Here is a 56,762-nt window from a genome sequence, read left to right on the forward strand (position 1 = left end):
ACTTGCCCTCGACGGGGTCGCTCACCGCCAGACCATGCCGCGCGTCCAGGAAGGTCAGGCAGTCGTAGAACGCCTTCGGGTCGGTGTTGCGGAACGACTCGCTCCAGGTGGTCCCGCCGTCCTCGGTGCGGTAGACCCGGGACGCCTCGCCCTCGCCGATGGCCAGCACGACGGCACGTCGCCCGTCGAAGGCCTCCACGTCCCGGAACTCCAGTCCGGCCGCGCCGGGCGGCGACACGTTCTTCCAGCTGCGGCCGCCGTCGGCCGTCCGAAGCACCGTGCCCTTCGAGCCCGCGACCCACGCGGTCGACCGGCTCACGGCGGCGAGCCCGCGGAAGCGGGCGTCGGTTCCGGTGGCCTTGACCTCCCACTTCGGTGCGCCATGCCCGTGCCCGTGCGCCTGGGCCGACGCGGTCATCGCGACCGCCAGCGCCACCACGCCCAGTCCCACCGACAGCATCCGTCTCGTCTTCCCCATGGGCCTCATGGCGTCGGAAGCTAGCCCAGCGGGCCGGGCCCGTCCAGAGTGCGCCCGCGACACCGGGCACCGCCAAGTGCTGCGAGGCAATTTCTCCGTATGGCCGAATGAAGGCCGCGAATAGCGGTAGTGATACAGGTCACGTGAACCGCCGGTGCACGGAATGCTGACTTCCGCCGTCTTTCCGGGCGGCAGGAGAGAACCACCGAGGCTGAGGGAGCAGGGCTTTGTCCACCGTCATCGAGCAGCCCGTCCAGGTACGCCTGATCGCGTCCGCGCCCCGCATGGAGACCGTGCCCGCGACGCTGCGCTACGACCGCGACGACCCCTTCGCCGTCCGGATGGCGTTCCCCGCTCCGGCCACCCTCGAAGGCGCCGAAGTCGCCTGGGAGTTCGCCCGCGAGCTGCTCGAAGTGGGGATCGAGGCGCCCGCCGGGGTCGGTGACGTGCGGGTTCGGCCGTACGGCTACGACCGCACGGTGCTGGAGTTCCACGCCCGCGAGGGTGTCGCCATGGTGCACATCCGCACGTCCGAGGTGCGTCGCTTCCTCAAGAACACGCAGCTCATGGTGCCGGCCGGCCACGAACACCAGTACCTCGACATGGACGGGGACCTCGCGGCGCTGCTGCGCGACGCCTGCTGAGTCCGCCCTCCCGCGGAGGCGTTCCGGGGGCCGATGCCCCTGACCGCCTCCCTCACCGTCTCCGCTCCTGCCCGGTCGCGACGGTGCACAGCTCCGCCGTGTCGGCGGACCCGCGTTCCGGATTCAATTCGTTTGCCGGTCCGCGCGGGACCGGCGTACCTTCGTGACTGGCCCTGTTGTCGTCGAACGGAGAAGGACGTTGCTCGTCTGAGGCCCTGAGACACCGTTTCGCGCGCTCCCTTCCGTGTCGCGCGCCCGGTGTGACCTCTGCCTCCGAGCCATGTCCTCCACGACCAGGGCCTTTTTCCTGCCCTGAGCGGTGTCTCAGAACCCCCGTTGCCCTCGGAGCCCCGGCCCTTCGCGCCCCGGCTCCCCTCCTTCCCTGCAACCGGGAGACCCGTATGTCAACCTTCCCCCTTCAGATCGGCTCGGCCGCGCTCTCCTTCGCGTGGCCGGACGGAACCCCCGTATTCGAGGACTTCCAGCTCGCGGTCGGCCCCGGCCGGACCGGCCTCGTCGGCCTCAACGGCTCTGGAAAGTCAACCCTGTTGAAGCTCATCGCGGGTGAACTCACTCCGACCGACGGCCAGATCAGGACGGCCGGCGAGATCGGATACCTGCCGCAGAATCTGGTCCTCGACACCGCCCTGCGGGTGGACCAGGCCCTCGGCATCGACGCGGTCCGCGCGGCGCTGCACGCCATCGAGGGCGGCGACGCGGACGAGCGGCACTTCGAGACGGTCGGCGACGACTGGGACGTCGAGGAGCGGGCCCGCGCCACCCTCGACCAGCTCGGCCTCGGCGGCATCGGCCTGGACCGCACGATCGGCGAGGTCTCGGGCGGCGAGTCGGTGCTGCTGCGGCTTGCCGCACTGCTCCTGCGGCGCCCGGACGTCCTGCTGCTCGACGAGCCGACGAACAATCTGGACCTGCACGCGCGGCAACGGCTGTACGGCGCGGTCGACGCCTGGAGCGGGGTGCTCCTGGTGGTCAGCCACGACCGGGAGCTCCTCGACCGGGTGGACCGCATCGCCGACCTGCGCGAGGGCCAACTCGCCTGGTACGGAGGCAACTTCACGGCGTACGAGGCGGCGCTGCGGGCCGAGCAGGAGGCGGCCGAGCGGATGGTGCGGGTCGCCGAGGCGGACGTACAGCGCCAGAAGCGCGAACTGGCCGACGCCCACGTGAAGTTGGCGCGGCGCAAGAGGTACGCGCAGAAGAGCTTCGAGAACAAGGTGGTGCCGAAGATCGTCGCCAATGGCCGCAAGAGCGAGGCGCAGGTGTCGGCGGGCAAGCACCGCATCCTGCACACCGAGCGCCTCGACCAGGCGCGCGAGCGGCTCGACCAGGCGGTGGAGGCGGTGCGCGACGACGAGGAGATCCGGATCGAGCTGCCGTACACCAAGGTGCATCCGGGGCGCGCGGTGCTGACCCTGCGGGAGCTCCAACTCCCTTACGGGGCCCGGGTGAAGGGTGAGCTCGAAGTGCGCGGACCCGAGCGGATCGCACTGGTCGGACGCAACGGGTCCGGCAAGACGACGCTGCTCAGGACGCTCGCCGGGCAGCTGGAGCCGGTGACCGGTGAGGCGGTGGCGCATGTTCCGCTGCGGTTCCTGCCGCAGCGCCTCGACGTGCTCGACGACGCGCTGAGCGTGGTGGAGAACGTGGCCCGGTACGCACCGGGCGCGACGGACAACGCCATCCGGGCACGTCTGGCGCGCTTCCTGTTCAAGGGGGCGCGGGCCGGTCGGCCGGCCGGGACCCTCTCGGGCGGTGAGCGGTTCCGGGCCGCGCTGGCGGCGCTGCTGCTCGCGGATCCCGCGCCGCAGCTCCTGATGCTGGACGAGCCGACGAACAATCTGGACATGGCGAGCGTGCGCGCCCTCACGGCCGCGCTCGACGCCTACGAGGGCGCTCTGATCGTGGCCAGTCACGATGTGCCGTTCCTGGAGGCCATCGGGGTCACCCGCTGGCTGCTGCTCGACGGCGAGCTGACCGACACCACGGCCGAGGCGGTACGGGAGGGGGCGGTGGCCCACTGCCGAACCGAGTGACTTGCCTCTCCATCGACGGTGACGACCTGCACATATAACAGAACGTAACCGGACGAAGGGGAAGGCGGGCTTGGCCGGGGGCTTACTGCCGCCTTAACCTACGGTCTCGTAACCTACGAATGCGTAGGTAAGCCTGCCATCCCCGCTTTCCGTCCCCCTGGAGCAACCCCGTGACGATCACTTCTCCCCACCTCGGCAGTTCGGACGCGTGGACCGACGCCCGACTGCTGTTCGCACTGGAAGAAGTGGTCGAGAAGGAGCTCAACCGGCATCTCAAGGTCGCCAAGGACTGGATGCCGCACGAGTACGTGCCGTGGTCGGACGCCCGCAACTTCCCCGGACTCTTCGAGGACGGCGAGGCCTGGGTGCCCCAGCAGTCCAAGGTCACGGACATCGGCAAGATCGCCCTGGTGGTCAATCTGCTCACCGAGGACAACCTGCCCAGCTACCACCACGAGATCGCGTCCCTGTTCGGCCGGGACGGCGCCTGGGGCACCTGGGTGCACCGCTGGACCGCCGAGGAGGGCCGCCACGGCATCGTGATGCGCGACTACCTGCTCGCCTCGCGAGCGGTGGACCCGGACAAGCTGGAGCAGTTCCGGATGGCGCACATGAGCGAGGGCTTCGAGTCGGACAACCGGCACTCGATGCTGCACTCGGTGGCTTACGTGGCCTTCCAGGAGCTGGCGACCCGGGTCTCGCACCGCAACACCGGCCACCAGTCGGGCGACCCGGTCTGCGACCGGATGCTGGCGCGGATCGCGACCGACGAGAACCTGCACATGGTCTTCTACCGCAATCTGCTCGGCGCGGCCTTCGAGATCGCCCCGGACCTGACGATGCAGTCGGTGCGCGACGTCGTCGTGGACTTCCGGATGCCCGGTCACGGCATGCCGGGCTTCGAGCGGGCGGCCGCGCAGATGGCGATCGGCGAGATCTACAACATGCGGATCCACCACGACGACGTACTGCAGCCCGTGCTGCGCTACCTCAAGGTCCTGGAGATCGACGGGCTCGGCCCCGAGGGTCTCAAGGCGCAGGAGGAGCTCGGCATGTACATGGGCGGGCTCAACGCCGAGGCGGCCAAGTTCGACGAGAAGCTGGCCGCGCGCAAGGCGCGGATGGCCGCGCGCGGCTGAGCCCGTTCATCCCGCCGTCAGCGCGCGTCCTCCCGGATCATCTCCGCCGCCTTCTCGGCGATCGCGACCGTGGGCGCGTGCGTGTGGCCGCGGGTGATGCGCGGCATGACCGAGGCGTCCACGACGCGCAGTCCCTCGACTCCCCGGACCTTGAGCCGGGGGTCGGTGACCGAGCCGTCGTCACTGCCCATGCGGCAGGCGCCGACGGGGTGGTACAGCGTCTCGGCGACTTCCCGGACGGACTGCGCGAGCCGCTCGTCGTCGACCGTGCCCGGGTAGGGCTCCATCGGCCCCGAGACGTACGGGGCGAGGGCGGGGCGCGTGAAGAGTTCCTCCGCCCTGCGGATCCCGGCCATCAGCCGGGACAGGTCCGCTTCCGCGGTGAGGTAGCCGGGGTCGATGCGGGGCGCGGTGGACGCCTCGCTGCCCGCCAGGTCGATCCGGCCCTCGCTGGCGGGCTGGAGCAGGACCACACCGATGGTGAGGCCGTGTTCGGTCGGCGGGGTCAGTCCGTGGTCGACGAAGGGCGCCGGCGCGAAGACCAACTCGATGTCGGGGGCGGCCAGTTGCGGGTCGGTGCGCAGGAAGGCCACGGCCTCGCCGACGTTGGAGGTGAGCGGGCCGCGGCCGCGCAGCAGGAAGCGGCCCATGTTGGTGAGCGAGTCGGCGCCGGTGAGGCTGACGGGGATCGGGCAGCGCACGGTGACCGCGTACGCGAGGTGGTCCTGGAGGTGCCGGCCGACCTCCGGCGCCGCGCCCCGCACACCCACGCCCGCCGCGCGCAGCCGCTCGGGGTCGCCGATTCCGGACAGCATCAGCAGCTGGGGCGAGCCGATGGCGCCCGCGCTGAGGACCACCTCGCGGCGGGCGGTGAGCGGTTCCGGCAGGCCTTCGGCGGTGATGCCGGTGACGCGGGGCCCGTCGAACCGGAGCCCGGTCACCCGCAGTTCGGTCAGGACGTCCAGGTTGATCCGGCGGGCGGCGGGCTTGAGATAGCCGTCCGCGGCACTCCAGCGGCGGCCGCCTCGCTGGTTGACCGGGGTGATCGCACAGCCCGAGTGGTCCGGCGCGTTCAGCTCCGGCAGTTCGGGCAGTCCGGCCTCCCGGCAGGCGGCGAGGAAGGCGCCGGTCGTGGTGTTCGGGTCGCGCTGCGGGGAGATGAACAGCGGTCCGCCGGTCCCGTGGACGGTGCCGTCGGCCGAGGGCCCGGTCCAGTGCTCGGCGCGCCGGAAGTAGCGGACGAGCCGGTCGTAGGACCAGTCGGGCCCGGCCGCCTCGCCCCAGGCGTCGTAGTCGTCGCGGTGCCCCCGCACCCACATCATGGCGTTGATCGACGACGAGCCGCCCAGGGTGTGGCCGCGCGGCCAGTACAGTTCGCGGCCGCCGAGCCCCTCCTGCTTGGCGGTGGTGAAGTCCCAGTCGTAGGGCGACTTGAAGAGCTTGGGGAAGGCGGCCGGGATCCGGATCTCTGCCTTGCGGTCGGGCGGGCCCGATTCGACGAGGGCCACCCGGACGGTGGGATCCTCCGAGAGCCGCGCCGCGAGGACGCAGCCCGCGGATCCGGCGCCCACCACGATGTAGTCGTACGTCCCGCTGCCCGCTGTTCCCGGAGTGCTCAACCCGGCCCCCTCGTCCCGTAGTTGTGGGTCGTGCGGGGGCCAGCATGGACCGCCCCGGCGCCGTGGCGCCAGGGGACGTCGGGTGGTCCGGCGCGGTCAGCTGCCGGATCGCTGCCTGGTGCGCTGGAGGCGGAGCCGCTCCTTCTCGGAGAGGCCGCCCCACACGCCGAACCGCTCGTCGTTGGCCAGGGCGTACTCCAGGCAGGCCAGCCGTTCGTCGCAGGCTCCGCAGAGCTGCTTGGCCTCGCGCGTCGAGCTGCCCGGGGCGGGGAAGAAGAACTCGGCTCCCGCCTGGGCGCACAGCGCGCTCTCCTGCCAGGCGAGTTCGGGCCCGGGGGTGATGGTGTCGTTCAGCATGCGGACCACGTTGCCCGCCACTGATCAACGTCCGGTCAACGAACGTTGAACGCCGAAATTGATCGCCGAAATCGGCCTCCCTCCTATAACGTCGGCGCAGCTCCCTTGATGACGGCGAAGCGTGCGCCGTGCGGGTCGGCGAGCTTGGCGAACCGGCCCACGCCCTCCATGTCCATCGGCGCCATGCGGACCCGGCCGCCCAGCTCCCCCGCCTTGGCGGCGATCGCGTCGGTGTCGGCCACTTCGAAGTACGGCATCCAGTACGGCCCGGCCTCGGCCTCCAGCGGGTCGCTGTCGATCGGGACGACGCCGCCGAACATCGAGTCGGGGCCGGCGCCCGAGGGATTCACGGTGGTGTAGGTGCCGCCAGGGAAGGGCACTTCCGAGGTCTCCCAGCCGAATACCGTGTGGTAGAAACCGGTGGCCGCCTGGACGTCCGGGGTGTACAGCTCGATCCAGCTCAGGGTGTTCTGCTCGCCGGCGGCTTCCATGCCGTCCATCTGCCGGGGCTGCCACGCCGAGAAGCCGACGCCCGCCGGGTCGCGGAAGTAGGCGCTGCGGCCGAGCTCCATGACGTCCACGGGCTGGAAGGTGACGCTGCCGCCGCCCTGCTCGACGGCCTTCGCCGTGGCGTCGGCGTCCGGGGTCCGGAAGTACACGTTCCAGGCCGGGTCGCTCTGGTCGGCGGGGACGGTCATGCCGCCCGCGATGGTCTTGCCGGCGGCCTGGAACGTGCCGTATCCGCCGACTTCCGGCCCGCCCGGCCCGAAGGTCCAGCCGAAGAGGCCGGTGTAGAACGCGGCCGCGGCGTCGATGTCCGGCGTGCCGAGATCGATCCAGCAGGGAGAGCCCGTGACGTAACGGGTGGTGAGCATGGTGAGCTCCTTCGTGTGTCCCGTTGTCCTGTCTTCTTGAGTCTGGCACCGGGCACTGACAATCCGGGACGAGCGCCTCGGAGCGGCCCTGCTGCCGGGGGTGCGTTACTTCCCCTTGGCGGCTCGGCTCGGCTGAACCCGTTTGGGCTCGCCCGGCATCTTGGGGTAGTCCGGCGGGTACGGCATGTCGCCGAGCTCGTGGTCGTGCTCGTCACGGGCGGCGAGTTCGAGGAGCGGTTCGAGGCCGAAGGCGTGGTCGTCCATGTCCGCGTGGAGGTCGCCGAGTTCGGCGTACCGCGCGGGCATGGTCCGCAGGTCGAAGTCCTGGGGATGTACGTCGTCGAGCTCGTCCCAGCGCAGCGGCGCCGATACCGGGGCGTGCGGTCTGGGGCGCACCGAGTAGGCGGAGGCGATGGTGCGGTCGCGGGCGGTCTGGTTGTAGTCCACGAAGATGCGTTCGCCGCGCTCCTCCTTCCACCAGGCGGTGGTGACCCGGCCCGCCATGCGCCGCTCCAGCTCGCGGCCGATCGCGATGGCGCAGCGGCGCACCTCGGTGAACGTCCAGCGGGGTTCGATCGGCACGAAGACGTGGATGCCGCGCCCGCCGGACGTCTTGGGCCAGCCCGTGATCCCCAACTCACCCAGCAGCGCCCGCAGTTCATGGGCCACCGGCACCGCGTCGTCGAAGTCGGTACCGGGCTGCGGGTCCAGGTCGATGCGGAGTTCGTCGGGGTGGTCGGTGGCCTCGCGCCGCACCGGCCAGGGATGGAAGGTCAGACAGCCGAGCTGTGCGGCCCACAGGACGGCGGCGGGCTCGGTGGGGCAGATCTCGTCGGCGTGGCGGCCGCTGGGGAAGGCGATCCTGGCGGTGGGGATCCAGTCGGGGAGGTTCTTCGGGGCCCGCTTCTGGAAGAAGGACTCGCCCTCGATGCCGTCGGGGTAGCGCTCAAGGGTGGTGGGGCGGTCGCGCAGGGCGCGCGTGATGCCGTCGGCGACGGCCAGGTAGTAGTTCGCCACGTCCAGCTTGGTGTAGCCGGTCGCCGGAAAGTACACCTTGTCCGGATTGGAGAGCCGGACGGTCCGCCCGCCGGCCTCCAGCTCGATCGCCTCGCCCTTGCCCATGCAGGCCACGGTAGGCGGAGGGCATCAATGCCGCATATCGGTGAGAATCGACTGTATGGATCTCCCGGTGATGCCACCCGTGAAGCCGATGCTCGCCAAGTCCGTGGCGAGGATTCCGCCCGGGATGCAGTACGAGGCGAAATGGGACGGGTTCCGGGCGATCGTGCACCGGGACGGCACCGAGATCGTCATCGGCAGCCGCAACGGCAAGCCGCTGACCCGCTACTTTCCCGAACTGGCCGGGGCCCTCCTGGAGCGGCTGCCCGAGCGCTGCGTGGTGGACGGTGAGATCGTCATCGCCTATGAGGGACGGCTCGACTTCGACCGGCTCAGCGAGCGCATCCATCCCGCCGCGTCCCGGGTGAAGCTCCTCGCCGAACAGACTCCGGCGAGCTTCATCGCCTTCGACCTGCTCGCTCTCGGCGACGCGTCACTGCTCGACACCCCGCTGGCCGAGCGGCGGTCGGAGCTGGCGAAGGCCTTGAGAGCGGTTTCGGCGCCCGTCCACCTGGCTCCGGCCACCACCGACATCGACGTGGCCCACCGGTGGTTCGAGCAGTACGAGGGGGCCGGGCTCGACGGGGTGATCGCCAAGCCGCTCGATCTCCCCTACCGGCCCGACGCCCGCCTCATGTACAAGATCAAGCACGAACGCACGGCGGATGTGGTGGTGGCCGGATACCGCCACCACAAGAGCGGCCCGGTGGTCGGCTCGCTCCTGCTCGGCCTGTACGACTCGGCGGGCGGGCTCCAGCACGTCGGCGTGTGCGCGGCCTTCCCGATGCAGCGGCGCGCGGAGCTGATCGAGGAGCTCGCACCGCTGCTCATGGACGATCCGGTGGCCCAGGGGCATCCCTGGGCCGCCTGGGCGGAGGAGTCGGCGCACGAGAGTGCCCGGCTGCCGGGCGCGACCAGCCGCTGGACCGGCAAGAAGGACCTGTCGTGGGTGGCGGTGCGGCCGGAGCTGGTGGCTGAGGTGGCGTACGACCACATGGAGGGCGACCGGTTCCGGCACACCGCGCAGTTCCGGCGCTGGCGCCCGGACCGCGTCCCCGGCAGCTGCACCTACGCCCAGCTGGAGGAGCCGGTCCGGTACGACCTGGCGGAGGTGCTGGCGTCAGGGGGTGGGTGACGGGCAGCCGGGTCCGGCCGGCGGGCCGGTGGGGGCAGGGGTCGTCGGCGCCGAGGGCGAGTCGCTGGGGCAGCCCGGCGGACCGGGACTTCCGGACGGCGAAGGGCCGGGGCTCCCCGAGGGGCTCGCGGTCGGCGAAGGCGAAGGGCTCGGCCCACCGGACGGCGAATCCGAGGGCGACGGCGAGTGCGGAGGCAGCGACGCCGACGGGCTGCCGCCGGGCGGCACCGGCACCGGGGCGGAGGGGCGGCCGCCCGGCTGCGGGCCGATGACGATGCCGCCGCCCTGCCTGCCGCCCTTGTCCTGGTCGATCTGCCGGGCGCTGCCCGCTCCGGGCGTGGTCGGCAGCACCCCCTTCCCGTCCGGTACGGCATGGCTGCCCCGGCGGTAGAAGTCCAGCCACGACAGGACCGTCCGCAGATAGTCGGCGGAGTCGTTGTAGCTCAGCACCGCACGGTTCAGCTCCGCCGGAACGGCCATGTCTCGGGAGTCCGCGCACAGATACACCCCGGCGGCGAGCGCTGCGTCAAAGACGTTGTTGGGGTCCTTCACACCGTCACCATTGCCGTCCTGTCCCCACGTTGCCCAGGTGGACGGGATGAACTGCATCGGTCCGACGGCACGGTCGTAGCGTGCGTCACCGTCGAGTACGCCGTGGTCGGTGTCGGGGATGTTCGCGACGCCCACGCCGTTGAGCACCGGTCCCAGGATGGGAGTCAGGGTCGTGCCGTGCGCGTCGACGCGGCCGCCGCCCGCGTGCCCCGACTCCACCTTGCCGATGGCGGCGAGGAGTTGCCAGGGGAGGTGGCAGCGGGGTTCTGTCCCGTGCAGCTTCGCCTCCGCCTGCTGGTACGCGGCGAGCACGGTGGCGGGGATGCCCTCCTGCGTCCACACCGGGTCGATCACCCCCTCGGCTGGTGGAGCACTCGGGGTCTGTGCGGAGACCAGCGGCGGGAGTTCGGTGTGGTACGAGCCGTCGGACGGGGGCTGTCCGGGCGTGGGGACGGGCGCGCCCGCCGTGGGCTCGTCCTGGTGCGGCGGCGCTGCGCCATGCAGGAGCCCCGGTGCCTGGGAGGCGGTGAGCGCGGCCATCGCGGCGGCCGCGACCGCCGTACCGGCCAGCCCGCGCCGCAACCGCTTCCCGCCCGGCAGCGCGCGCCCCAAGTACCCCCAGCCCAGGCGCACCGGGGCCCTCATGAGCCCTGCCCGAAGGTGTCGATGCCGGAGATCTGCCAGGTGCCGCCGCCCTTGCGCACCACATCCACGGCGAACATGGCGGCGGCGTACGACGTTTCGGGCTTCTTGCCCGACGTGCGCGTGCTGCTCTGGTCGGCGTAGACGAGGACCCGGGCACGCGAGCCGTCGATCATCTCCACACCGCTCTCCGTCACGGTCGTCGTCAGCACGAGCTTCTGGTCCTTGGCCTGCGCGCGCACGGTGGCGAGCATGTCGTGGTGCTGCTGAACCGCCTTGCCGGTGAGGAGAGTTGAGGCCGCCTTGTCGGCCGGAGCCGTGTCCGCGTAGTTGTACGAGAACAGCGCGGCGACGGCCTTGCCGGTCTGCCCCTTGATCTCGCTGGTACGGGCGAGATCGGTGAGGGCGGCGTTCCGCACGGCCGGGTCGGACCGCAGGCCGTCGGCCCGGGTGGCGGCCAGCGCGGCGAAGGCGCCGAGCAGGACGATGAGCACACAGAGGACGACGGGGAGCCGGACGGTGGGCAGCCGGTCGAGGGCGGGCCGGATGGCGGACCACCGTCGGCCGAGGCGGGGAGCCGAGGGCGCTCGCGCGGACTTCCTCGGATCGGAACTACCCAGCGTATTGGGCGAGTTGATGTGTTTTCTCGTCCGCTCCGGCTGCGGCTCGGTGGCGACGCGGGCGGCGGCGGTGCTCGCCAGTCGGCGCTGACGGTTGACCAGGTGACGGGTCGTCGACATGGGCGGGGCTCCTGTCCTGGCTGAAGGAGGCGGAAGAGGAGGTTCAGTTGGCCGCGTTGCTGCCGACCGGCGCCTGGCCGAGGGCGCTCAGCTTCCAGCCGCCGGGGGTACGGGTGAGTTCGCCGAGCATCCGGCTGTCCTTGGCGGCGGGCTGCTGCTTCGGCGCCTGCACGGTGATCCGCAGTGCCACCATCACCCTGGCCCGGCCCGCCCGGTCGTCGAGCTCGGTGACCGCGCCGTCCAGCACCTTGGCGGTGGTGACGGTCTGCGCCTGCCGCACCTGCTTCTCGAACTCGGCGCGCCCGTCGGCAAGTTGCTGGTGCAGATCACCGGTGGTGGAGGCCTGCCACAGGTCGAGGCCGTGCGCCAGGTCCTTGTGGTCGAGGGTGGAGAGGTTCTGTACGGCCTGTTCGCCTGCCGCGAGAACCTTGTCGCGGGAGGCGGCGTAGGAGACGGCGTCGTCGTGCGCCGCGCCGTACCAGGACCAGCCCGCCCATACGGCGAAGGCGCCCGCGATCAACGCGAGCGACATCGCCACGATGAGCAGGGGCCTGGTCGTCATGCGTGCCATGTTCTGTGTCATCCCTCTCGCAGGATCCGGCGACGGCGGGCCGTTCGGTGGTGACGTTGTTCAGCGGGCTTGGATCTCCGTGATCCGCCAGTGCCCGTCGGTGAGTTGAGCGGTGACGGACAGCTGGGCGGCGGCGGTGGTGGCTGGCTTGCCGGCCCGCTGGGCACGCTGGTCGAGGAAGACCAGCAGCTCCGCCCGGTCGCGGGTGAGCCGGGTGACCCCCGCCCGTACGACATGGGTGGTCAGCGTGAGCTTCTGCTCGGCTACGCGCTGCCTCAACTCCCCGAACAGTGCGGCGTATTGCCCGGCCGCCTTCCCGCCGAGCAGCTCGCGCCCGGCGTCCTCGGTGGCGCGGGTGTCCTGCGGGGTGTACGAGAAGATCTTGCCGAGCGTGTTGCTGACGTCGCCGATGACACGGGTGGTGGCTTCGGTGTCGGTGAGCGCGTGGTTCGCCGTGGCCGGGGTGTCGCCCAACTGCCGGGCCTGGAAGAGGAGTCCGGCTCCGGCGAGGAGGAGGGCGAGGGTGACGACGAGGCCGAGGGCACGGCGCAGACGGCGGGGACGCGGCTCGGCTTCGGAGGGCGCGGGGGGGTCATCCCGGGGCTCGGGGTCGGGGGCCGGTTCGGTGTCCGGGGTCCCGGGGGCGGGGTCGTCGCCGGGCCGTTCGTCGCGCTGCCCCTCCACGGGGTGCGGCTTCGTTGTGCGCACGCTGTGTCTCCCTACCGGTCCGGGGTCAGGGCGCGGCGACCGGGACCGCGCCGAGTGCCTTGAGCTTCCAGCCGGCGGCGGTGCGTTCCAGGCCTGCTTCGAAGCGCTTGCGGTCGGTGGTGGCCGTGCCGGTGGACGGGGTGAGCTGGACCTGGACGGTCGCGATGAGCTTCGCCGTGCCGGAGCGGTCGTCGAGTTCGGTGACGGCGGCATCCGTGACCGTGCCGCGCGCCGATGCGGCCGGTTTGCCCGCACCGGCCCGGCGCAGTTCGTCCTGAAGGGGCCCGGTGGAGGCGTCCAGCCAGGTGCGCAGCGCCGCGTCGGGGTGGGCAGCGTCCAGGGTGGAGAGCGCGGCAATCTGCGCCCGGCCGGCCTTCAGCACCGCGTCGCGCGATGTGGCGTAGGCGACCGAGGAGTCATCCCGGGCCTGCGCGTAGGTGAAGCCCGCGTAGGCGCAGAAGGCGACGGCGACCGTCACGAGCGCGGCCGTGAGCACACGGAGCCGTCCGGACTCGCGGGTCACTGCCGCGCCTCCCGTCCGCCGGCGGTGGAGGGCAGGCCGAGGAGTGCGGCCAGGTCCGACGGGCCGTCGGCGGGCAGCGCGGGCAGAGCCAGGGCTCCGGGGAGCGGTGCCTGCGCGGTCGCGGGTGCGGGCGTCGGCGGCAGGGAGCCCGGTCTGGCGGGGGCCGGGAGCCGGCCGCCGCCGGGGGCGTGCGCCGAGCCGCGGACGTCGATGCCGCTGCTCGCGGGCGCGGCACATCTCGCCTTGGTGTTGAGGTTCGGCGTGTCCAGGGTTTCGAGACCGTTGCGGTACGTCGTGCCGCCGTACCCGTCGGTGCAGGGAAGGGGCGCGAAGAAGGTGACCGCCATGCCCAGGTTGGCGCCCTTGCCGTCGATGGCGGTGGCTCCGGATGCGGCCAACTGCGGTAGTTTCACCAGGAGTTCCTCGATTCCGCGCTGACGGGTGACGGCCACGTCCGCCGTCGTCAGGAGGTTGGCGAGCACCACGCCGATCTGCGGATCCAGATCCCGCAGCAGCCCGCTGATCTGCCCTGCGGCATCGGGTGCGGCGGCGATCAGCCGGCGCAGATCGGTGTCCGAACCCTTCAGCGTGGCCGCGAGCCGCTGCGCCCCCGACGCGAAGGTCTGGATGGCCTGGCCCTCCTCGGCCTGGGTGCGCAGCACGGTTTCGCCGTCCGCGAGCAGCGTGGACGTGGCGGGCAGCGCCTTGTCGGCCGCCTTCACGAAGTCGGTGCCGTTGTCGAGGAGCACCTGGAGGTCGTTGCCCCGCCCTTCGAAGGCCTTGCCGAACTCGGCGACGACGGTGCGCAGCGACTCCGACGGCACTGACGCGGCAAGGTCGTCGACGCTGGTGAGTACGGTGGTGACGGGTGCCGGGGTGCGGGTGTCGGACTGTGCGATCTCCCCGCCGTCGCCGAGGTAGGGCGCCCCCGCGGAGGTGGGCCGCAGGTCGATGTACTGCTCGCCGACCGCGGACAGATTGGCGACGACCGCCCGCAGGGTGGCCGGGATGCGCGGCGCCGAGTTGTCGATGCGCAGCTCGGCTACGACCCCGTCGTCGGTGAGCCCGATGGGCCCGACCCGGCCCACCGACACGCCGCGGTAGGTGACGTTGGAGTGGGTGAACAGCCCGCCGGTCTCGGCGAGATGGACCTTCACCGTGTAGTAGTCGCGGACGCCGACGTAGTGGCCGACGTCGGCGTACCGGAAGCCGGTGTAGCCGAGCACCAGAACCCCGATCACGAGGAACGCGAGGTTCTTGAGTCTGGTCGCGAGCGTCAGCATCAGCGCGCACCCCCCGTGCCGCCGACGGACGGCAGGCCGAGCGGCGCCTTGGGGGACGGCTGCGCGGTGATGGGCGGGATGATCTGGGTGCCGGGTACGGCCGCCACGTCGAGGTAGACGTTGAGGTAGTCGCCCTTGACTCCGCGCAGCACCTCGTCCGTGAACGGGTAGGTGAGCAGCACCTGGAGCGAGTCGGGGAGGTCCTTGCCGGAGTCCGCGAGGGCTTTGAGGGTCGGTGCGATCGCCTTCAGATCGGCCACCATGTCGTCCTTGCTCTTGTTGATCGTCGAGACGGCGACCGTGGAGAGGGTGTCGAGCGACTTCAGCATCGTGAGGAGCGAACCCCGTTGGTCCTCAAGGACCTTGAGGCCCGGGGACAGTCCGGTGAGTACCGTGCCGACCTGCTCCTTGCGGGTGGCGAGGGTCGCGGAGAGCCGGTTCACGCCGTCGAGTGCGTCGGTGATGTCGCCGCGGTGCCCGTCGAGATCGGTGACCAGGGTGGTGACGCGCTGGAGCATCGAGCGGACCTCCGGCTCGCGGCCGCCGATCGCCTTGTTGAGCTCGGTGGTGATCGTCTTGAGCTGGTTGACGCCGCCCCCGTTGAGCAGCATGGACAGCGCCCCCAGCACCTCCTCGACCTCGGGGTTGCGGTTGGTGCGCGCGAGGGGGATGGCGGCGCCGGGTCCGAGGCTGCCCTGCGCCGTCTCCTTGGTCTCCTTCGCCGGCGCGGAGAGCTGGACGAACTTCTCGCCGAGCAGGCTGGACTGTTCCAGCTGGGCGTACGCGTTGGCGGGGAGCTTCACGTCTCCCCTGATCCGCATGGTCACCTTCGCGGACCAGCCGTCCGACGCGAGCGACACCTCGGTGACCCGGCCGACGGCGACATCGTTGACCTTCACCGCGGCCTGCGGCACCAGACTCAGTACGTCGGCGAAGTCCGCGGTGATGTCGTACGGGTGACTGCCCAGGTCGGCGCCGCCGGGCAGCGGGAGCTGGTCGATCCCGGAGAACGACGGCACCGAGCAGCCGCCGAGGACGAGGGCCAGCGCGACGAGCGCCGCGACGCCCGCTCCCACCCCCGCACCGGCCCGTCCGCTGACGCTTCGGCCGGTCAACGCCGCCCGGACGGCCCGTATCCGGCGTGTGGCGACCGCTCTCATCCCCGGCCCCCGCTCTTCGCGGCGGATCCCGGGGACGCGGAGTCGGCGGCGGTCCCGTACACGGTGCCGACGGCGGGCAGCGGTAGCGCCGGGAGGGCTTTCAGGCCGGATTCCGGTACCGGCACGAGTGCCGCGCCGCCCGCTGTCGCGGGGTTGAGCGGGAAGACGATGTCGCCGCCCATGCTGATCTCGTTGATGTTGCCCCGGCCGTCGAGGGTGCGGTGCGCCGGGTCGTAGGCGTTGAGCGCGTTTCCGGCCGCCAGGGGCGCGGTGTCCAGGGCTTCCGCGAGCGAGGCCCGCTGGTCGACCAGGGTCTGGGTGAGCGGGGCGAGTTTGTCGACCTCCGCCTTGAGGCTGCCGCGGTTGTCCTGGACGAACGTCTTCACATGGCCCAGCGCCGTGCCGAGCTCCTTGAGGGCGCCCGCCAGGTTGTCCTTGTTGTCGGCGAAGAACGAGGTGACGTCGGCGAGTTGGTTCTGGGCGTCGCGCACCGCACCGTCCTTGTTCTTCAGCATGGTGGTGAACGTCTGCAGATAGGACAGCGTGGCGAAGAGGTGCTCGCTGCTGCCGTCCAGCGTCTTGGCCGCCTTGCCGAACTGCTCGATGGAGTCGCCGATCGCGGCGCCGTTGCCGTCGAGGTTCTTGGCTCCGGTGTCGAGCAGGCCCGAGAGCGCTCCGGTCGAGTTCGCGCCGCTCGGGCCGAGGGACTTGCTGAGCTCGGTGACGGACGCGTACAGCTGGTCGACCTCCACGGGGGTGGCGTTGCGGGAGGCGGGCAGCTCCGCGCGGTCGGCGATCTCGGGTCCCCCGGTGTAGGCGGGGGCGAGCTGGACGTACCGGTCGGCGACGACGCTGGGCGAGACGATGGCGGCCCTGGCGTCCTTGGGCACCCGTACGCCCCGGTCCAGCGTCACCACGATCTTGACCTGCTTGCCCTGCGGGGTCACCGAGTCGACCTCGCCCACCTTCACTCCGAGGATCCGCAGATCCGATCCGGGGTAGACCCCGACGGCGTGGTCGAAGTAGGCGGTGATGCGCTTCCCGCCGGGGCCGGCGAACACGCGCAGTCCGCCGAGCACGGCGGCGGCGATCACCGCGAGGGCCGCGACGATCGTCAGCGCGCGTCGCCGGGTCATGAGTAGCCTCCGTTCTTCGGCGGCATGCAGCCGGTTCCCGGAAGGGAGTTGGCGGGGAGGTAGTTCCTCGGGACGAGACCGCAGATGTACGTGTCGAACCAGCGGCCGTTGCCGAGGGCGTTGCCGACGAGCCGGTAGTAGGGGCCGGCGAGGGCCAGCGTCCGGTCGAGGCCCTGCTGGTTCTTGACGAGGACGTCGGTGACGCGCCCCAACGCGGCCAGGGTGGGCCCCAGTTGGGCTGCGTTGTCCTTGACGAGACCGGTGAGCTGGGTACCCAGGCCCCGGGTTCCGGTGAGCAGCGCCTGGATGGCGTCGCGGCGCTGCTTGAGTTCGCCGAGCAGCAGCCCGCCGTCGTCGATGAGGGTCTCGAAGCTGCTCTTCCTGTTGGCCAGGGTCTTCGTCAACTGCTCGCTCCCCTTGAGGAGTTGGGCGAGCTGCGTGTCGCGCTGCGAGACGGTCTTCGACAGGGCGGACAGTCCGGACACCGCGGTGCGCACATCGGGCGGTGAGTCCTTGAAGGTCTCGGAGATGGTCTCGAAGCTCTTGGCGAGCCGGGCGGTGTCGATGTCGCCGATCGTGTTGCTGAGCCCTTCGAAGGCCTGGGTGACGTCGTACGGGGATGTGGTCCGGGCCAGCGGGATGCGGCTGCCGGGGTTCTGCTTCGCGGTGCCGAGCGGGTCGATCGCCAGGTACTTCTCGCCGAGCAGGGTCTTGATGGCGATGGCCGCGGTCGAGGCGTCGCCGATCCAGGCGTGCTTCACCTTGAAGGTGACCTTCACCTTGGCACCGTCCAGTGAGACGTCGCCGACCTCGCCGACCTTGACCCCGGCGATGCGGACCTCGTCGCCGCTGCGCAGCCCGGCGGACTCGGAGAAGTCGGCGCTGTAGGTGGTACCGCCGCCGATGAACGGCAGCGAGTCCGCGTTGAACGCCGCGAAGCCGACCAGGGCCAGGAGCAGCAGGCCCACCAGGCTGACCGTGACAGGGTTGCGTTCCTTCATCGGCTTGATGGGCCCAAGACGCAGGCGGGGCCGGGGCCACCGCGGTGCGGGCGGTCTCATCCCTGGCACCTCGATTCGCTGACCGGGATTCCGGTGGGCGGCGCGCTGCCGTCCTCGGTCTTCACCCCGGACACCTTGGCTTCGCAGAGGTAGAGGTTGAGCCAGGATCCGTAACTGGCGATCCGGGTGACGGCGCGCATCTTGTCGGGCGTCTTCCGCAGGAAGTTCTCGATCTGGGGAGCGCTCTCGGCGAGGTTCGAGGACAGCCGGCCGAGCTGTTTGATGTCCTCCTTGAGCGGCGCCCTGCCGTCCTGGAACAGCCCGGCGGTGACCGTCGTCAGATCGCCCATCGCTGCGATGGCATCGCCCAGCGGCTTGCGGTCACCCGCGAAGCCGGAGACCAGCTGCTGGAGCGTCACCACCAGGTCGTTGAATCCGGCTTCGCGGTCGTTGACCGTGGTCAGGACGGTGTTCAGATTGCTGATGACCTCGCCTATGACCTTGTCCTTGGCGGCGACGGTCGTGGTGAGCGAACCGATGTGCCGGAGCAGGCTGTCGACGGTGCCGCCCTCGCCCTGGAGGACCTGGACGATGGAGCCGGCGAGCTGGTTGACGTCCTTGGGCGAGAGGCCTTCGAACAGGGGCTGGAAGCCGTTGAAGAGCTGGGTGAGGTCGAGGGCGGGCGTGGTGCGCTCGACGGGGATGGTCGCGCCGGGCGCCAGCGCCGCGCCCACCGCGCCGGTGCCCCGGCCCAGTTCGATGTACCGCTGGCCCACCATGTTCAGGTACTTGATGGCGGCGGTGGCCGTGCCGGGCAGGATCCGGCTGCGCTGCACCGAGAACGTGACCTGCGCGAGCCGTCGGTCGACCACCTCCACGCCGTCCACCTGGCCGACCTTCACCCCGGCGATGCGGACGCTGTCGCCCTCGATCAGCCCGGTCGTGTCGGTGAAGCGCGCCCGGTACGTCGTGGTGTCACCGACTCCCGTGTTGGCGATGGACAGCGCGAGGACGGTGGTCGCCAGCGCCGTCACCAGGACGAAGACCAGTGATTTGACGAGCGGGCCCGCGATGCTGCGGCGGTTCACTTGATGGTCACCTCCGTCCCCCTGAGCGCGGGGCCGACGAGGAGGCTGCTCCAGTCCGGCAGGGACTGCGGCACCTGCTTCATGCCGGGCGCGAGCAACTCGTTCACGAGCTGGTTCTCCTGCGGGGAGTTGGGCAGCCCGAGTCCGCGGTCGCCGGCGGCCGCGGTATTCGCGAGGGCGCTCTCGGCGGGGAGCGGGGCGCCGAGGTAGGGCACCGGGTAGCAGTGCGGGCCGCCGCCGGCCGTGTACGAGGGGGCGTCGCGCCCGGGGACGTACTTGCCGAGCGAGGGCACCGCCTTCACGGTGACGTGGAGCCCCGGCTCGTCCGTGCCCTTGCCGAGTGCCTTGTCCATCGCGGGGACGAACCCGGAGAGCGTGCGCAGCGTGCAGGGGAAGGAGGCGGAGTATTCGGCGAGGAGTTGCAGGGTGGGGCGGCTCACCTCGCTGAGCCGGATGATGTTGTCCTTGTTCTGCTGGAGGAACGCCGTGAGGTCCTGGGCGGTCGTGGTGGTGCGGCCGTAGACATCGGAGAGCCGGGTCTGCTGGTCGACCAGGGTGCCGGTGGTGGTCGTGGCGTCGGTGAGCGCTCTGAGGATGTCGGGGGCGGCGTCGCTGTAGGTCCGGGTGACCTGGACGAGCTGCTTCAGGTCGGCGTTGAGGGCGGGCAGGTCCGGGTTGAACTTCTTGAGGTGGGCGTCCAGCGTGACGAGGGTGTCGCCGAGCTGGGAGCCCCGGCCGCGCAGGGCCTGGGCGACCGCGGAGAGCGTGACCGACAGCTGGTCCGGCCTCACCGCGGTGAGCATCGGCAGGACGTGGTCGAGGACCTGCTCCAGTTCGATGGCGTCGCGGGAGCGGTCCTGCGGAATGACGGCACCGGCCGCCAGCGCGCTCGCGGACGGGTTCGGTGGCGGTACGAGCGCCACGAACCGCTCGCCGAAGAGGGTGGTCGGCAGCATCTGCGCGGTCACGTCGGCCGGGACGCGGCTGAGCCTGCCCGGCTGGAGGGCCAGGGTCAGCTTCGCCCCGTCGCCGTCGGCGCTGATGCCGCGGACCTCGCCGATGACGACGCCGCGCAGCTTCACCTCGGCGCCCGGATGCATCTCGTTGCCGACGCTGCCCGTCTCGACGGTCACCGTGTCCGAGCGGGTGAAGTCCTTGTCGTACACGGCGATCGAGAGCCAGATGAGCAGCGCGGGGACCAGCAGGAAGACGACTCCGGCGAGGCGGCGGCGTACGGTCCGCGCGTTCATCCGGCCACCTTCACGGTCGTGGTGGCGCCCCAGATCGCCAGCGAGAGGAAGAAGTCGGTGACGGCGATCAGCACGATCGCGTTGCGGACCGAGCGGCCCACCGCGACGCCGACGCCGGCCGGTCCGCCCGTGGCGCGGAAGCCGTAGTAGCAGTGGGCCAGGATCACCATCACGCTGAAGATGAGCACCTTGAGTACGGAGAGCAGCACGTCCGTCGGGGAGAGGAAGAGGTTGAAGTAGTGGTCGAAGGTGCCGCGTGACTGGCCCTTGAAGACGACCGTGGTCATCCGGGACGCGAAGTAGGAGCTCAGCAGGCCGATCGCGTACAGCGGGACGATCGCCACGACTCCGGCGATGATCCGAGTGGTGACCAGGTAGGGCAGGCTGCGTACGCCCATGCCTTCGAGGGCGTCGACCTCCTCGTTGATGCGCATGGCGCCGAGCTGGGCGGTGAAGCCCGCGCCCACGGTGGCGGACAGGGCGAGCCCGGCGACCAGCGGGGCGATCTCACGGGTGTTGAAGTAGGCGGAGACGAAGCCGGTGAAGGCGGCGGTGCCGATCTGGTTGAGCGCGGCGTAGCCCTGGAGGCCCACGACGGTGCCGGTGAACAGGGTCATGGCGATCATCACGCCGATGGTGCCGCCGATGACGCCGAGGCCGCCGCTGCCGAAGGCGACCTCGGCGAGCAGCCGCTGGACCTCCTTGAGATAGCGTCGCAGGGTGCGCGGGATCCACAGCAACGCCTTGACGTAGAAGGTGAGTTGGTCGCCGGAGCGGTCGAGCAGGCTGAAGAGGGCCATCGGCTCAGCCGCCCTTCGGGGGGACGATCTGGAGATAGATCCCGGTGAGGACCATGTTCACGAAGAAGAGCAGCAGGAAGGTGATGACGACGGACTGGTTGACGGCGTCGCCGACGCCCTTGGGGCCGCCGCGCGGGTTGAGTCCGCGGTAGGCGGCGACGATCCCGGCGATGAACCCGAAGATCAGCGCCTTGAACTCGCTGATGTAGAGGTCGGGGAGCTGGGCGAGGGCGGAGAAGCTGGAGAGGTAGGCGCCCGGGGTGCCGCCCTGCATGATGACGTTGAAGAAGTAGCCGCCGAGGGTGCCGACGACGGAGACCATGCCGTTGAGCAGTACGGCGACGAACATGGTGGCCAACACCCTGGGTACGACGAGGCGTTGGACCGGTGAGACGCCCATGACCTCCATGGCGTCGAGCTCTTCGCGGATCGTTCGGGAGCCCAGGTCGGCGCAGATCGCGGACCCGCCGGCCCCGGCGATGAGCAGGGCCACGATCAGCGGGCTGGCCTGCTGGATGACGGCGAGGACGCTGGCGCCGCCGGTGAAGGACTGGGCGCCGAGCTGCTGGGTGAGCGACCCGACCTGAAGGGCGATGACGGCACCGAACGGGATGGAGACGAGGGCCGCGGGCAGGATGGTGACGCTGGCGACGAACCAGAACTGCTCGATGAATTCCCGCAGTTGGAAGGGGCGCCGGAAGACGGCCCGGACGACGGCCGCGGCGAGCGAGAACAGCCGCCCGGTCTGGCGGAGGGCGCCGAGGCCGGGGAGCGGCTGGCGCGGCGGAGGCGGTGGGGTGGGCGGGGTTCGCTCGGCCTCCGTCGTCACGGCGTCGCCCCTTGGGCGGGCGCCATACCGCTCTCGATGGCCCGGCGGGCCACGGGCGGCAGTTGGTCGAGCATGGCAAGGACCCGCCGCTTGCGGCGCAGTACGGCACTGCGGGCGGGCAGCCCCGGCGAGGGCTCCAGTTGCGGAACCAGGGGACGGGGTGAACTCACCGGATTCGGGCCGCTGTTGGCCTGCTCCATCGCGAGGGTCGCGGCGTCCTTCTCCTCGGACATGCCGATGGGGCCTTCGCGGCGGCCGCTGAGGAACTGGGCGACGACCGGCTCCTCGCTGGTCAGCAGCACTTCCCGGGGCCCGAAGGTGACGAGGTTGCGGCGGAAGAGCATCCCCATGTTGTCGGGGACGGTCGCGGCGATGTCGAGGTTGTGGGTGACGATCAGCATCGTCGCGTCGATCTGCGCGTTCAGGTCGATGAGGAGCTGCGAGATGAAGGCGGTGCGGACCGGGTCGAGCCCGGAGTCCGGCTCGTCGCAGAGGATGATCTGGGGGTCGAGCACCAGGGCGCGGGCGAGTCCGGCGCGCTTGCGCATCCCGCCGGAGATCTCCCCGGGCAGTTTCTCCTCGGAGCCCAGGAGGCCGACCATGTCCACCCGCTCCATGACGATGCGGCGGATCTCCGACTCCTTCTTGCGGGTGTGCTCGCGCAGCGGGAAGGCGATGTTGTCGAAAAGGGACATCGAGCCGAAGAGCGCGCCGTCCTGGAACATGAGGCCGAAGAGTTTGCGGGTCTTGTAGATGTCGCGCTCGGGGCTGCTCACCATGTCGACGCCATTGATGAGGACCCGGCCGCGCTCCGGCTTGAGCAGCCCGATGATCGACTTGAGGAATACCGTCTTCCCGGTGCCGGAGGGCCCCAGCATGACACTGACCTCACCGGCGGGCAGGGTGAGGGTGATGTCCTGCCAGATGTTCTGCTTGCCGAAGGACTTGGTCAGACCCTCGACCACGACTTCAATTCCCATCCCACCCCCAGCAGGCACGAAGTGGCGCAGGTGCACCGAGAGGCGCACGGTAAGTTGACCAAGGCCGCCGAAACAAGAACCCGGACGGTCACATCGATGAAATCCCTTTCCTTTGTCATCAGTTGACAATTTCCGAAGCCGCCCTCGCGGACAACTGAGCAGCAAGTGAGCAGTACGGCGGTGGCGCGGGAGGGCGGGGCGCCGCGGCCGAGGGGAGCTCCGCCGCGGCGCCCCCGGGGCAGACCCCTGGCCCGGAAAGGAGGGTGGGCCGGGGGTTTCGCCCGTGCGGATCCCGGCCGTCGGGGGCGGCCGCCGGGAGCGTTGGACCAGCAGCGGATGCGAATCCGGACGAGCCGCCCGGGGCCGACCGCACATCGGACGCTACGACTGGGTAACCTTGCTCTGCAATACCAGTTCCAGAAGTTCCCGCGAGCCCGGGTCCGGCCACCGGAAACTTGTCACTGAAGCAGCACTTTCCCTCCGGAACTTGTCACCGGTTGACGGGTTTCACCTGTAACTGCCCGCCAGGTCAATGGTTTTGGGCCAGGAGCCGGGAGCTTGAGCAGGAATGGCGGGGTTCGCGCCGCGGCATTGCGCACCAATCGACAAGAAAATCCGGCCGATTACTCATCCACGGCACAAGGAACGGCCCAGCTCGGCACAATCTTGAACGCCAGGATTGTGCGCCCATGTTTCTCGCAAGTAACGTCCGCATCGTCACGGATCGTACGTGGCCGAATCCGTACCCGTAGCTGGTGAAATCGGAGGAATTTACTGTGCGAAATCTTCTTGGAAAGCTCGCGCTGGTAGGCGGCGCGGCGACGGCCGCATTCGCGCTGGCGACCGCGCCCGCCATGGCCGCGGCGCCCACGAACTGGGTCGTCGGCCCCAACTCGCCCGAGAGTTTCACCGCCACGTCCACCAATGTGGTGCTCTCCATCAACGGCATCGACATGACCTGCACCTACGCGGACGCCGGGGGCACGCTGGCGAGCGCCACCGGCAACCCGGCGGCGATCGGCAGCATCGACCCCGCGCACTTCGGCAGAACCGGTGAGTCGTGCACCAGCTTCCTCGGCGCGGTGGACACCGTCGCGAACACCCCGTGGGCGCTGAACGTGACCGACTACGACGCGGGCAGCGGCGTCTCGCAGAGCTACATCTCCAACATCAACGCCCGGGTGTCCGTGGCCACTTGCGCCTTCACCGTGACCGGTACCGCGCACGGCACCTACACCAACTCGACCGGCGATCTGGCGATCTCGGCCACCCCGACCGAGCTGACCGTCTCCGACCCGACGGCGGGCTGTTCGGGCGTGGTGAGCGCCGGTGACCACCCGTCGTTCAACGGCGACTACTTCGCGGTGGTCAGCGGCACCAGCACACCCCCCACCATCACCGGCTCGTAATGCCGCGTGACGTCTCGCGCACGCCCCGGGGCCGCCCGGTCCGGTCTCGGCCGGACGGGCGGGTCCGCCGGACGCGGCGCAGGCGCCGACGGCCGTCCCGAGGAGCCGAGCGAGTGGAGCTGAACACGACGTGAGAGCAACCCAGGGCTCGGCCGGGCAGCGCCCGAGGGTGAGCGCGCGCACGGCCCTGGCAGCGGCCACCGTGGTCCTGGCGGGGGTCGTGCCCGGTGCGGGGCCGGCCCTCGGCGACCAGCCGGTCACCACCGAACTCGCCTACAGCTGCGCGTTCCCGGCCGGAGCCCAGCCGGTGAAGGTACGGGTCGCCGCCAAGTTCCCGGACCGGGCCACCGCGGGCGTGCCCATCCGGCCCGCCGAAGTCGGCACGGCGCTCACCCTGCCCGATGCCGCCGTCGCCGGACTCACCGCGCTGCGCGCGAGCACGACGGGCGCCACCACCCGGCTGACGACGGAGGTGGCCCAGAACGGCGCCGCCGCCCGCGCCGTCTGGCAGGGCACCGCGCCCTCCGTGCCGCTCGCCTCCCCGGGCGGCGCCGTCCTCACCGCGACCGGCGAGGTCCCCACCGTCACCGCGAACAGTCCGGGCGACCTCACCGTGACGGCGGCGGGGCTCACGATCGAGTTCGCGCCGCGCACCGCGGAGGGCGCCGCCACCGTTCCCGCCACCGTCGCGGTGTCCTGCGCTCTCACCCCGGGTGGCTCCGGTCTGCTCGCCAACGTGCCCGTCACCGGGGCGAGTTCCTTGCCCACGCCGTCTCCCAGCGCCTCGGCCGACGACCCCGCCACCGGCAGTCCGGCCCGGCCCTCGGCCGCCCCTCCCGGCGTCGCGCCTCCCAGGACGCAAAGCGCTCCGCCCGCCGCCGCACCCGAGTGCCGGGGCGACACCGCCCAGCCGCTCGCGCTCTCGGCGTACGCCACCGGGTACTCGAACGTCACCAAGCTGGGCGGCGCCTCGCTGGTCCCCGTTTACTGCGCCAAGATCGTCCAAGGACTCAGCAAGCTCAAGCGCATCGAGGTGCGGCCCGGTGTCTTCGAGCTCCATCTGCTCCAGCAGTCGGTCGGGCAGCTCGAATACCAGGGCCGCCGGGAGACCCCACCGGCTCCCGCGACGTTCCTGACCTTCGGGTTCATGCCGACCACCGCCACGATGACGTTGGAGCAGAGCGGGCCCATGTCCATCGACTCCGACCTCAACAACACGGCGGGGCACGGCGAGACGTACATCCGGATCCCGCTGGTGCTGCACCTGAGCGACGTCAAAGTCAACGGGACGCAGCTCGACGTCGGCCCCAACTGCCGTACCACCAGGCCGGTTTACTCCGACGATCCGGACCCGGCGCAGAACACCAAGGACCACATGGTGCTGCTCGGGCAGCTCAAGAAGGGCGCGGACACGGTCTGGCGCGGTTACTCGCTCTCCCGGGGCGGGCCGCTGACCGGCTCGGTGACCATTCCGCCGTTCACCGGCTGCGGGGTGGGCGAGGACCTCAGCCCGCTGCTGACCGCTTCCGTGTCCGGGCCCGGCAACGCGGTCAAGCAGAACCAGGGAGCGCCGTGCGCCTCCGGCATCCCGGACGACCCCGCGAAGCTCTGCACCCGCGACAAGCAGCCGACGACCGTACCGCCGCCGCTGCGCTGATTTCCGGCCAACTCACTTGCCTGCCCCGGCCGTTGATCCGGCCACCCATACACCAGGACGTCGCGAGCCGAGACGTCGAGAGGGGACCGACCTCATGAGACCCGTATCCAACCGCCTGCGGGCGCAACTGCTGGCCGCCGGCACCGCACTGACCCTGCTCGGGGCGGTGGGCCCGGCCGTCGCGGACGCCGCCCCGGCGACTCAACTGGGCGGAAACTGGGCCCCGTTCACCCGCTGCCCGGTCGACGATCCGGCGATGCTGGCCGCCGACGGGCGCATCGACATCGTGCAGTGCATCGCCTCCCACTCGGCCGGCGGCTCCATCAAGCTCGGCAGCACCGAGGTCGTCACCGGCGCCAGCGATCTCCAGCTCGGCGTGGTGCAGCACGCCTCCGGAGCGCCCACCCTGATCGCCCCGGCGGGCGGCGCGCTCATCGCCGACCCGGCCGACATCCCGGGCGGGCTGCTCGGCCTGATGTGCCCCAGCGACCTCCCCGTCATCAGCGGCATCTGCCGGCAGATCACCGACGGCACCCTCAACCGGATCACCGCGACCGTCGAATCGGCGGGCACACCCAGCGACTTCAACCTCACGGCGGGCGCCTCCACCGGTCAGCCGATCGTCGCGATCCCGGTCCGCATCCACCTCCAGAACCCCATCCTCGGCGGCTCCTGCTACCTCGGCTCCGCCGGCAACCCCATCGTGCTGCGCCCGAAGAACCTGACGGCTCCGGCGCTCGGCATCCAGCGCTTCGACGGCAACGGCACGGCCCATACGACCGGAGTCATGAACCGGCTCAGCCTCACCGGCGCGAACCAGGGCGATGCCACCTTCGCGGTGCCCGGCGCGAACGGCTGCGGGCTCGCCGGGTTGCTCGACTGGGCGGTCAACCTCAAGACCGGGCTGCCCTCGGCGGCCGGCCACAACAGTGTCGTACTGAACAGCGCGTCGACCTACCTCGCCGGTCTGCACGCCCCCGGCACGGTCGTCCCCGACAACGGCAAGCTGCTCTCCCAGTACTGGCACTCGGCGGTCCAGTAACCACCGCGCCGCAGGCCCGGCCGCGCTCCGGCCGGGCCACCGCGCAAACGGCCGACAACCGATGCCGCAGGAACCCGATCACCCGCCAAGTGTTGTACCTCACAAGGAAGTTGTTCTAGGTTCAGCAGTCCGCGAAGGTACGCACCTGTCGGTCGGTGAGAGCGCTTTCCCCATCGGCCTCCCTCCACCGGGCGCCGTAGTCCAAGGGAAGTGACATGCCCGCAGCCGCGCAATCTTCGGACACCCAGGAGCCGCTGGGACCGCTCCCACAGGAGTTCGCCGCGATCCTGCGGCCCGAACTGCCGGGACTGCTCAAGGAGATCGGCGCGGAGGTCACCCGCGCCTACCCCGAGTACGCCCGGCTGCTCGAAGGGCCCTACGGCGAGGCGATCCGGGTCGGCGTGGAGCAGAACCTCACCGTCTTCGTCGACCAGGTGGCGTCCCCCAGCGCACCCTCCACCCTCCGCGACGAGATGTGCCGCCGGTTCGGGCGCTTCGAGGCGTACGAGGGCCGGAGCCTGGACACCCTCCAGGGCGCGTACCGCCTCGGCGCCCGGGTGGCGCTGCGCCGGGCCAAGAAGATCGGCCGCCGCTACAACCTCTCCCCCGCCCTGATGCTCAGCTTCGCCGACGCCCTCTTCACCTACGTCGAAGAGCTGGAAGCGCTCTCGCGCGAGGGCTATCTGGAGGTCACCTCCTTCTCCGGGGAGCGCTCCGACGCGCTGCGAAGACGGCTGCTGCATCTGATCGTCGCCGGGTCGCCGGTGCCGCGCGCGGCGATCGCGGAGCTCGCCGACCGCGCCTGCTGGACTCTTCCCGAGCGGGTCACCCCGGTCGCGCTCCGCTCCGCGACGGGGCTGACCCGCGCGGCGCTGGACAACGATGTCCTGGCCGATCCCGGCGAGCCGCTCCCCTACCTCCTGGTGCCGGGGCCGGTCGACGAACTCCGAAGACGGATGCTGGACGCGGCCCTGCACGGCTGCCCTGCCGCGGTCGGTCTGGAGGTTCCCATCGGCGATGCGTCCGATTCCCTGCGCTGGGCCCGCCAGGTCCTCGAACTCGCCGAATCCGGCGTCATCGAGAGCGACAGCGCCACCCTGAACAGCGAGGACCACCTCGTCACGCTGTGGCTGCGTTCGGACCCAGCGCTCCTCGACCACCTCGCCCGACGCGAGCTCGCGCCCCTGGACGCACTGACACCCGGCCGGCGCGACCGGCTCATGGAAACCCTGCGGACCTGGCTCGCCACCCGCGGCACCGCCGCCCACATGGGCGAACTCCTCGCTGTGCATCCGCAGACCGTCCGGTACCGGATGCGGACCCTGGAGTCCGTCTTCGGCGACCGGCTCGCCGACCCCGAACACCGGTTCGCCACCGAACTAGTGCTACGCGCCAGGGATCTCGGCCACCGCGATCGGCCCTGAATCTTGCCCCGATCGGCGCCATAATCATCCGAATCGCTTCGAAAACAACGGATAAATATCGTCAAGTCCCGAGGCCGGAGCGAACCCGCCGCTGGATATGCCCGTCTGGAGAGGCGGACGTCCGAAGGATGTCCGTACCACCCGCACTACGCCAGAGGCATACCGAATTGTCTTCGCATCTGCCGGCTGTCTACCGCGGCGCCTGCGCCCCGGGCCCCCGCACCCTGCTCGACGTACTGGACGCGACGGCGGCCGCCCACCCGGGCGCGCTCGCACTCGACGCGGGCGGCGAGAGACTCACCTATCAAGACCTGTGCGACCGGATCACCGAACGGGCCGTGCGGCTCACCCGCCACGGCATCGGCCCCGGCGACCGGGTCGGTGTCCGGATTCCGTCGGGCACGTGTGATCTGTATCTCGCCATTCTGGCGGTCCTGCTGTGCGGCGCGGCGTACGTACCGGTCGACGCCGACGACCCCGAGGAGCGCGCGGCGACCGTCTTCCGCGAGGCCGGGGTGTGCGCCGTCCTCGAAGCCGACGAGCGGATACTGCCGGGGCCGGTGGCGCCCATCGGGGCGCCCTGGCGTCCCGCGCTGCCCAGTGACGACGCATGGATCATCTTCACGTCCGGTTCGACGGGGCTGCCCAAGGGGGTCGCGGTCACCCACCGCTCGGCCGCCGCCTTCGTCGACGCCGAGGCCCAACTCTTCCTGAACGAGAGCCCGTTGGGCCCCGGCGACCGGGTGCTCGCCGGGCTCTCGGTCGCCTTCGACGCGTCGTGCGAGGAGATGTGGCTGGCCTGGCGGCACGGCGGCTGCCTGGTGCCCGCGCCCCGCTCGCTGGTGCGGGCGGGCCATGAACTGGGCCCCTGGCTGATCGAACGCGGGATCACGGTGGTCTCCACGGTGCCCACCCTCGCCGCGCTCTGGCCGGACGAGGCCCTGGAACAGGTCCGGCTCCTGATCGTCGGCGGCGAGGCCTGCCCCGGCGCCCTGGCGGACCGCTTCGCGGTCAAGGGCCGCGAGATGTGGAACACCTACGGCCCGACCGAGACCACGGTGGTGGCGACCGCCGCCCGGATGCAGCCCGGTGAGCCGGTACGCATCGGACTCCCCCTGGACGGCTGGGAGTTGGCGGTGCTCGACCCGTCCGGGCAGCCCGTGCCCTACGGCGCCGAGGGCGAACTGGTCATCGCCGGGGCGGGCACGGCCCGCTACCTCGACGCCGCCAAGGACGCCGAGCGCTTCCGGCCGCTCGCGCTCCTGGACACCCAACGCGCCTACCGCACCGGCGATCTCGTACGCGCCGACGCGGCCGGCCTCGTCCACCTCGGGCGGGCGGACGACCAGGTCAAGGTGGGCGGTCGGCGCATCGAACTCGGCGAGATCGACGCCATGCTGAGAGCCCTCCCCGGCGTGCGGGCCGCGGCGGGCGCGGTGCGCGGCACACCGTCCGGCGGCCAGATCCTGGTCGGCTACGTGGTGCCCGAGCAGGGCGGCTTCCGCGCCGATCAGGCGCGCGGCTTCCTCGCCGAGCGGCTTCCCGCCGCGCTCGTGCCGCTGCTCGTGGAGGTCCCCGAGCTGCCGACGCGCACCTCGGGCAAGGTCGACCGGGACGCGCTGCCCTGGCCGCTGCCCTCCCAGCGCGGCCTCGCCGCCGACCCCGGCCAGGACGACGGCTCCACCACGGCCCGCCTCACCGGGGCATGGGAGCGGATGCTGGGGGTGCGCCCCGGACCGGACAGCGACTTCTTCGCGTTGGGCGGCTCCAGCCTCAGCGCGGCACGGCTCGCCTCCGAACTGCGCCGGCACTATCCCGGTGTCTCCGTCGCCGACCTCTACCGCCGCCCCGTGCTGCGGGACATGGCCCAGCACCTCGAATCCCTCGAAGGCCCGGCCGCCGAGGCCCGGCCCGTACAGCCGGTGCCGCGCAGTGCGGGAGTGGTCCAACTCCTCGTCCAGACAGCCCTGTTCGGGATCGCCGGACTGCGCGGTCTGGTCGGTCTGGCCACCGCCGACAACGTGCTCGGGCTGCTCGCTCCGCAGGCCTGGGCGCCGCACACCTCCTGGTGGTTCGTGATCATCGGCACCCTGGTCCTGATGAGCGCGCCGGCCCGCTTCGCGATCGGCGCGGGCGCGGCCCGGCTGCTGACCCGGACCGTGGTGCCGGGGACGTATCCGCGCGGCGGCCGGGTCCATCTGCGGCTGTGGACGGCCGAGCGGATCGTCGCCGCCTTCGGCGTCCCCTCCCTCCTCGGCACCCCCTGGGCCCGGCTGTACGCGCGCTCGCTCGGCTGCCGGGTCGGACGCGGCGTGGCCCTGCACGCCATGCCGCCGGTGACCGGCCTCGCGACGATCGGCCGGGGCTCAAGCGTGGAGCCGGAGGCCGACATCAGCGGCTGGTGGCTGGACGGCGCGACCCTGCACATCGGCGAGGTCCGCATCGGCGCGGGCGCCCGGGTCGGCCACCGCAGCACCCTGATGCCCGGCGCGGTCCTCGGCGCGGACGCCGAACTGGAGCCCGGGGCCTGCCTGGACGGCCAGATCCCGGCCGGCCGCCGCTGGCTCGGCTCGCCCGCCCGCCCGGCCGAATCGCACGAGCGCATCGCGGGCAACGGCTGGCCCACGCCCCGCCGGCGCCGCTCGCGCCGCTGGGCCGCCGCGTACGCGCTGTCACTCACCGGGCTGCCCCTGCTCTCGCTGATCTCCACCGCACCCGCACTGGTCGGCGTCTACTACCTCGTCCGTTCCTGCGACACGCTCTCCCAGGTCGCCGTGTGCCTGCTGATCGCCGCGCCGCCCATCGCGGTGGCCACGACGCTGTTCTCGATGCTGGTGCTCGCCGGGCTGGTCCGGATCCTCGGCCGGGGCCTGAAGCCCGGCTTCCACCCGGTGTGCGGCGGCGTCGCCTGGCGCGCCTGGCTGGTGACCCGGCTCCTGAGCGGGGCCCGCTCCAGCCTCTTCCCGCTGTACGCGAGCCTCGCGACCCCGGTGTGGCTGCGGCTGCTCGGGGCCAGGGTGGGGCGGCGCGCCGAGATCTCGACGGTGCTGCCGCTGCCCTCGCTCCTGACGGTCGAGGACGGGGCGTTCCTCGCCGACGACACCCTGGTGGCACCGTTCGAAATCCGCGGCGGCTGGCTGCGGCTGGGGACGGCGACCGTCGGGCGGAGGGCCTTCGTCGGCAACTCGGGGATCGTCGGCCCGGACCGCCGGGTCCCTGACGGCGCGCTGATCGGCGTGCTGTGCGACGCTCCCGCGCAGAGCGAGCCGGGCAGTTCGTGGCTCGGCCGCCCGGCGCTGCCGCTGCCGCGGGTGCCGACCACGGCCGACCCGGGCCGCACCTTCCAGCCGCCGCGCCGCCTCGTGCTCGCCCGCGCCGCGGTCGAGCTGTGCCGGGTGCTGCCGCTGATGTGCGGGGTGCTGCTCGCCGAGGCCGTGCTGATCGGCGAACAGAACGCCCTCAACCGGGGCGGCCTTCCGCTGGCCGCGCTGGCCGGGACCGTGCTGCTCCTTGTCGCGGCCGTGGTGGCGGGGCTGACGGCGACCGCCGCGAAGTGGATCCTGGTCGGCCGGTTCAAGCCGGGCGAGCATCCGCTGTGGTCGTCCTTCGTGTGGCGCAACGAGCTGTACGACACCTTCGTGGAGTCCCTCGCGGTGCCGTGGATGGCGGGCTCCTTCACCGGGACGCCGGTCCTCAACTGGTGGCTGCGCAGCCTCGGGGCGCGCATCGGGCGCGGGGTGTGGCTGGAGACGTACTGGCTGCCGGAGACCGATCTGATCACTCTGGGGGACGGAGCGAGCGTGAACCGCGGGTGTGTGCTGCAGACCCATCTCTTCCACGACCGGATCATGCGTCTGGACACGGTGCGGCTCGCCGAGGGCGCGTCGCTCGGCCCGCACAGCATCGCGCTGCCCGGCACCGATGTCGGCGCCCGCGCCTCGGTGGGTGCCGCCTCGCTGGTGATGCGCGGCGAGAGCGTGCCCCGGGACACCCGCTGGGCGGGCAACCCGATCGCGGGCGAGCAGTCGGCTCTCGACGGGGCTCAACTGTCCAACAATCAGGGAACATTGACGGGCCGTCAGGGTTCGGCCCGGGAAGGGAGTGCCGCATGACCCGGTGCAGTCGGCGGTCCCTGGTGCGGGCCGCCGCCCTGTCCGCGATCGGCAGCTCCCTGATCGTGGCCGACGACGAGTCGACCGGTCGCCGGGGCCGCTACTTCCCGCAGCACGGTTCGTACGGGCACGACACCCTCGCGTACGACCTGCGGATCGCCTACGACTCGGCCAGCGGCCGGCTCGCCGGTACGGCGCTCATCCAGGCCGTCGCCCTGCGGCCGCTGGAGCGGGTCGAGCTCGACCTGGCCCGGCTCAGCGCGTACGCCGCGCACGTCGACGGCAGGACCGCCCGGATCCGCCAGCGGCAGGGCAAGCTGTATGTGACGCCCAGTCAGCCCGTGGCGGCGGGCGCGGTGTTCACCACCAAGGTGCAGTACGGCGGGCGGCCCGGTCCGATCCGCTCGCCGTTCGGGAGCATCGGCTGGGACCGTACCGGTGACAGCCACGACGGGACCCTGGTCGCCTCCCAGCCGCTGGGGGCGCCGTCCTGGTTCCCGTGCAACGACCGGCCCGACGACAAGGCCGCGTACACCTTCCGGGTCACCGTGCCGCGCGACCGGCAGGCGCTCGCCAACGGGACGCTCACCGAGTGCCGCAGCGAGGGCGCCACCGATGTGTGGACCTATCACCACCCCGGGCCCATGGCCACCTATCTGGCCGCGCTCTACACCGGCCGCTTCCAGCACGACAGCGTGCTCTCGCCGGGGCCGCCCGGCGGACCGCCGATCCCCGTGCACAACGCCTACCCGCCCCGGCTCGCCGAGGCGGCGCGGCACGATCTGGGCCGCCAGCCCGACATGCTGCGGCACTTCTCGGAACTGTTCGGCCCGTACCCGTTCGAGGCGTACGGGGCGGTGGTGGTGGACGCGGAACTCGGCGCGCCGGTCGAGAACCAGACCCGGTCGGTGTTCGGCCGCAACCACATCGACGGGCAGCGCGGCTGGGAGACGCTGGTCGCCCACGAGCTGGCGCACCAGTGGTTCGGCAACAGTGTGGGCATCCGCGAGTGGCGGCACATCTGGCTCAACGAGGGCTTCGCCACCTATGCCGAGTGGCTGTGGTCGGAGCACGTCGGCGAGGACAGCGCCGACGAGATCGCCCGCCGCGAGTGGCGCAACCTCGCGCGGCGCGGCCAGAACCTGCGGCTCGCCGAGCCGGGGCCGCGCCGCATCTTCGACGACCGGCTCTACACCCGGGGCGCCTGCACCCTGCACGCGCTGCGCACGACGGTGGGCGACGACCGGTTCTTCGAGGTGCTGCGCGGCTGGCACGCGGCGCGGCGCGGCCGGATCGGCGACACCGCCGCGTTCATCGCCCACGCGGAAGCCACGGCCGGGCAGCCCGTGCGCCCGCTGCTGCACGCCTGGCTCTACGACAAGAAGCTCCCGGAACTGCCCGCCGAGGCAGCGACCTGAGGCAGTCGCCGTATACGAATTCCTTTTTCGGCCACACGCATTCTGGTCGCCTTTGTCCTGGCTGCGACCGGTATGAATGGCTTGCTGGGTCCCATATGCCACCCCTTACAGTGCACTTGGCTGTTACCGGCTGATTTCACGGGTGTTATGGGGAGGGCCACGTGCGAATGCCGCACACCGGGCGGGGGTGGCTGTTCGCGGTGCACGTACTGCGCGGCCAGGCGCAGGTGGACTTCATGCCGAGCGCGGTGACCGGCGCGATCTTCACGCTCGCGCTGTTCGCCGCCGGCTGGCAGTACGGCCTGTACGGGTTGATCGGCACCGCGATCGGCACCGGCACCGCACAGTTGCTCGGCGTGGACCGGGGCAGGGTGTCGGCCGGGCTCGAAGGGTTCAACGCCTGCCTCGTCGCGGTCGGCTTCGCCGTGTTCCTGGGCCCCGCGCATCCGGCCACGATGGTCCTCGCGGCGGGCGGCTGTGCTGTCGTCACGGTCGTCACCGCGGCCGCCGCGACAGTGCTGCGCGGCTGGGGGCTGCCCACCCTGACTCTGCCGTTCTGCCTGATGGCGAGCGCGATGACGATCGCGGCGCCCGCCTTCCAGCGGGTCTGGCACGGCGGGCCGGGGCCTGCCGCGCCGAGCCCGGCCGCCGAGGAGTCCGTCGCCCTCGCCCTCACCGACGTACTGCGCGCGTTCTTCGCCAACATCGCGCAGATCTTCCTCATGCCGCAGTGGTACGTCGGGCTGATCTTCCTCGTCGGCATCTTCGCGGCGAGCCGGACGGCGGGGGCGATGGCCTGCGTCGGCAGCGCCGTCGGCATTCTGACCGCCTGGGCGCTCGGCGCCCCCGCCGCACGGATCGCGGACGGCACCATGGGCTACAACGCGGTGCTGGTCGCGATGGCGCTGTGCGGGGTGCTGCTCGCGGCCGACCGCTGGAGCCTCGGCTTCGCGGTGACGGGAGCCGCGGCGGCCACGGTGCTCGGGCCCGCGCTGGGCGCGCTCTTCGCGCCGGCCGGCGGGCACGCCTTCACCTGGCCGTTCGTTCTCACCACGCTGGTCTTCCTCGCCTCCGTCCCCGCACTGCCCCAGCTCCACCGGTCCGGGGCGCCGACCGTCCGGGTCCCGGCCGAACCGGCTGGTTCGGCGGTACCGCACGGCGTCTGAGACAGCGCTTCCACGGCCTCTCGCCGGGGGCTGGCCGCCTCATCCGCACGGCCTCCACGGCATGCGTGCCACCTGCGGCGGTGTGAGGCTGCGAGGGTGACCACCGTCAGCCAGTCAGCAGCCGCTTCCGCGCCGCCCGTGCTCGATGTCCGGCAGCGGAACATCGTCTTCGGAACGATCATGCTCGGCATGCTGCTGGCCGCGCTCGACCAGACGATCGTGGGCACCGCGCTCCCCACGATCGTCTCGGACCTCGGCGGCGCGGCCCACATGTCGTGGGTGGTCACCTCCTACCTCCTGGCCGAGACCGTCGCGACGGCGCTCGTCGGCAAGTTCGGGGACCTGTTCGGCCGCAAGGTCGTCTTCCAGGTCTCCGCGATCCTGTTCATCACCGGCTCGTTCCTGTGCGGCCTCGCCACCAACATGTCGCTGCTCATCGCCTGGCGGGCGCTCCAGGGCATCGGCGCGGGCGGCCTGATGGTGACCGCGATGGCGCTGATCGCCGATGTGATCCCGCTGCGGGAACGCGGCAAGTACCAGGGTGCCATCGGTGCCGTGTTCGGCGTGTCGACCGTCATCGGGCCACTCCTCGGCGGGCTGTTCACCGACCATCTGAGCTGGCGCTGGGCGTTCTACGTGAACGTCCCCATCGCCGTCCTCGTGGTGATCGCGGCGGCCCGGACCATCCCCTCGGTCCGATCCGTGGCCAAGCCCGTCGTCGACTACCTCGGCATCGGCCTGGTAGCGGCCGGGGCCAGCGCCCTGATCCTGGCGACGAGCTGGGGCGGCAACGAGTACGCCTGGACTTCGGCGACGATCATCACCCTGTTCGCGGGCGGTCTGATCGCGCTCGCCCTGTTCTGCTGGGTGGAGACCCGGGCCGTCGAACCGATGCTGCCGATGCGGCTGTTCCGCAATCCGGTCTTCACGGTCTGCTCGGTCCTGAGCTTCGTCGTCGGCTTCGCGATGCTCGGCGCGATGACCTTCCTGCCGACGTATCTCCAGTACGTCGACGGCGATTCGGCCACGGTTTCCGGCGTCCGCACGCTGCCCATGGTCATCGGCCTGCTCATCGCGTCGATCTTCAGCGGCAATGTGGTGAGCAAGACCGGGCAGTACCGGATCTTCCCCATCGTCGGCGCGCTCGTGATGGGGGTGGGCCTCTACCTCCTGTCGCTGATGGGCCCGGGGGTCGGCGCCTGGCTGGAATCGCTCTACATGCTCGTGCTCGGCCTCGGCATCGGGCTGTGCATGCAGGTCCTCACCATCGCCGTGCAGAACACCGTCGACTACGCGGACCTGGGCACGGCGACCTCCGGCGTCACCTTCTTCCGTACGCTCGGCAGCTCGTTCGGCACCGCCGTCTTCGGCACCATCTATGCCAACACCCTGAAACCGAACCTCCAGGACGGGGTGGCCGCCGCCGCGAAGCTCGGCGGCACGGCTCCGGCGCAGCTCGCGAAGGCCGCGCAGTCGCCAGCGGAGCTGCACCGGCTGCCCCCGACGACGGCCGCCCCGATCGTGCAGGCGTACGCCGACAGCCTCCACACCGTCTTCCTGTGGACGGTGCCGGTCGCCGTCGTGGGCTTCGTGGTCGCGCTCTTCCTCAAGCAGGTCGAGCTGCGCGACACCGCCCGGTCCGCCTCCACCGACATGGGCGAGGGTTTCGCGCAGCCGACCACGGGCGACCCCGCCAAGGTGCTCGAACTCGCCGTCGGCAAGATCGTGCGCGGTACGGACATGAACACCGCACGCCGCATCGTGGCGGACTCCGACACCCGGCTCGACGTGGCGGGCGCCTGGGCGGTCATGCAGGTCGAGCAGTACACGCGCATGGTCGGGCATGCCAGCCTGGGCCTGATCGCCGCCCGCCGCCATGTGCCGCCGGAGGTGCTGGTGCCGGTGTTCCAGCGGATGGTCGAGGAGGGGTTCCTGAGCCGCGAGGGCAGCTACTTCTCGCACACGCCGGCCGGTGAGCGCGAGGTCGAGGCCATCACCAACTCCTGGTCGACCTGGCTCAACGAGCAGTTGGAGCGGGACCGCGGCCGGCCCCGCAGCGCGGAACTGCGCGCCGCCGCGGACGCGATCGCCAAGCGCCTGATGGCCGAGGACCTGGCGAACGGACTGCCCGCGTCCCGCGCGAAGGTCGCGGCCGCCGCCCCCTCCTGAGCTCGGCCGCTGCTGCCCCGCGGTGCCTGATACGGTCGGGAACCGGCAGGTCAGGGACTGGAGAAGGAAGGGGTGGCGGCGCGATGGCTGCTCGTCGGAGTGCCGATCCGGACCGGCTCACCTTCACCGAGCAGGCCCGCCGCCGGCAGCTGATCGAGGCCACCATCGACTCGATCGCCACCCGCGGCTACCCGGCCACCTCGCTGGCCGCCATCGCCGAACAGGCCGGGGTCTCCAAGGCCGCCGTCCTCTACCACTACGCCTCCAAGGACAAGCTGACCGCGGCGACCCTGGCGCACGTCCTCGAACAGTTCATGGCGTACGTCACCGAGCGCGTCGAGCGCGAACCCGATCCCAGGGCCGCCGTCGTCGCCTACGTACGGGCGCTGGTCGGCTACCAGCAGGCCAACCGGCGCCATGTGCGGGTGATCGTCGAGATGCTCCTCGACGACCAGGGCGGCACCCGGCTGAAGACACCGGGCTCACACGACACCGGTGGCCGCTGGCAGGGACTGGCCACCTTGCTGACGAAGGGTCAGAAGGCGGGCCGGTTCCGCGAGTTCGACACCCGTACGGTGGCGCTGGCCATCGGTGGCGCGATCGACGGGGTGATCACGCACTGGCTCGTCCACCCCGAGCTCGACCTCGATGCGGCCGCGGACGACCTGGTGGCCTTCACGCTGCATGCCGTGGAGCGCTGAACCTCACACCCCAACTACCGCCCCCTGCGGGCGAATTGCGGCGCGTGCTCGGGGCGTACGCCGATGCCGCCCGGGTACGCCGTCACGCCGCGCAGCGCCAGAATCCGGCGCACCAGGCGCAGCGGCAGCGGGAGCCGGTCGCCGTTCAACGTGCCGTCGAGCGCGGGCCTCAGCAGCATGTCGTGCTCGCCGATCTGCTGCTTCTGCACCACGGTCACAGGCAACCCACGGCGGCGCTGGACGCGCTCCAACTCCCGTGCCGTGACGGCGCCTTGACGCAGCGGGCCCGCGAGGATGCGGGCGGCTGCGACCGCGTCCCGGACGGCCAGGTTGACGCCGACGCCGCCCACCGGGGACATGGCGTGGGCGGCGTCGCCGATGCACAGCAGTCCGTCCCGGTACCAGCGGGGCAGCCGCCCCATCGTCACGTCGAGCAGTTTCACATCGTCCCAGGAGCCGATCGCCGCGGTCACTTCCGCGTCCCAGCCGAAGAGTTGGCCGAGCCGGTCGCGCAGCCACTGGATGTCGTGGGTGCGCAGGGCCGCGTCCTGGCCCTTCGGGATCAGATAGGCGGTCTGGTAGTAGTCCCCCCGGTCCATGGTGACGGCCGCCTGGCCGCCGCCGAAGCGAGCGAACACCCTGCCCTCCTTGATGCCGCCCCTGGGCGCGGGCACCTTCGCCTGCCAGACGTCCATCGGCACCTCGAACTGGTCCTGGCGCAGTCCGGCTTCGCGTGCCACGACCGAGTCGCGGCCGTCGCAGGCGACGGTGAGGTCGGCGGCCAGTTCGCCGGGCCTGCCGTGTTCGTCCACGTACCGGACTCCCGTGATGCGGCCGCCGACGGTGCGCAGCCCGGTCACGGCGGTGTGCATACGCAGCGTGAACGACGGCTCCTTGCCCGCGGCCTCGGCGAGCAGGCCGAGGAAGTCCCACTGCGGGACCATCGCGATGTACTTGTGCGGGCCGGGAATGCGGCGGAAGTCGGCCAGCACGACGGTCGTGCCGTCGAGCTCCATCCGCATCTCCTCCAGCCTGCGCGCGGGCAGCTCCGCGAACCGCTCTCCGAGACCGAGTTCGTCCAGGAGGCGCAGGGTGGAGGGGTGGACGGTGTCACCCCTGAAGTCCCGCAGGAAGTCGCGGTGTTTCTCCAGGACCGTCACCTCGACACCGGCTCTGGCCAGCAGCAGTCCGAGCATCATTCCGGCCGGTCCCCCGCCGACGATGCAGCAGGTCGTTCGCTGCACAGGCTCCGCAGCCCCCACGTTCATCACTCCCTACGATGCGACTGGGGGCGACTCTAACCGATCGGTCAGTTTTCTGATCGACCGGTCACAGTCCATGGGGCACCGGCTCCGGGCAGTGTTGGGTGGCCTCGGCGAGGGATTCCAGGAACACCGCCCCCGCCCCGAGGGCTTCCTCGACCGGCCGGTACCCCCGAGGATCTCCCTCACGTCCATCGAGGAGATTCATGAGCACTGCACCCTGGTACGAGGAGCTGTCACCCGGAACCGGCCAGGCGGAGCCGCGCGCCTGGTGCGCGGAGTCCGACGCCGAACGCCTTTCGCTGAACGGGAGTTGGCGCTTCCGGCTGTCACCGACGGCGGACGGCGAGGACGCCTCGTTCGCCTCGCCCGGGTATGACGCGTCCGGCTGGTGCGAGCTCGTGGTGCCGGGCCACTGGGTGCTCCAGGGCCACGGGAGCCCCGCCTATACGAACGTGCGTTACCCGTTCCCCGTCGATCCCCCGCGGATGCCCACCGAGAACCCCACCGGCGACCATCTGCGCACCTTCGACCTGCCGGACGGGCTGACGGCCGACGGCGAGGTGCTGCTGCGGTTCGAGGGGGTGGAGTCCTGCGCCCGGGTCTGGCTGAACGGCACCGAGCTCGGCACCTTCATGGGCAGTCGGCTCCCCCACGAGTTCGAGGTCGGCGCGCTGCTCCTGCCGCGCGGCAACGTGCTGGCCGTGCGGGTGCACCAGTGGTCGTCTGGCAGTTATCTGGAGGACCAGGACCAGTGGTGGCTGCCGGGGATCTTCCGCGAGGTGACCCTGCTGCACCGGCCCCCGGGCGCGGCCGGCGACTTCTTCGTGCACTCCTCGTACGACCACCGCACGGGCCGCGGCACGCTGCGCGTCGAGAGCGCGGTCGCGGGACGGGTCCTCGTCCCGGAGCTGGGGCTCGAACTCGCCACGGGCGAGAGCGCCCTCGTCCCTGTCGAGCCGTGGACGGCCGAGACGCCACGGCTGTACGCGGCCGAGCTGGTCACGCCCGGAGAGCGCGTCCGGCTGCGCATCGGGTTCCGCACGGTGGCCGTCGAGGACGGGCTCCTGAAGGTCAATGGGCGACGGATCCTGTTCCGCGGGGTCAACCGGCACGAGTTCCATCCCAGGACCGGCCGCACGCTCGACCTCGCCACCATGCGCGAGGACCTGGTCCTGATGAAGCGGCACAACATCAACGCCGTGCGCACCAGCCACTATCCGCCGCACCCCGCCTTCCTCGACCTCTGCGACGAGCTGGGGCTGTGGGTGATCGACGAATGCGATCTGGAGACGCACGGATTCGAGGAGCAGGGCTGGCGCGGCAACCCGGTGGACGACCCGCGCTGGACGCCCGCGCTCCTGGACCGCGCGGCCCGCATGGCCGAGCGCGACAAGAACCACCCGTCGGTGGTGCTCTGGTCGCTCGGCAACGAGTGCGGCACCGGCCAAGGGCTGAGCGCGATGGCCGGCTGGATACGCGACCGCGACCCGGACCGCCCGATCCACTACGAGGGCGACCGCTCCTGCCGGGACACCGATGTGTACTCCCGCATGTACGCCTCGCAGGAGGAGACCGAGCTGATCGGCCGCCACGAGGACACCGAAGGACCGGAGTCCCGAGCCCAACTCCCCTTCATTCTCTGTGAGTACGGGCATGCCATGGGCAACGGACCCGGCGGTCTCAGCGAGTACCAGCGGCTCTTCGAGACGTACGAGCGCTGCCAGGGCGGCTTCTTGTGGGAGTGGATCGACCACGGTCTCGCCCACCCCGAGTTCGGGTACGCCTACGGCGGCGACTTCGGCGAGGAGCTCCACGACGGCAACTTCGTCTGCGACGGACTGCTCTTCCCCGACCGCACCCCCTCCCCCGGGCTCATCGAGTACAAGAAGGTGATCGAGCCGGTCAAGATCTCGGGAGACGGCACGGCGGGCACGGTCCGCGTCTCCAACTGCTTTGATTTCAGCGGGCTTTCCCACCTCGTCTTCGACTGGTCGTACGAGGTCGAGGGCGAGGCGGTGGCATCGGGGCCGCTCGCCGTGCCCGGTCTCGCGCCGGGCGAGAGCGCGGAGCTGAAGCTGGACCCGCCGCCGGTGGCCGATGCCTCGCGCGAGGCGCACTGGACGGTGCGGGCGCTGCTGGCGCACGACACTCCGTGGGCGCCGCGGGGCCACGAGATCGCGTGGGGTCAGCTTCCGGTGATGCCGCGCCCGGGGCTCGCACCCGTGTCCGGGGCCGCGCCGGTGCGCGCGGGCCGGAGGATCTCGCTCGGTCCGGCCGTCTTCGACTCCCGGACCGGGCTGCTCACCGAGCTGGGCGGCGTACCGCTGGAGGGTCCCCGCCTTGACGTGTGGCGGGCGCCGACCGACAACGACGCGGGGGCCGCCTGGCTGCCCGAGGAGCAGTACGCCCGCCGATGGCGCGAGGTCGGCCTCGACCGTATGCAACACCGCCTGGACGACGTGGAGTTGACGGCCGACGGGATCGTGGTGCGTTCGCGGGTGGCGCCCGCCGCGTCCGACTGGGGGCTGCGCGTGACGTACACCTGGAGTGCCGACGGGGAGCGGGTGCGGCTCGCGGTCCGCGTCGCCGCCGAGGGCTCGTGGACGCTGCCGCTGCCGAGGCTCGGGGTGCGGCTGGGGCTTCCGGGCGCGTTCGGGCGGGCCGCCTGGTTCGGCGCGGGGCCCGGCGAGGCGTATCCGGACACCCGGCAGGCGGCCCGCGTCGGGCGCTGGGCCATGCCGGTCGACGCGATGCAGACGCCGTACGTACGGCCGCAGGAGAACGGCGCCCGCGCCGAGGTCCGGTGGGCCGAACTCGGCGACGGGGAAAGGGGTTTGAGGATCGAGGGCGAACCGGAGTTCTGGTTCACCGCCCGGCGCTGGACGAGCGAGGAGCTGACCTCGGCCCGGCATCGGCCCGATCTGGTCCCCGGGGACCGGATCTGGGTGAACCTGGACCACGGGATGCACGGGATCGGTTCGGGATCATGCGGGCCAGGTGTGTTGACAACCCATCAATTGCATGCCGGGGGGCACGAGTTCGGCTTCGTCTTCAGCTTGGCGGCCGATCAGTCTTGAGCTCGTCCGGTCAGTCGGTGAAGACCGCGTCCAGGTAGACCCAGGCGCCGTCGACGCGCGTGAACCGGCTCTGCTCGTACAGGGAGCCGGCCTCGCCGCCGTCGGTGTAGTGCGCGCGGAACGTGACCGTGCCTGTGGTGTGGAAGGCGCTGCCGTCGGTGGTGTCCAGGATCTCCAGCCGGGTCCAGCGCATGCCGGGGTCGAAGTCGATGTTCTCCGGACGCGTGTCGGGATGCCAGGTGCGCAGCAGATACGGCCCGTCCTGGACGGCGAAGGCGCTGAACCGCGAACGCATCAGCGCCTCGGCGGTCGGGGCGGCGGCCGTGCCCGCGTGGTAGCGGCCGCAGCACTCGGCGTAGGCGGCGGGCAGCCCGCAGGGGCAGGACTTCGGGGCGGTGGGGCGTGCGGGACGCTTGGTGCGACGGGACATGCCTCTATCTGATCACAGGCCGCCGCCGCGCTCCTGCTCCGCGGCCCGCCGCGATGCCCCGCGGGCCGGCAGCGGAATCCGGTCGGCACTCGTTATCAGCCATACGTGGAGTTACCGCCGTTAACCGTTCGCCGACGACTCTACGGTGATCCCGATGCGCCCGAGGCGCAGCAACGCGAGCCACTGGGCAGGGAGTTGAGGCATGAAGCACAGGTTGGGCATTCTGGTCGCGGTCGGCGCCGTGACGCTGGGGGTGGCGGGCGCGGGGAGCGCGCAGGCGGATCCGGCGAGGCACGGCTGCCCCACGGCGGAGATCTTCGCCACCAACAACACCGCGATCATCACCGATCCGGCCGATCCCCGACTCAAGACCCGCCTGACGCGCTTCGACCACGAAGTGCGCGGGATCATCCACGCCAATGGCGCGCGGCCCGGCGCCTCGAAGCTCCTCGACGGCGTGTTCTGGTCCGGCGACCTGAAGCGGGCCACCTATGAGCGCTCGCGCGAGTTCGACGTCAACAAGGTCGGCCGGGACGGGCTGCACCACATCGCCGGTGTCATCGCCAAGCAGTACCACCAGGAGTCGGTGCTGACCTTCCGCTGCCTGCCGCGCACCTCGCCGGAGACCGACGCGGTCGAGGTCCAGGCCCCGGGGGTCTCCGCGACCAAGCTGCACGACGCGCTGCTGGCGAACCCCGAGGCCCGCGACGAGCTCGGCGGCGGCTCGGTCACGCTGGACGGCCGACTCGTCCTGATCGCCCCGATCGCCGATCTGCCGCTGGCCCAGAAGTTCACGAAGACCCTCGGCGTCGACTGGAACACGGCCCAAGTCCGTTACGGGAACGAGGAGTTCGTCTCGTAATCGCCGTTACTTGTGGGTCGAATCCGTCTTCCGCGTTGACGGAGGCGGCCGTATGCTCCTGCGCCGGACGTGACCGTTACCACCGGTAATAGGGAGCACTGTGGCGCGCACGGGCAGTACGAGACGGACCTTTGTCGCGGGTACGGCAGTGGCGGGCGCGGCGGCCGCCCTGGGAATCGAGGCGGGCACCGCCACGGCGGCCCCGAGAGCGGCGGCGGCCGGGCAGAGCGTCGCCGTGCTCGGCGGCGGGGTCGCCGGTCTGACCGCCGCCCACGAGCTGGCCGAGCGCGGATTCCGGGTCACGCTCTTCGAGCGCCGGGCGCTCGGCGGCAAGGCCCGCTCCATGGACGTACCGGACAGCGCGAAGGGCGGTCGCCGCCCGCTGCCCGCCGAGCACGGCTTCCGTTTCATCCCGGGCATCTACCACAACCTGCCGGACACGATGCGGCGGATCCCGTTCCCCGGCAATCCGCACGGCGTCTGGGACAACCTGGTCGCGCCCAAGGAGATGATGTTCGCGCGCACCGGGCAGGAGGACCTGCGGCTGCCGATGCCGGGCGCCGGGACGCCCCAGCCGCTCACGCTCGACGACATCCGCCGGGCCCTGACCGGGGTGCTCGGCACCTTCCAGCGGCTGCCGGCCGGCGAGGTCGCGTACTTCGTGGACCAGCTCGCGGTCTTCCTCACCAGCTGCCAGGAACGGCGCGACAACCAGTGGGAGAACACCCCGTGGTGGACGTTCACCCGGGCCGCCCAGATGAGCTACGACTACCAGCGCATCCTCGCCGTCGGGGTGACCCGCAACATCGTGGCGACCAAGGCGGAGGAGGCCAGCACCCGTACGGTGGGCAGCCTGCTGGAGGCCTTCGTGTTCAACGCGCTGGGCCGGGGCGCCGACGGCCCGCTGGACCGCATACTGAACGCACCGACCAACGAGGCGTGGATCGATCCCTGGGTGGCTCAACTCCGGTCACTGGGCGTGGAGTTCAAAGTCGGCTGGACCGTACGTGAAGTGACGTACGACGGCGGCAAAGTGACGGGTGTTCAGGTGGACGACGAGTCGGGCACGCCCCGTACCGTCACCGCGGACCACTACATATCGGCGCTTCCGGTGGAGCACGCGCGGCCCACCTGGAGTGCGGCGATGCGCGCGGCCGACCCGCAACTGGCGCGCTGCGACCAGCTGCGCACCGACTGGATGACGGGCATTCAGTTCTATCTGACCGAGCGGCCCGACACGGTGCACGGGCACCTCGACTGCATCGACTCGCAGTGGTCGCTGACCGCCATCGCCCAGGCCGAGCACTGGCCGCAGCACACCTTCGCCGCCGACTACGGCGACGGCACGGTCGCCGACTGCCTCTCGGTCGACATCTCCGAATGGGACAAACCCGGGATCCTGTACGGCAAGACGGCCAAGCAGTGCACCCGCGAGGAGGTCGCGCGCGAGGTGTGGGCGCAGCTGAAGGCCGCGCTCAACGACACCGGCAAGACCGTTCTGAGCGACTCCAAACTGCACTCCTGGTTCCTGGACCCGGGCGTTTCCGACATCGGGACGCCGAATCCGAGGAACGAGGACGAGCTGCTCATCCACCCCACGGGCACCTTCCACAACCGCCCGTCGGCCGGCACCAGGATCCCCAACTTCTATCTGGCGGGCGACTACGTGGCCGTCCCCATCGACCTGGCCACCATGGAGGGCGCCAACACCTCGGGCCGCCTCGCCGTCAACGCCCTTCTGGACCGGGCGGGTTCGACCGCTCCGCGCTGCACGGTCACCTCGCTGTACAGCGCGCCGGAGCTCGGCTTCCTGAAGGACACCGACCGGCTGCGCTACAGCCTCGGCCTGCCGAACGTCTTCGACGTGGGGTAGTGGTCGACGCAGCGGGGCCTGTGCCGGCGGCGGGGAACTCCACCGCCGACACGGGTGGCGCGGTGGCTGCGGCAGGGTCTGGGTGATGCGCCACGGCCTGGCGGGGCAGGTCGCCCCGCTCGAAGGTGTCTGTCTCCGGACGGCGTCGGATCCCGGTCAGCACGCGCGCCCGCGATGTGACCCGTAATCGTGCGTCTGTCGTGGACCGGTGCTTGACTGGGTTCGACGCCATTTCGGCGGATAGATCACGCACTGGTCTTCTCCGCGCACACCGCTCCGCGACCCGCCCAAAGTCAGCCCAGGGAGGCTGCTCATGCCCGTTGTCACCGGTCCGTACGCACCCGGCACCCCGTGCTGGGTCGACTTGATGGTTCCCGATCAGCAGGCGGCTCTCGACTTCTACCGTGACCTGTTCGGCTGGCAGGGAGAGGTCGGGCCGCCCGAGACCGGCGGCTACGCGGTCTGCACCCTGAACGGCAAGCCGGTCGCCGGGATCATGGCCGCGATGAACCCGGACGGCAGCAAGCCCGACCCGATGCCGCCGACCGTGTGGACCACCTACCTCGCCGCCGCCGACGTCGACGCCGCCGAGAAGGCCATCACCAGCAACGGCGGGCAGGTGATGATGCCGGCCATGGACGTGATGACGCTCGGCCGGATGACCGTCGCCAGCGACCCCACAGGAGCCGCCTTCGGCCTCTGGCAGGCCAAAGACTTCCCGGGCGCCGGCATCGTGAACGAGCCCAGCGCGGTCGTCTGGAACGATCTCAACACCAGCGACACCGACGTCGCCTCGTCCTTCTACTCGGCGGTGCTGGGCATCACCGCCGCCCCCATGGAAGGTGCGGACGGCTACTTCGCGCTCAACGTGAACGGCCGGACCGTCGGAGGCATGCAGGCCCTCTCCAACATCCCCGGCCTGCCGCCGGAGGCGCCCTCGCACTGGCTGACGTACTTCTCGGTCGACGACACCGACAGCACGGTCGATGCGCTGGTGCGGGCGGGCGGCAATGTCCTCAAGCCGCCGTTCGACATGATGGCGGGCCGGATGGCCGTCGTGCAGGACCCGCAGGGCGGAGTCTTCGCGGTCATCAACGCGACGGGGCCCGAGCCCACCTGACCCGGGCCAGTCTCGACGGGGGTCCGGGAGCCCCGGGGCCGCGCGCATCAGGCCCTCGTCGGCCAACGCGCGGCCCCCACGCCAACCGGTCAGTCGTGGGCCGGTAGTTGGCCGATCTGGTGGTCGGCCGCGTTCAGCGCCTCGTCGACGAGGCGTCGCAGATGCCCGTGGCGCAGGCCGTAGACCACCCGGCGCCCCTCCTTGCGGGTGGTGACAAGCCCGGCCAGCCGCAGCCGGGCCAGATGCTGACTGACCGAGGTGCGCGTCGCATCGCAGGACTCGGTCAGCGTCGAGACATCCGCTTCGCCCTGGCCCAGGCGCCGCAGAAGTGCCAGCCGGGTGCGGTCGGCGAGCAGGCCCAGCACCTCCACCGCCACCGCCAGGCGCTCGCCGTCATTCGGCTGTTGCGAAGCGTGCGCACCTGATAGGTGCATGCGTGCGTTCATACGCACATAATGGTCCCAGACAGGCACGAGGTCCAGCCCCGGCCGACCGGTTCCGAAAGGTGCGACGCCGCCATGCGCGAGGAGACCCATACCCATGCACCGCACGCCCACGACGAGGACGGTCACGGCGAGCGTCGGCACCGCCGTGACCCCGACGGGCATCAGCACCACCACCCCCACGGTGATCACGGCACCGGCCGGTGGGTGCGGATACGCCATCGGCTCGTGCACCTGGTCACCCCGCACAGTCACGAGGCCATGGACAAGGTCGACTCCGCGATGGAGACCTCCCGCGAGGGCATGCGCACCCTGTGGCTGTCGCTGGGCATCCTCGGCCTGACCACGCTCGTCCAGGCCGCGATCGTCGCGGTGTCCGGGTCGGTGGCGCTGCTGGGCGACACGGTCCACAACGCCGCCGACGCGCTGACCGCCGTGCCGCTGGGCATCGCGTTCGTCCTCGGGCGGCGCGCGGCGAACCGCCGCTACACCTACGGCTACGGCCGTGCCGAGGACCTGGCCGGCATCGCGATCGTGCTCACCATCGCCGCCTCCTCGGCGCTGGCCGCCTACGCCGCCGTCGACCGGCTGCTCAACCCGCGCGAGGTCAGCCACCTCGGGGCGGTCGCCGTCGCCGCGGTGGTCGGGTTCATCGGCAACGAGTGGGTGGCTCGCTACCGCATCCGCACCGGGAAGAGGATCGGTTCGGCGGCCCTGGTCGCCGACGGCCTGCACGCCCGCACCGACGGCTTCACTTCTCTGGCCGTCCTCCTGGGTGCCGGCGGCGCAGCGGTCGGCTGGCGCTGGGCGGACCCGGTGGTCGGCCTGCTGATCACCGCCGCCATCCTGATCGTACTCAAAGACGCCGCCCGCGCGGTCTGCCGACGCCTGATGGACTCCGTGGACCCGGCCCTGGTCGACGCGGCCGAGACCGCGCTGCGCGCGGTCGACGGCGTGCGCGATCTCGGCCAGGTACGGATGCGCTGGATCGGCCACGCCCTGCGCGCCGAGGCCGACATCGTCGTCGACGCCGAGCTGACCGTCGTCGCCGCCCACCAGGTGGCGGTCGCCGCCGAGCACGCCCTCATCCACGCCGTCCCACGACTGACCGCCGCCACCGTTCACACCGACCACCTGCCGCGCGGCACCGACCCGCACCGGGCCCTGGCCCACCACGGCGCATGACCCGCCGCGTGTGATCACGCCTTCTTCCGGGTCATCCGGGGTCGCGCCCGGCGCCTCAGGCCTTGCGGGCCACGCCCGAGTAGACGGGAATCGTCTCGTCGCCCTCGGCCGCGCTCTCGCCGAGCTCCGGGTGCCAGGCGGCGGCCGGGCCGACGCCCGGGGCCACCAGTTCTCGCCCGTCGAAGAACGCCGCGACCTCGGCCTGGCTGCGCGGCCGCAGGGTGACGCCGCCGCCCTTGTAGAGCTCGACGGCGCGGGCCGCGCGCTCCGGGTCGAAGTCGCCGGTGATCTGCGACAGGACCAGATAGCTGCCCGGCGCGAGGACACCGAGGAGGCGGTCGACGATCCCGTACACATCGTCGTCGTCGCCGATGAAGTGGGTCAGGGCGATCAGCGACAGCGCGACGGGACGGTCGAAGTCCAGGGTGGTGCAGGCGAGTTCCAGGATGCGGTCGACTTCGCGGAGGTCGGCCTGGATGTACTCGGTGACGCCCTCGGGGGCGGAGCGCAGCAGGGCCTCCGCGTGCCGCAGCACGATCGGGTCGTTGTCCGCGTACACGATCCGGGCGTCGGGCGCGGTGCGCTGGGCGACCTGGTGGAGGTTGGGCTCGGTGGGGATGCCGGTGCCGATGTCCAGGAACTGGCGTACGCCCTGCTCGGCGAGCCAGCGCGTCGCTCGGTGCATGAAGGCCCGGTTGACCCGCGCGATGTCCCGGCCGCGCGAATCCACCGCGAGCAGCCGCTCGGCCAGCGCCTCGTCGACCGGGTAGTTGTCCTTCCCGCCGAGGAACCAGTCGTACACCCGGGCCGGATGCGGCTTGCTGGTGTCGATCCGCGCGGCGGTACGGTCCTGCCCGGTCATGTGCGCTCCATGGGGGATGAACGTCGGTGAACAGGTGGCAGAGTCAAGGCAGTTGGGGGATCACATCAGCAAGAAGTCGGCCTGGCCGGACTTGGCGCCCTGGATGAAGGCGGCGATCTCACCGGGGGTGTAGATCAGCGCGGGGCCCTCCGGATCGGCGGACTGGCGCACCGCGACCCGGCCGTCGGCCAGCTTCATGGCCTCGAAGCAGTTGCCGCCGTTCCCGCCGCTCCACGGTTTGTGCCAGCCCTCGGCGCCGAGTTCGGCGGCGGGCATTCCGTTGTAGATGCGCCCGTCCGCCGGCCCGCCGTCGTATATGTGATCCATTCACAGCTCCTTGCGGAGATCCCGGAGGATCTCCTTCGTGCGTTGCGCAGTCGCGGCCTGAGCCGCCATGCGGTCCATGACCTCCAGGTGGGTGGCCACCTCGGGGCGCGCGTCGAGGTAGACGGCGCCGGTCAGGTACTCGCTGTAGACCATGTCCGGCAGTTCGGGCACGGCGAAGCGGAAGAGGACGAACGGGCCGTACGTCCCCGGATGGTGCCCGGAGGAGAACTCGGCCAGCTGCACGGTGACGTTGGGCAGCTTCGACGCCTCCAGGAGGCGGTCGATCTGGTCCCGCATCACCTGCGGCGAGCCGACCGGGCGGCGCAGCACCGTCTCGTCCATGACGACCCACAGGCGCGGGGCGCCGTCCCGGGTGAGCAGCGACTGGCGCTCCATGCGCAGCGCCACGTGCCGGTCCATGTCGGCCGCGCTGGTGGCGCCGAGCGCCCCGCTGCGCATGACGGCGCGGGCGTACTCCTCGGTCTGGAGCAGTCCGGGCACGAAGTGCGGCTCGTACGACCTGATCAGCGAGGCCGCGCCCTCCAGGCTGACGTACATGCTGAACCAGTCGGGCAGGATGTCGTGGAAGCGCTGCCACCAGCCCGGCTTGTTGGCCTCCTCCGTCAGGGCGACGAAACCTTCCGCCTCCTCGTCGCCGATGCCGTACGCCCTCAACAGCAGCACTACATAAGGGATTTTGAGGGAAACCTCGGCCATCTCCATGCGCCGGATGGTGGCCGGAGCGACCCGGAGCACCTTGGCCGCCTCCTCGCGCCTGAGGCCGGCCCGCTCACGCAGGTCCTGCAGGCGTCTGCCCAGCACGACCTGGCCCACGGTCGGGGCGGACCGGGGTTCACTCACTTCAGACCTCCCCACGCGCTGTCTGCGAGCAGTGTGCCATGTCGTTGCAGACAGGAGAACGGCACTCTGCAATTTTCAGAGTGCCTCTTGCCAAGTGTCCGCCGCGGGTACAAGGTAGGTCGGTGAACCAGTTCACACGCGGTCGTCATCCGCTGCCTTGGGGGAGGCCGCGTTCGACGCCGCCTCCCCACTGTGAGGATTCCGGTCGTGGCTCCTGGTAACGCGCTCACCCCCCAGCTCACTGGCGCATGCTCCGGGACCGCTGTCCGGCGACACGCCTTCGACGTGCCGGCCCGTACCGAGTCGGTCGCGGTGGCCCGGCGGCGCAGTACGGAGCTGCTGACCGGCTGGGGACATCACGAGGAGCTCCACGAGACCGCCGCCCTGGTGATCTCGGAGCTCGTCACCAACGCCGTCGTGCACACCATCGGCGACTACATACTGTGCGAACTCACCGATCTGCAAAGCCTGTTGCGCATCGCGGTCCGGGACCTGGGATGCGGCTCCGCGGGGCCGAGACTGTGCCATTCGGCCGACGAGGAGGAGCGCGGACGCGGGCTGCTGCTCGTGGACGCGGTGAGCAGCGCATGGGGCGCGCACGAGGCCCCGTACGGGCCCGGCCGGATCGTCTGGGCCGAGCTCGCGCACGACGGGCCGGGCCGGACGTGCTGAGAGAGAGACTTCCCTGGGGACCCCGGTCCGGGCGGCAGGGCCCGCGACCGGATGGGTCCGGAACCGCCGGGCCCCGTGGCCCCGTGCGCAGTGGGGGTGCGCACGGCGAGCTCGGGCCCGGCGGCTCCGCCGCGGTCACCGGCGGCATGCTGCTGCCGCCGGTGCTGCCCGCCGCGCTGGGCCGGGACGCGGTGGGTGTACCGGCTCTGCACGGCTTCCGGCTGCTGTCCCGGCTGCCCCGGTCCGGCTGCGTCTTCGCCTCCGCCGACTGGTGGTGGTGGATCGTTCCGGCCGGCTCCGACCAGGATCTGCCCTGGCCGCGACCGGTGCGGTACGCGCCCGGCGCGCTGGTCCCCGACGCGGACCGGCCCCGCCTGATCAACTACCCCGAGGGTTCGACGCCCTACACCCCGCCGATCCCGCTCTACCTGGTGGTCTGCCAGCTGACCGGGACGGCTCCGGCCTGGGCCTGAGGGCGCTGACTGGTGGGCCCGCCATGCCGGGGGCCTCCCGCCGTTGTCCCCCTCCGCCCGGTGAGCACGGGGCTCCGCCCCAGACCCCGCTTCTCAATGTCCCCCAACGGGCTGAATTTCTGCATTTCTGCGGCACCCGGGCTAATCCACCAGCAGACCGCCGGCCGCCTCGGCCAGGGCCTCCAGGACCGGGCGGAACAGCGGATGGCTCTCGGCTCCCCTGCGTACCGCCGCGAACACCCGGCGGGTCGCCGCCGGGCCCGCCACCGGGCGCACCACCGTGCCCTTCTGCTCCATGCCGCGCAGCGCGGAACGCGGTACGAGCGCCACCCCGGCGCCCGCGCCCGCCAGCGCCACCACCGCCCGGAAGTCGTCCGACGAGTGCACCAACTTGGGCTGGAATCCCGCGAGTTCACACGCCAGCAGCATCACGTCGTGGCAGGGATTGCCCGGATAGGGCCCGATCCAGTCGTCGTCGGCGAGCGCCGAGAGCGGTACGTCCGGGGACTGGGCGAGGGGGTGGTCCGCGTGCAGCACGGCGTCGAAGGGCTCGGCGTACAGCGGGACGCGGGACAGTCTGCTGTCGTCCTCCCGGGGCGCGCCCCGGTACTCGACGGCGAGGGCCAGATCAGCCTCGCCGTCCAGGACCAGGGGCAGCGCCTCGTCGCCCTCGGCGTCGCGGACCCGTACCCGGATCGCCGGGTGCGTCTCGCGCAGCCGCGCGATCGCGGGGGCCAGCACCTCCGCGATACCCGTGGCGAAGGCGGCCACTGTGACCTCTCCGGCCGCGCCGCCCGCGTAGTCGGCCAGCTCCGCCTCGGCCCGCTCCAGCTGGGCCAGGACCGCGTTGGCGTGTTCCAGGAGGATCTCGCCGGCGGCCGTGAGCCGCACCCCCTTGCCGCTGCGGGTGAGCAGCGTGTGCCCGGTCTCCTGTTCCAGCGCGGCGAGCTGCTGGGAGACGGCGGAGGGGGTCAGATACAGAGCTGCTGCCGCGGCGGTCACCGTGCGGTGGTCCGCCGCGGCGCGCAGGATGCGGAGCCGGCGGGGGTCGATCACTCCATCATTGTCGCCCGCGCGTCAGCCCTTCATCGCCGCCCTGGCGTCAGCTCTTCATCGCCGCCCTGGCGTCGACGAATGCCGCCACCGTCTTCTCGATGTCCTCGGTGGAGTGCGCGGCCGAGAGCTGCACGCGGATGCGGGCCTTGCCCATCGGGACCACCGGGTAGGAGAAGCCGATCACGTACACGCCGCGCTCCAGGAGCAGCTCGGCCATGCGGCCCGCCTCGGCCGCGTCGCCGATCATGACGGGGGCGATGGGGTGCTCCCCGGGCAGGATCTCGAAGCCCGCATCGGTCATCTTCGTACGGAAGAGGGCGGTGTTGGCGGCGAGCTTCTCGCGCAGGTCACCGGCCGATTCCAGGAGGTCGAGGACCTTGAGGGAGGCGGCGGCGATGACCGGGGCGAGCGAGTTCGAGAACAGGTACGGGCGGGAGCGCTGGCGCAGCAGGGCGACGATCTCGGCGCGGGCCGCGACATAGCCGCCGGATGCGCCGCCCAGCGCCTTGCCGAGGGTGCCGGTGATGATGTCGACGCGGTCGCTGACGCCGTGCAGGGCGGGGGTGCCCGCGCCGCCGGGGCCGGTGAAGCCGACGGCGTGCGAGTCGTCGACCATGACCATGGCGTCGTAGCGGTCGGCGAGGTCGCAGATCTCGTTCAGCGGCGCGATGTAGCCGTCCATGGAGAACACGCCGTCGGTGACGATCAGGCGGCGGCGCGCGCCGGACGCCTCCTTGAGCTTGGCCTCCAGGTCGGCCATGTCGCGGTTGGCGTAGCGGAAGCGGGCGGCCTTGGACAGGCGGATGCCGTCGATGATCGAGGCGTGGTTGAGGGCGTCGGAGATGACCGCGTCCTCGGCGTCGAGCAGGGTCTCGAAGACACCGCCGTTGGCGTCGAAGCAGGAGGAGTAGAGGATCGTGTCCTCCTGGCCGAGGAACGCCGACAGGCGGGCCTCCAGCTCCTTGTGGACGTCCTGGGTGCCGCAGATGAAGCGGACCGACGCCATGCCGTAGCCCCAGCGGTCCAGGGCGTCCTTGGCGGCGGAGACCACCTCGGGGTGGTCGGCGAGACCGAGGTAGTTGTTCGCGCAGAAGTTGAGTACGTCACCCGACGGCACGGAGACGGAGGCGCTCTGCGGGGTGGAGATCACGCGCTCGGGCTTGAAGAGCCCGGCTTCCTTGATCTCGTCGAGGGTCTTCTGGAGGTCGTCGCGGACGTTCGCGTACATGCGGGGTTGCTCCTAAAGCGGGCGGGAGGTCAGACGGGTCCGGTGGGCCTGCGGGGTGGTCAGGCCGTCCAGTCGAGGATGATCTTGCCGCTGCGGGCGGTCGCGGCCTCGTCGAACGCCGCGTCGAAGTCCTGGTAGCCGTACGAGCCGGTGATCACGGGGCTGAGGTCGAGGCCGCCCTCCAGGAGGACGGTCATCGAGTACCACGTCTCGAACATCTCGCGGCCGTAGATGCCCTTGACGGTGATCATCGAGGTGACGATCTTCGCCCAGTCCACGGCGAACTCCTTCGACGGCAGGCCGAGCATCGCGATGCGGCCGCCGTGCGTCATGTTCGCGACCATGTCGCGCATGGCCTCGGGCCGGCCCGACATCTCCAGACCGATGTCGAAGCCCTCCTTGAGACCGAGCTGGCGCTGGGCGTGGGCGATGTCGTGCTCGGCGACGTTGAGCGCGAGGGTGGCGCCCGCCTTGCGGGCGATCGCCAGGCGGGACTCGCTGACGTCGGTGATGACGACGTTGCGGGCACCGGCGTGCTTGGCGACGGCCGCCGCCATGATCCCGATCGGGCCCGCGCCGGTGATCAGCACGTCCTCGCCGACCAGCGGGAAGGACAGCGCGGTGTGCACGGCGTTGCCGAACGGGTCGAAGATCGCCGCGACGTCGAGGTCGACCTCGGTGCGATGCACCCACACGTTGGAGGCGGGCAGCGCCACGTACTCGGCGAAGGCACCGTTGCGCCCGACGCCGAGCCCGATCGTGGAGCGGCACAGGTGCCGGCGTCCGGCCAGGCAGTTGCGGCACTTGCCGCAGACCAGGTGGCCCTCGCCGCTGACGAGGTCGCCCACCGCGATGTCCTGGACGTCCGCGCCGATCGCGGCGACCTCGCCGACGAACTCGTGGCCCAGGATCAGCGGCGTCTTGACGGCGCCCTGCGCCCAGCCGTCCCAGGAGCGGATGTGCAGATCGGTGCCGCAGATGCCGGTGCGCAGGACCTTGATCAGCACATCGCCGGGCCCGGTCTCCGGCTCGGGTACGTCCATGAGCCACAGTCCGGGTTCGGCGTGCTGCTTGACAAGTGCCTTCATGGGCGCGGCTCCCGGCGTACGGAGAGGGGCGAACGGCCACGGATCGCGACCGGACGTGCTGGCTGACAGATCAGCACATGCGAGGGATACGGATGATCTGGCTGATTTGACTGATCACCAATGTGCCGAGACCGGGCCACCGAGTCCATCGAGGATTTCTTAAGCGGGCCAACAGCCGAGCTTCACGCGCGCCCCTCGCGCCCCTCGCGCCACACCTGCGAGCCTCGTGGATCGCCCCGTACAGCCGGGATGTCGGCCATCTGCAGATGCCCGCCCGTCACGGTGAAGCCCGGCGTGAGGCGCACGCCGGGGAGGCGGAGGAACAGCCAGATGGAGCAGTCACTGCCGGTCCGGTTCATCGAGGTCACCGGGGTTCGCAGGATCACCGGGCGCATGGTCACGGTGACGTTCGGTGGCGCGGGCCTCGCGGACTTCCGCCCCGCCGGCCCGGACGGCGGCGCGGGGGCTGAGGAGGCGGGTCACAGCAGGGGGGCGGCCTGACGCGCGTCGAGTTCCGCGCCTTCCGCATAGGCGCGCTCGTACGATGCCGGGTCGAGCACGGCGCGCAGCGCGGCCTCCGCACGGTGCCGGATCTCGGGCTCGGCGGGCAGCGGACGGAGGCCGAAGCTCTCGCGTCCGGAGGCGTTGCGGTCGTACGAGCCGAGCAGCCGGGCACCGTCCCGCGCGGCGCCGAGCTCCGCCTTCGCCCATGCGGCGGTGAGGAATTGACTGGTGATCAGGTTCGGGGCGACCAGACGGGCCTGGGCCTCCAGATGGCGTACCGCGGACCGGATCCGGTCCTGGGCATCGGCGTACTTTCCGTCCACGCAGTCCAGCCAGCCGTCCATCCCGGCGAGGAGCCCGCGGAAGAGATCGGGCGTCGCCCGGTCGAACTCCGCCTCCATCAGGCGAAGTTGCTCACGAGCCGGGCCTGTTCGGCCGGTCCGTCCGTAGTGCTGGGCAAGGAGCATCCGGGCGGTTCCGACGCCCTCGCCCGGAAACCGCCGCGATTCCTCGACGGCCTCCACGAGCAGCCGTTCCGCCTCGTCGCGCTCGACAGGCGTACGGGCCACCTCAAGCCGCACTGCGGCCAACCTCCCTTTGAAATCCGGCACTTGGGCATGTGCGCCGATGCCGGTGACGCTCTCCAGGGCCCGCTCGAAGACGGCGGCGGCCTCCTCGTACCGGCCTTCGCGCTCGTACGACTCCCCTCGCGCGGAGAGGGATTCCGCGACGGCCCACGGGTCGCCGACGCGCTCGAAGAGCGCGAGGGCGTCGTCGGCGTCGCGGCCGCCGAGGAGTTTCGCGCGGAGCAGCAGGGTGAAGGCGAGGCTCCAGGGGTCGCCGTGCGTCCGGGCGTCCGCGACCATCCGGTCCACGACCTGGTCGAACCCGCTGAACTCGCCGGTCAGCAGGCGGGCGAAGTACCAGACGGAGCCGGGCTGCCGACTGTTCTGCGGCAGCCCTGGCCGGTAGGCGGCGACGACCCGGCGCAGATACGCCACGGTCTCGGGGCTGTCGAACTGGGCGCCCTGCCCGCTGCCGGCCGCGAACATCATCAGCCGCACCCCGCGCCGCGCCTCCCAGAGCTGCTCGTCGGACCACGGCGGCGGGCTGTCCGTGCACCGTTCGGCGAGGGGGACGGCGGGCCGTACGGGTCCGGCGAAGGGGTCGGGGCCGAGCGCGGCGACGGCACTGGACCAGCCGCGCGCGTCTGCCTGGTGCCCGCGCAGCTGCCAGAACCAGGCCATGGCGAGGGTCAGGCACAGGGCATCCTGTTCATACTCTCGCTCAACTGCCGTTCGCAGAGCGGCTCTTACGTTGTCGTGCTCGGTCTCGAAGCGTTCCATGACCTCACGCTGACGCGGGCCGCGCAGCGCGGGCTCGCCGGTGCGGGCGAGTTCGCGGTACGCGGCGAGATGCCGCAGCTCGGCCGCCGCCCGCTCCCCCGCCTCGTCGAGCCGCTCGGCAGCGTACTCCGCCACGGTCTCAAGGAGTCGGTACCGCATGGCGCCGTCGCCTCCGGGCGCCGCGACGACGAGCGACTTGTCGACCAGGGAGCCGAGCAGGTCCAGGACATCAGGTTCGGGGACGGTGGCGCTCGCGCCGCCGGAGGGCAGAGCGGTCGCGCTCTCACCTGCCACCTCGGGGTCCGCGCA

Annotated in this window: 50 protein-coding genes (2 of these 50 running past the window's edge); 20 read left to right on the forward strand and 30 right to left on the reverse strand. The window is 71.3% G+C overall.

Going from position 1 to position 56,762, the window contains the following annotated elements:
• A protein-coding gene (locus ACIQ8J_RS20485) for a WD40/YVTN/BNR-like repeat-containing protein (RefSeq protein ID WP_403607910.1) crosses the window boundary here: on the reverse strand, positions 1–460 show its 5' portion. It extends 593 nt beyond the left edge of the window; only the first 460 of its 1,053 coding nucleotides appear in the window; its start codon is at positions 458–460; its stop codon lies off the left edge, out of view.
• A gap of 245 nt (positions 461–705) precedes the next feature.
• Here ACIQ8J_RS20485 and ACIQ8J_RS20490 point away from each other — a divergent pair, with 245 nt between their 5' ends.
• From ACIQ8J_RS20490 to ACIQ8J_RS20500, 3 genes are all read left to right on the forward strand, one after another.
• The gene (locus ACIQ8J_RS20490) at positions 706–1,122 is read left to right on the forward strand and encodes an SsgA family sporulation/cell division regulator (RefSeq protein WP_403273711.1); all 417 of its coding nucleotides are present in this window, start codon (positions 706–708) and stop codon (positions 1,120–1,122) included.
• A 401-nt stretch (positions 1,123–1,523) separates the two neighbouring features.
• Complete coding sequence (locus tag ACIQ8J_RS20495) at positions 1,524–3,176, forward strand: ABC-F family ATP-binding cassette domain-containing protein (protein WP_403273708.1); 1,653 nt, start codon at positions 1,524–1,526, stop codon at positions 3,174–3,176.
• A 170-nt stretch (positions 3,177–3,346) separates the two neighbouring features.
• Positions 3,347–4,315, forward strand: coding sequence for an acyl-ACP desaturase (locus ACIQ8J_RS20500; protein WP_403273706.1), 969 nt, complete (start codon positions 3,347–3,349; stop codon positions 4,313–4,315).
• Between the two features lie 17 nt (positions 4,316–4,332).
• Here ACIQ8J_RS20500 and ACIQ8J_RS20505 read toward each other — a convergent pair whose 3' ends face one another.
• From ACIQ8J_RS20505 to ligD, 4 genes are all read right to left on the reverse strand, one after another.
• Complete coding sequence (locus tag ACIQ8J_RS20505) at positions 4,333–5,934, reverse strand: GMC family oxidoreductase (RefSeq protein ID WP_403273703.1); 1,602 nt, start codon at positions 5,932–5,934, stop codon at positions 4,333–4,335.
• Between the two features lie 96 nt (positions 5,935–6,030).
• A complete protein-coding gene (locus tag ACIQ8J_RS20510; protein ID WP_403273699.1) occupies positions 6,031–6,291 on the reverse strand; it encodes a WhiB family transcriptional regulator in 261 nt (86 codons plus the stop codon).
• 83 nt (positions 6,292–6,374) lie between these two features.
• The gene (locus tag ACIQ8J_RS20515) at positions 6,375–7,166 is read right to left on the reverse strand and encodes a VOC family protein (RefSeq protein ID WP_403273697.1); all 792 of its coding nucleotides are present in this window, start codon (positions 7,164–7,166) and stop codon (positions 6,375–6,377) included.
• 105 nt (positions 7,167–7,271) lie between these two features.
• Positions 7,272–8,288, reverse strand: a complete 1,017-nt coding sequence (ligD, locus tag ACIQ8J_RS20520) for a non-homologous end-joining DNA ligase (RefSeq protein WP_403273695.1) — start codon at positions 8,286–8,288, stop codon at positions 7,272–7,274.
• A gap of 55 nt (positions 8,289–8,343) precedes the next feature.
• Here ligD and ACIQ8J_RS20525 point away from each other — a divergent pair, with 55 nt between their 5' ends.
• Positions 8,344–9,420 carry an ATP-dependent DNA ligase gene (locus tag ACIQ8J_RS20525; protein WP_403273693.1) on the forward strand — a complete coding sequence of 359 codons (1,077 nt, stop codon included), beginning with the start codon at positions 8,344–8,346 and terminating at the stop codon, positions 9,418–9,420.
• Here ACIQ8J_RS20525 and ACIQ8J_RS20530 read toward each other — a convergent pair.
• The 14 genes from ACIQ8J_RS20530 to ACIQ8J_RS20595 form a co-directional block, all read right to left on the reverse strand.
• Complete coding sequence (locus ACIQ8J_RS20530; RefSeq protein WP_403273691.1) at positions 9,406–10,617, reverse strand: lytic transglycosylase domain-containing protein; 1,212 nt, start codon at positions 10,615–10,617, stop codon at positions 9,406–9,408. The two genes, ACIQ8J_RS20525 and ACIQ8J_RS20530, sit on opposite strands and share 15 nt — an antisense overlap.
• Complete coding sequence (locus ACIQ8J_RS20535; RefSeq protein ID WP_403273688.1) at positions 10,614–11,354, reverse strand: hypothetical protein; 741 nt, start codon at positions 11,352–11,354, stop codon at positions 10,614–10,616. The genes ACIQ8J_RS20530 and ACIQ8J_RS20535 overlap by 4 nt, the downstream gene beginning before the upstream one ends.
• A 43-nt stretch (positions 11,355–11,397) precedes the next feature.
• A complete protein-coding gene (locus ACIQ8J_RS20540; RefSeq protein WP_403273685.1) occupies positions 11,398–11,925 on the reverse strand; it encodes a nuclear transport factor 2 family protein in 528 nt (175 codons plus the stop codon).
• Between the two features lie 60 nt (positions 11,926–11,985).
• Positions 11,986–12,633 (reverse strand): hypothetical protein, encoded by a 648-nt coding sequence (locus ACIQ8J_RS20545; RefSeq protein ID WP_403273682.1) that lies wholly within the window; start codon positions 12,631–12,633, stop codon positions 11,986–11,988.
• A gap of 25 nt (positions 12,634–12,658) precedes the next feature.
• A complete protein-coding gene (locus ACIQ8J_RS20550) occupies positions 12,659–13,156 on the reverse strand; it encodes a hypothetical protein (RefSeq protein ID WP_403273680.1) in 498 nt (165 codons plus the stop codon).
• Entirely contained in the window at positions 13,153–14,439 is a 1,287-nt protein-coding gene (locus ACIQ8J_RS20555; protein ID WP_403273677.1) for an MCE family protein, read from the reverse strand. Before ACIQ8J_RS20555 ends, ACIQ8J_RS20550 begins: the two co-directional genes overlap by 4 nt.
• Positions 14,439–15,599: an MCE family protein gene (locus ACIQ8J_RS20560; protein WP_403273675.1), complete on the reverse strand. Its 1,161-nt coding sequence runs from the start codon at positions 15,597–15,599 to the stop codon at positions 14,439–14,441. The genes ACIQ8J_RS20555 and ACIQ8J_RS20560 overlap by 1 nt, the downstream gene beginning before the upstream one ends.
• Entirely contained in the window at positions 15,596–16,735 is a 1,140-nt protein-coding gene (locus ACIQ8J_RS20565; protein WP_403273672.1) for an MCE family protein, read from the reverse strand. The genes ACIQ8J_RS20560 and ACIQ8J_RS20565 overlap by 4 nt, the downstream gene beginning before the upstream one ends.
• Complete coding sequence (locus tag ACIQ8J_RS20570; protein WP_403273669.1) at positions 16,732–17,796, reverse strand: MCE family protein; 1,065 nt, start codon at positions 17,794–17,796, stop codon at positions 16,732–16,734. Before ACIQ8J_RS20570 ends, ACIQ8J_RS20565 begins: the two co-directional genes overlap by 4 nt.
• Positions 17,793–18,824, reverse strand: coding sequence for an MCE family protein (locus ACIQ8J_RS20575; RefSeq protein ID WP_403273666.1), 1,032 nt, complete (start codon positions 18,822–18,824; stop codon positions 17,793–17,795). The genes ACIQ8J_RS20570 and ACIQ8J_RS20575 overlap by 4 nt, the downstream gene beginning before the upstream one ends.
• Positions 18,821–20,074, reverse strand: a complete 1,254-nt coding sequence (locus tag ACIQ8J_RS20580; protein ID WP_403273663.1) for an MCE family protein — start codon at positions 20,072–20,074, stop codon at positions 18,821–18,823. Before ACIQ8J_RS20580 ends, ACIQ8J_RS20575 begins: the two co-directional genes overlap by 4 nt.
• Entirely contained in the window at positions 20,071–20,874 is an 804-nt protein-coding gene (locus ACIQ8J_RS20585) for an MlaE family ABC transporter permease (protein WP_403273661.1), read from the reverse strand. The genes ACIQ8J_RS20580 and ACIQ8J_RS20585 overlap by 4 nt, the downstream gene beginning before the upstream one ends.
• Positions 20,875–20,878: 4 nt before the next feature.
• Positions 20,879–21,610 (reverse strand): MlaE family ABC transporter permease, encoded by a 732-nt coding sequence (locus tag ACIQ8J_RS20590; RefSeq protein ID WP_403273832.1) that lies wholly within the window; start codon positions 21,608–21,610, stop codon positions 20,879–20,881.
• A gap of 89 nt (positions 21,611–21,699) precedes the next feature.
• Complete coding sequence (locus ACIQ8J_RS20595) at positions 21,700–22,683, reverse strand: ABC transporter ATP-binding protein (protein ID WP_403273659.1); 984 nt, start codon at positions 22,681–22,683, stop codon at positions 21,700–21,702.
• A 776-nt stretch (positions 22,684–23,459) separates the two neighbouring features.
• Here ACIQ8J_RS20595 and ACIQ8J_RS20600 point away from each other — a divergent pair.
• From ACIQ8J_RS20600 to ACIQ8J_RS20640, 9 genes are all read left to right on the forward strand, one after another.
• Positions 23,460–24,092 carry a hypothetical protein gene (locus tag ACIQ8J_RS20600; protein ID WP_403273657.1) on the forward strand — a complete coding sequence of 211 codons (633 nt, stop codon included), beginning with the start codon at positions 23,460–23,462 and terminating at the stop codon, positions 24,090–24,092.
• Between the two features lie 130 nt (positions 24,093–24,222).
• A complete protein-coding gene (locus ACIQ8J_RS20605; RefSeq protein WP_403273655.1) occupies positions 24,223–25,749 on the forward strand; it encodes a DUF6801 domain-containing protein in 1,527 nt (508 codons plus the stop codon).
• 94 nt (positions 25,750–25,843) lie between these two features.
• On the forward strand, positions 25,844–26,791 hold the full coding sequence (locus ACIQ8J_RS20610; protein ID WP_403273652.1) for a hypothetical protein: 948 nt from the start codon (positions 25,844–25,846) through the stop codon (positions 26,789–26,791).
• Positions 26,792–27,006: 215 nt separating this feature from the next.
• Complete coding sequence (locus tag ACIQ8J_RS20615; RefSeq protein ID WP_403273650.1) at positions 27,007–28,215, forward strand: helix-turn-helix domain-containing protein; 1,209 nt, start codon at positions 27,007–27,009, stop codon at positions 28,213–28,215.
• 128 nt (positions 28,216–28,343) lie between these two features.
• Positions 28,344–32,327, forward strand: a complete 3,984-nt coding sequence (locus ACIQ8J_RS20620; protein ID WP_403273648.1) for a Pls/PosA family non-ribosomal peptide synthetase — start codon at positions 28,344–28,346, stop codon at positions 32,325–32,327.
• Positions 32,324–33,745: a M1 family metallopeptidase gene (locus tag ACIQ8J_RS20625; protein WP_403273646.1), complete on the forward strand. Its 1,422-nt coding sequence runs from the start codon at positions 32,324–32,326 to the stop codon at positions 33,743–33,745. The genes ACIQ8J_RS20620 and ACIQ8J_RS20625 overlap by 4 nt, the downstream gene beginning before the upstream one ends.
• Positions 33,746–33,912: 167 nt before the next feature.
• The gene (locus ACIQ8J_RS20630) at positions 33,913–34,911 is read left to right on the forward strand and encodes an urea transporter (protein WP_403273830.1); all 999 of its coding nucleotides are present in this window, start codon (positions 33,913–33,915) and stop codon (positions 34,909–34,911) included.
• Positions 34,912–35,007: 96 nt separating this feature from the next.
• Entirely contained in the window at positions 35,008–37,080 is a 2,073-nt protein-coding gene (locus ACIQ8J_RS20635; RefSeq protein WP_403273644.1) for an MDR family MFS transporter, read from the forward strand.
• An 83-nt stretch (positions 37,081–37,163) separates the two neighbouring features.
• Positions 37,164–37,781, forward strand: a complete 618-nt coding sequence (locus ACIQ8J_RS20640; protein ID WP_403273642.1) for a TetR/AcrR family transcriptional regulator — start codon at positions 37,164–37,166, stop codon at positions 37,779–37,781.
• A gap of 14 nt (positions 37,782–37,795) precedes the next feature.
• Here ACIQ8J_RS20640 and ACIQ8J_RS20645 read toward each other — a convergent pair whose 3' ends face one another.
• On the reverse strand, positions 37,796–39,025 hold the full coding sequence (locus tag ACIQ8J_RS20645) for an FAD-dependent oxidoreductase (protein ID WP_403273640.1): 1,230 nt from the start codon (positions 39,023–39,025) through the stop codon (positions 37,796–37,798).
• Positions 39,026–39,249: 224 nt separating this feature from the next.
• Between ACIQ8J_RS20645 and ACIQ8J_RS20650 the strand changes: the two genes are divergently transcribed.
• Entirely contained in the window at positions 39,250–42,123 is a 2,874-nt protein-coding gene (locus ACIQ8J_RS20650) for a glycoside hydrolase family 2 TIM barrel-domain containing protein (protein WP_403273638.1), read from the forward strand.
• A 10-nt stretch (positions 42,124–42,133) separates the two neighbouring features.
• On the opposite strand, the gene ACIQ8J_RS20655 is transcribed toward ACIQ8J_RS20650, so the two are convergent.
• Positions 42,134–42,553 carry a YchJ family protein gene (locus ACIQ8J_RS20655; RefSeq protein WP_403273636.1) on the reverse strand — a complete coding sequence of 140 codons (420 nt, stop codon included), beginning with the start codon at positions 42,551–42,553 and terminating at the stop codon, positions 42,134–42,136.
• Between the two features lie 202 nt (positions 42,554–42,755).
• Between ACIQ8J_RS20655 and ACIQ8J_RS20660 the strand changes: the two genes are divergently transcribed.
• From ACIQ8J_RS20660 to ACIQ8J_RS20670, 3 genes are all read left to right on the forward strand, one after another.
• Positions 42,756–43,415 carry a hypothetical protein gene (locus tag ACIQ8J_RS20660; protein WP_403273634.1) on the forward strand — a complete coding sequence of 220 codons (660 nt, stop codon included), beginning with the start codon at positions 42,756–42,758 and terminating at the stop codon, positions 43,413–43,415.
• A 100-nt stretch (positions 43,416–43,515) separates the two neighbouring features.
• A complete protein-coding gene (locus ACIQ8J_RS20665; RefSeq protein ID WP_403273633.1) occupies positions 43,516–45,288 on the forward strand; it encodes an FAD-dependent oxidoreductase in 1,773 nt (590 codons plus the stop codon).
• A gap of 313 nt (positions 45,289–45,601) precedes the next feature.
• Positions 45,602–46,408 carry a VOC family protein gene (locus tag ACIQ8J_RS20670; protein ID WP_403273632.1) on the forward strand — a complete coding sequence of 269 codons (807 nt, stop codon included), beginning with the start codon at positions 45,602–45,604 and terminating at the stop codon, positions 46,406–46,408.
• A gap of 89 nt (positions 46,409–46,497) precedes the next feature.
• On the opposite strand, the gene ACIQ8J_RS20675 is transcribed toward ACIQ8J_RS20670, so the two are convergent.
• The gene (locus tag ACIQ8J_RS20675) at positions 46,498–46,842 is read right to left on the reverse strand and encodes an ArsR/SmtB family transcription factor (protein ID WP_403273827.1); all 345 of its coding nucleotides are present in this window, start codon (positions 46,840–46,842) and stop codon (positions 46,498–46,500) included.
• An 84-nt stretch (positions 46,843–46,926) separates the two neighbouring features.
• Here ACIQ8J_RS20675 and ACIQ8J_RS20680 point away from each other — a divergent pair, with 84 nt between their 5' ends.
• On the forward strand, positions 46,927–48,036 hold the full coding sequence (locus ACIQ8J_RS20680; RefSeq protein WP_403273630.1) for a cation diffusion facilitator family transporter: 1,110 nt from the start codon (positions 46,927–46,929) through the stop codon (positions 48,034–48,036).
• Between the two features lie 55 nt (positions 48,037–48,091).
• Here ACIQ8J_RS20680 and ACIQ8J_RS20685 read toward each other — a convergent pair whose 3' ends face one another.
• From ACIQ8J_RS20685 to ACIQ8J_RS20695, 3 genes are read right to left on the reverse strand one after another with little or no spacing between them, the layout of a single operon-like run.
• Positions 48,092–48,898: an SAM-dependent methyltransferase gene (locus ACIQ8J_RS20685; protein WP_403273628.1), complete on the reverse strand. Its 807-nt coding sequence runs from the start codon at positions 48,896–48,898 to the stop codon at positions 48,092–48,094.
• 60 nt (positions 48,899–48,958) lie between these two features.
• Positions 48,959–49,225 (reverse strand): DUF397 domain-containing protein, encoded by a 267-nt coding sequence (locus tag ACIQ8J_RS20690; protein WP_403273627.1) that lies wholly within the window; start codon positions 49,223–49,225, stop codon positions 48,959–48,961.
• Positions 49,226–50,086 carry a helix-turn-helix domain-containing protein gene (locus tag ACIQ8J_RS20695; RefSeq protein ID WP_403273626.1) on the reverse strand — a complete coding sequence of 287 codons (861 nt, stop codon included), beginning with the start codon at positions 50,084–50,086 and terminating at the stop codon, positions 49,226–49,228.
• Between the two features lie 285 nt (positions 50,087–50,371).
• Between ACIQ8J_RS20695 and ACIQ8J_RS20700 the strand changes: the two genes are divergently transcribed.
• Both ACIQ8J_RS20700 and ACIQ8J_RS20705 read left to right on the forward strand, forming a co-directional pair.
• Positions 50,372–50,758, forward strand: coding sequence for an ATP-binding protein (locus ACIQ8J_RS20700; RefSeq protein WP_403273625.1), 387 nt, complete (start codon positions 50,372–50,374; stop codon positions 50,756–50,758).
• Between the two features lie 146 nt (positions 50,759–50,904).
• Positions 50,905–51,231 (forward strand): hypothetical protein, encoded by a 327-nt coding sequence (locus ACIQ8J_RS20705; RefSeq protein ID WP_403273825.1) that lies wholly within the window; start codon positions 50,905–50,907, stop codon positions 51,229–51,231.
• Between the two features lie 141 nt (positions 51,232–51,372).
• Here the strand turns inward: ACIQ8J_RS20705 and ACIQ8J_RS20710 are convergent, their stop codons facing one another.
• From ACIQ8J_RS20710 to ACIQ8J_RS20730, 5 genes are all read right to left on the reverse strand, one after another.
• Positions 51,373–52,287 (reverse strand): LysR family transcriptional regulator, encoded by a 915-nt coding sequence (locus ACIQ8J_RS20710; RefSeq protein ID WP_403273624.1) that lies wholly within the window; start codon positions 52,285–52,287, stop codon positions 51,373–51,375.
• Positions 52,288–52,333: 46 nt separating this feature from the next.
• A complete protein-coding gene (locus ACIQ8J_RS20715) occupies positions 52,334–53,515 on the reverse strand; it encodes a glycine C-acetyltransferase (protein WP_403273623.1) in 1,182 nt (393 codons plus the stop codon).
• A gap of 59 nt (positions 53,516–53,574) precedes the next feature.
• A complete protein-coding gene (gene tdh / locus ACIQ8J_RS20720) occupies positions 53,575–54,603 on the reverse strand; it encodes an L-threonine 3-dehydrogenase (protein ID WP_403273620.1) in 1,029 nt (342 codons plus the stop codon).
• A gap of 182 nt (positions 54,604–54,785) precedes the next feature.
• Positions 54,786–54,989, reverse strand: coding sequence for a hypothetical protein (locus ACIQ8J_RS20725; RefSeq protein WP_403273619.1), 204 nt, complete (start codon positions 54,987–54,989; stop codon positions 54,786–54,788).
• 93 nt (positions 54,990–55,082) lie between these two features.
• Positions 55,083–56,762: the 3' portion of an AfsR/SARP family transcriptional regulator gene (locus ACIQ8J_RS20730; protein ID WP_403273618.1), read on the reverse strand. 1,647 nt of this gene lie beyond the right edge of the window; the window shows 1,680 of its 3,327 coding nt (coding positions 1,648–3,327); the start codon falls outside the window, past its right edge; it ends in the stop codon at positions 55,083–55,085.

Origin of the sequence: Streptomyces sp. NPDC094147, assembly GCF_044764265.1 — a bacterium.
GTDB lineage: Bacteria > Actinomycetota > Actinomycetes > Streptomycetales > Streptomycetaceae > Streptomyces.

Coding starts and splice junctions, on each gene's coding strand:
- ACIQ8J_RS20495 (WP_403273708.1), top strand. CDS start 1,524: ATGTCAACCTTCCCCCTTCAGATCGGCTCGGCCGCGCTCTCCTTCGCG.
- ACIQ8J_RS20510 (WP_403273699.1), bottom strand. CDS start 6,291: ATGCTGAACGACACCATCACCCCCGGGCCCGAACTCGCCTGGCAGGAG.
- ACIQ8J_RS20515 (WP_403273697.1), bottom strand. CDS start 7,166: ATGCTCACCACCCGTTACGTCACGGGCTCTCCCTGCTGGATCGATCTC.
- ligD (WP_403273695.1), bottom strand. CDS start 8,288: ATGGGCAAGGGCGAGGCGATCGAGCTGGAGGCCGGCGGGCGGACCGTC.
- ACIQ8J_RS20525 (WP_403273693.1), top strand. CDS start 8,344: ATGGATCTCCCGGTGATGCCACCCGTGAAGCCGATGCTCGCCAAGTCC.
- ACIQ8J_RS20530 (WP_403273691.1), bottom strand. CDS start 10,617: ATGAGGGCCCCGGTGCGCCTGGGCTGGGGGTACTTGGGGCGCGCGCTG.
- ACIQ8J_RS20535 (WP_403273688.1), bottom strand. CDS start 11,354: ATGTCGACGACCCGTCACCTGGTCAACCGTCAGCGCCGACTGGCGAGC.
- ACIQ8J_RS20540 (WP_403273685.1), bottom strand. CDS start 11,925: ATGGCACGCATGACGACCAGGCCCCTGCTCATCGTGGCGATGTCGCTC.
- ACIQ8J_RS20555 (WP_403273677.1), bottom strand. CDS start 14,439: ATGCTGACGCTCGCGACCAGACTCAAGAACCTCGCGTTCCTCGTGATC.
- ACIQ8J_RS20560 (WP_403273675.1), bottom strand. CDS start 15,599: ATGAGAGCGGTCGCCACACGCCGGATACGGGCCGTCCGGGCGGCGTTG.
- ACIQ8J_RS20565 (WP_403273672.1), bottom strand. CDS start 16,735: ATGACCCGGCGACGCGCGCTGACGATCGTCGCGGCCCTCGCGGTGATC.
- ACIQ8J_RS20570 (WP_403273669.1), bottom strand. CDS start 17,796: ATGAGACCGCCCGCACCGCGGTGGCCCCGGCCCCGCCTGCGTCTTGGG.
- ACIQ8J_RS20580 (WP_403273663.1), bottom strand. CDS start 20,074: ATGAACGCGCGGACCGTACGCCGCCGCCTCGCCGGAGTCGTCTTCCTG.
- ACIQ8J_RS20585 (WP_403273661.1), bottom strand. CDS start 20,874: ATGGCCCTCTTCAGCCTGCTCGACCGCTCCGGCGACCAACTCACCTTC.
- ACIQ8J_RS20595 (WP_403273659.1), bottom strand. CDS start 22,683: ATGGGAATTGAAGTCGTGGTCGAGGGTCTGACCAAGTCCTTCGGCAAG.
- ACIQ8J_RS20610 (WP_403273652.1), top strand. CDS start 25,844: ATGAGACCCGTATCCAACCGCCTGCGGGCGCAACTGCTGGCCGCCGGC.
- ACIQ8J_RS20615 (WP_403273650.1), top strand. CDS start 27,007: ATGCCCGCAGCCGCGCAATCTTCGGACACCCAGGAGCCGCTGGGACCG.
- ACIQ8J_RS20620 (WP_403273648.1), top strand. CDS start 28,344: ATGTCCGTACCACCCGCACTACGCCAGAGGCATACCGAATTGTCTTCG.
- ACIQ8J_RS20625 (WP_403273646.1), top strand. CDS start 32,324: ATGACCCGGTGCAGTCGGCGGTCCCTGGTGCGGGCCGCCGCCCTGTCC.
- ACIQ8J_RS20630 (WP_403273830.1), top strand. CDS start 33,913: ATGCCGCACACCGGGCGGGGGTGGCTGTTCGCGGTGCACGTACTGCGC.
- ACIQ8J_RS20640 (WP_403273642.1), top strand. CDS start 37,164: ATGGCTGCTCGTCGGAGTGCCGATCCGGACCGGCTCACCTTCACCGAG.
- ACIQ8J_RS20650 (WP_403273638.1), top strand. CDS start 39,250: ATGAGCACTGCACCCTGGTACGAGGAGCTGTCACCCGGAACCGGCCAG.
- ACIQ8J_RS20655 (WP_403273636.1), bottom strand. CDS start 42,553: ATGTCCCGTCGCACCAAGCGTCCCGCACGCCCCACCGCCCCGAAGTCC.
- ACIQ8J_RS20660 (WP_403273634.1), top strand. CDS start 42,756: ATGAAGCACAGGTTGGGCATTCTGGTCGCGGTCGGCGCCGTGACGCTG.
- ACIQ8J_RS20670 (WP_403273632.1), top strand. CDS start 45,602: ATGCCCGTTGTCACCGGTCCGTACGCACCCGGCACCCCGTGCTGGGTC.
- ACIQ8J_RS20675 (WP_403273827.1), bottom strand. CDS start 46,842: ATGCACCTATCAGGTGCGCACGCTTCGCAACAGCCGAATGACGGCGAG.
- ACIQ8J_RS20680 (WP_403273630.1), top strand. CDS start 46,927: ATGCGCGAGGAGACCCATACCCATGCACCGCACGCCCACGACGAGGAC.
- ACIQ8J_RS20685 (WP_403273628.1), bottom strand. CDS start 48,898: ATGACCGGGCAGGACCGTACCGCCGCGCGGATCGACACCAGCAAGCCG.
- ACIQ8J_RS20690 (WP_403273627.1), bottom strand. CDS start 49,225: ATGGATCACATATACGACGGCGGGCCGGCGGACGGGCGCATCTACAAC.
- ACIQ8J_RS20705 (WP_403273825.1), top strand. CDS start 50,905: ATGCTGCTGCCGCCGGTGCTGCCCGCCGCGCTGGGCCGGGACGCGGTG.
- ACIQ8J_RS20715 (WP_403273623.1), bottom strand. CDS start 53,515: ATGTACGCGAACGTCCGCGACGACCTCCAGAAGACCCTCGACGAGATC.
- tdh (WP_403273620.1), bottom strand. CDS start 54,603: ATGAAGGCACTTGTCAAGCAGCACGCCGAACCCGGACTGTGGCTCATG.